We start from the raw sequence: 56792 nt of genomic DNA on the forward strand, positions 1-56792 counted from the left end.
CTGGGCCGACTCTGCAACCCGATTTTTCCGGGTTGCAGCAAGCCGGAGAGCCGACAAAAAAGCACCCGCCGGTCCATACGGCGGATGCTCAAGGGAAGGCCATGCCCGGACAGCTCGCCGGACATGGCGGCGCCAGGCCCCAGCGCCGCTAGCGGCGGCGGCGCTTGCTGGCGATGATGTTGCGGCTGCGGGTCAAATAATGCTTGACCTCCTGATAGTCGGCGCTCGCCACGCCGGTGAACAGCATGTCCACCACCGTCAGCATGGCGATGCGCGAGCCCATCGCGCCGCTGCGGATCGTCACCTCCGGCGTCGAGATGCTGAGCAGCAGGTCGGCCCGCTCGGACAGCTCGCTTTTGCCGTATTTGGTGATGGCGATCGTGCGCGCTCCCGTCTTGGACACGATGTCGAGCGCGTCGAGGATCTCCTCGGTGCCGCCGGAGTTGGAGATGAAGATCGCCGCGTCCTTGTCGGAGACGAGCGTCGCCGCCGTGAGCTGGCTGTGCCCGTCCAGATAGGCGTGGCAGTTCTTGTTGATGCGCGTGAACTTCTGCTCGGCATCGAGGCAGATGAGTCCGGAAGCCCCGATCCCGAACAGGAAGATGCGGCTGCAGGTGCGAAGAACCTGCACCGCCTGGTCGACGGCGTCGCGGTCGATCAGGCTCAGCGTATCTTCGATGGAGCGTATATTGTTGCGTGCCGTGTTGGAAATGATCGTCTGCAGGTCATCTCCCGGCTGGATGTCCGTGTACTGTCCGCTGTCCGGCTCTTCCTTGCCGCCCATCGCCGCCGAGATGCTGACGATGAAGCTGCGGTAGCCGTTGTAGCCCATCGTCTTGCAGAAGCGCAGCACCGAGGCGTCGCTCGTGCGGCTGCCCATGGCAAGGTTCTTGATGGAGAGATGCGGAATCTCTTCCTTGTTTTCCAGAATGTATTCGGCGACTCGCCGTTCGACAGGAGTGAGACTGTCCTTGCGTTCCCGGATCTTGATCAATACGTTGTCGTTGATAGCCATAAGCCGCCTCCTGCCGTTGATCTGATACAGCGCCATAATCGTATACGCTAGAACCGGGAATTACAAGAGCGGCAGAGGGGGAAAAACCGAGGAAAACGCCGATTTGCTCAGGAAAATCGCCGTCATTCGTCCATAAAATTATATTTTGATTTTTTATTATTTTTTGAAATATTAATTTAACTTTACGCTCGACACCCTCGCCTCCTGTGCTACAATAGCGTCACAGAGCGAGGAATCAGAGCGGCTTCGCCGCCAGAGGGAAAGGGATGGATAAAGGATGAAGATCGCGATCATCGGAGCAGGCAGCACCTATACCCCGGAGCTGATGGAGGGCATCATCAAGCGCAGCGGCTCGCTGCCGGTCCGGGAGCTGGCGTTGATGGACATCGACGCGCGCAAGCTCGACATCGTCGGCGACCTGAGCGCGCGCATGGCCGCGGCGGCCGGCATGGACTGCCGCGTCGTCAAGACGCAGGAGCTCGACGAGGCGCTGAGCGGAGCGGACTTCGTGTTGGGCCAGATCCGCGTCGGCAAGCTGCCGGCGCGCGTGCTCGACGAGCAGATCCCGCTGAAATACGGGATGATCGGCCAGGAAACCTGCGGCATCGGCGGCTTTTTCAAGGCGATGCGGACGATCCCGGTCATGCTGGACATCGCGCGGAGGATGGAGACGCTTTGTCCGGACGCTTGGCTGATCAACTTTTCCAACCCGGCGGGCATCCTCACGGAAGCGATCCTGAACCACAGCAAGATCAAGATGCTCGGCCTGTGCAACGTGCCCTACAACATGACCAAGAGCATCCGCTCCAAGATGGAGCTGCCCGAGGCGCGCCTCACCTACGTCGGCCTCAACCATCTGAGCTGGATCACCGGCATCGAGCAGGACGGCCGCGACTACCTGCAGGACGCGCTCGCCCAGGGGCTGAACAGCGAGACGATGAAGAACATCCCCTCGTCGGGCTTCAGCCAGGAGCTGGTGCAGACGATCGGAGCGATCCCTTCTTCGTACCTGGAGTATTACTACTTCAAGAACAAGAAGCTCGACCTGCTGAAAAAAGCCGAGCAGTCGCGCGGCCAGCGCTGCATGGAGATCGAGGAGGAGCTGCTGGGCCTGTATGAGGACGCCAAGCTCCACACCAAGCCGGAGCTGCTCGCCTCGCGCGGCGGCGCCAACTACTCCGAGGTGGCGATCAGCCTCGTCGACGCCATCTGGAACGACAAGCAGGAGGAGCATGTCGTCAACCTGCTGAACCAAGGCGCGCTCGACTTCATGGAGGATACGGACGCGGTGGAGATCACGGCGGTCATCGGCAAGGACGGCGCCAAGCCGATCCCGGTGCGCGGCCTCGACAACGCCCATATCCGCGATTACATGCGCATGGTCAAGGCGTACGAGCGCGAGACGGTGGAGGCGGCGGTGAGCGGCAGCGAGGAGGCGGCGATGCGCGCGCTGCTCATGAACCCGCTCGTCGGCGACTACGATGCGGCCCGCGCCTGCTTCGACGAGCTGAAGGAAGCGCATCGGGACTATCTGCCGCAATTCCGCTCGTAAGCGGGCGGCGAAAGGAGCATTGACCATGAATGGAACTCCTTCGTACGTGCTCGGCGTCGACGGCGGCAACACCAAGACCGACTATTATCTGTACGATCTCGACGGACGGAGGCTCGGCTCGCTCCGCACGGGCACCTGCAGCCATGAGCAGTTCAAGGACGGCTACGCCGGAGCGAAAAGAGCGCTCGCCGAGCAGGCCGGAGAGCTGCTCGGCCGCCATGGCCTGGAGCCGGGCGATCTCGCCGCGGCGGCATTCGGCCTGGCGGGAGCCGACATCCCCTCGCAGAAGCGGGAGCTGGACCGCGTCATCCGCGAGCTCGGCTACGGCCGCTTCGAGATGGACAACGACAGCTTCCTCGGCATCAAGGCCGGCAGCCCTTCCGGCGCAGGCGTCTGCTCGATCAACGGCACCGGCGCCTGCACGGGCGGCATCGACCCGTCGGGCCGGCGGCTGCAGGTCGGCGGCGTCGGCAGCGAGCTGTCCGGCGACGAGTCCGGCGGCGCCTACCTGGCCCGCCGCGCGGTGCGCCTCGCCTACGACGAGCTGTACCGCGTCGGCGCGCCTACCGCGCTGACCGCCCCGGCGCTGCGCCTGCTCGGCGCGGTCGGACCGGAGGAGCTGCTGGAGCGGGCGCTGGAGGCGATGCTCTCGCGCTCCCTGCCGGCGACGGAGCTGGCGACGCTGCTGCTGGAGGCGGCCGCGGCGGGCGACGGCCCGGCGCTCGCGGCCGTGCGGCATTCGGCGCGGCAGATGGCGATGTCGACGGCCGGCTGCGTGCGCGGCCTCGACTTCGAGAGCGGCCCGGTCGACGTCGTGCTGGCCGGCTCGGTATGGGTGAAGGCGGCGCCGCCTATCCTGCGCGAGCTGTACATGGAGACGGCGCGCGAGCTGCTGCCGCAGACGGAGCTGCGCTTCCGGCTGCTGGAGGAGCCGCCGGCGGCGGGCGCGGTGCTGTGGGCGCTGGAGCTGGCCCACGGCCGGCCCGCTTCCGAGGCGCTGCGCGCGCGCGTGCTCGCAGGGATGCGGACTTGATGGCGCGCTCAGCCCGCGTCTGACGGGCTGGGCGCGGTGCGGCGGCGGCGAGGCCGATCCGACGGTGCGCTCAGGCCGCGATTGACGGGCCGAGCGCGGTGCGGCGGCGAGACCGATCCGACGGCGCGCGTCTCTGACGGGCGCGGCACGGCACGGCACGGCGGAGGAGCCGCCGGCGGCGGGCGCGGAAGCCCGCGCCTGACGGGCTGGGCGCGGCACGCCAGCTGCGGGGCGCTCAAGCGCCAGGCCCCGAAAGAAGCTGCAAAAGAGGCTGCAAGTCCGATCCGGTTCAGCGGATCGCTTGCAGCCTCTTTTTTTAACCCCGGATGCGTCCTCCCTGCCGGGCAGGGCGAGGAGCCGTCCACGCGGATCGGCCGAACGCCCTCATCCGCCGCTGCGCGCCGCTTCGATCTGCGCGCGGTGATGCTCGTCGTGCTCCAGGAATTCTTCGAGGATAAGAGCCAGCGAGTAAGGCCGCCCTGTGTGCGGATCCCGCTGAGCGCCGTTCACGAGCAGCGGACGCTCCAGCACGGCGGGATCAAGCTCCCGCAGCCTGCGGCACAGCTCGCGCCTCGTGGCGGCCAGCTCGCAGAGCAGCCGCTCCCGCGCCACGCCGGAGTTGGCGTATTGGTAAGCGAGGGCATTGAACGGGTCGAACGCCGGAAAATGGATGCCGCGTCCCGCCTCGACCTCTGTCAGCACCGTCTCCAGCAGATAGCGGTCCCAGTTCTGCAAATGGGAGATCACCTCCGCGATCGACGCCTTGCCCGGCCGCATCGGCCGGAACCAGTCGAAATCGTCCAGTCCGGCCAGACTGCCCGCCCAGTCGGCCAGCGACTCGCTGCGCTCGATCGTCTCCCGCGCCCCGCTCAATAGCCCATCTCCTTGAGCAGGCCGGACAGCACCTGCAGCCGCTCGCCGATCAGCTCGCCGTCGTCGCTCAGCGCCTGGCTGAACAGCCGGATGTCCTCGTCGATGCGCTCGTTGTCCGTGCATACCGAGACGGTCATCGCGTCTCCTTGCAGGCCGATGCGGTCCAGCACCGGCTGCTCGGGATCGTAGAGCCCCTCATACCGGTATGCTTCGCGGAAGTGGACCATGCCGCTGGCGACGAGGATCGCCAGATCGAGCACGCGATGCAGCGGCAGCTCCTCGGACTGGCGCGACCATTTGCCGCCCGTATGGCGCCATACTTTGGCCGAAATGTCGACCTTGCCGCGGTCGTTCCACTGCGCGAGGCCGAGCGACAGGCCCTTCGCTTCGGAGTCAGGCGCGTAGCGGCCGTCGACCTGGCTGTAGTTTTCAGAGACGAGCACCGGCTTGTGCTTCAGCGTCGTCGGAATTTTCATGTTCATCGCGAAGGCCTCCCGGGGGAATGGATGTGGACGGCAGAGTTTTGATGAGTGAATTTCAAATTTCGATTTAGTAATTTACTAAATTATAAACGTTCGCTCTTACTATAGACCGCCGGAACGCCGATGTCAAACTCAGGCTTCGTCACCATCTATTCCCGAAGGAGACCCTGTCGATGAATGAACCGATGCTGCGCTTGAACCCCGGTGAAGCCCTCGCCAAAGAGACGGCGGGCTCTTCCGGCGTTTCCGGCGCTTCTGGCGCTTCTGGCGCTTCCGCGCCCCCGCCCGGCCGCGCTTTCCCTCGCACCTCCGCCAAAAGCGACTGGCGCAGCCTCGCGTTCTGGATGCGGACAGCCGCCTGCGCCACGCTGGCCTTCGGCCTGTTCCAATGCGTCGTCGGCATGATGAACTTCGGCCTCGGCACGCTCGCCGGTCTGCTGGAGGTCGCTGCCGCCGTCTGGATGCTGCGCCTCGCCGCGCAGGCGATGCGGATCGAGCAGTCCGCCGAATCGCCGGCCGAAGTGCGCCAGCTGTCGCGGCTGCTGATCGGTTACTTCCGGCTGCAGCTGCTGTTCACGGTGGCATTCGGCTTTGCCGTCGCGATGCTTGTCCTGACCGTCATCCAGTTCCTCACGGACTGGGACTGGGCCATCCATCTCGTCCAGCAAGGCCGCCAGGCCGACCGATGGATCGCGCGGCTCGAGCGCTGGTGGCACGTCGTGGCGGGCTGGTTCGAGTAGCGCGATCCTCTTGCAGAATGCCTCTGTTCATGCTAAAAAAGGAGGAATCTCGATCGAAGCCCTCCCATTCGGATGGGGAAGGCGGAAGGAGCTGCTCGGTTGGAAATGTTGGTTATATTCGGCGCCGCTTATGTCATGCCCGGGCTCGCCTTCTTCTTCATGCTCGCGATCCTGCAGCTGTTCGCCAAGGAGAAGTCCGATGCGCTGAAAATCGTGGCGTCCCTGCTGTTCGGCGCGATGATGTGGATCTTCTCCATGTCGATCTATATCGCCGCGGGCTGAGCCCTCGGAACGAAAAAGAGCATCGCTCCGGCTAACGCCGGGGCGATGCTCTTTTGGATGCAGGCATGCCTGCCTCATGGACCTTTCGTTCGGACAGCCGCATGCGGTGGAGAACGATGGGATGATCGCACGAACTGCATTTATGCGGCCGGCCGCATCGCCTAGGAAGCCTAACGATACGGAGAAGCGCTATTTCAGCTTATTCGCCTGTTCTGGAATTCTAACGATACTCTCGCGCTCTATTGCTCCCGAATAGGAGGAAAAACACCGAACTAGCGGCCCATAGCGTCGCTCCGTATCGTTAAAAATCCATTTCAGCGGAATTGAGCGAAATAGCGCTTTGTCGTATCGTTAGCGCTTCGACGGCGCCCAAGCCAAAAGCGACGCGCTTCGTCCGACACTCGACGTTCGACGCACCCCCGACGCAGCGGGCTTGCGCCAAGTCGCCGCCCGCGCTCCCTGCGGCACCGCTGCCCCGGCGCGTGCCACCCGCGCGCCCGCTAATGCCGGTTGCGCGGATCGAGCGCGTCGCGCAGGGCGTCGCCGACGAAGTTGACGGCCAGCACGGTGACGATGATCGCCACGCCCGGCGGCACCCACAGCCAAGGCTGCGAGGTGAGCACGGTCAGCGACTGGGCGCTCGCCAGCATGTTGCCCCAGCTCGCGTCCGGCGGCTGCACGCCGAGCCCGAGGAAGCTGAGCGCGGCCTCGTCGAGGATCGCGCCGGCGACGCCGCTCGTCGCGTAGATCAGGATCGGCGCGACGGTGTTCGGCAGGATGTGGCGCAGCAGGATGCGCGTGCGGCTGAGGCCGAGCGCGACCGCCGCGGTCACGTAGTCCGCCTGCTTGATCGCCAGCACGTTGCCGCGCACGAGGCGGGCGACCGCCGGCCAGCCGAGCAGGCCGAGGATGAGGATGATGTTCGTCAGCCCCGGACCGACCAGGCTCGCCACGACGAGGATGAGCATCAGGTACGGGAACGCCATGAAGATGTCGGTGACGCGCATGATGACGTTGTCGATCCAGCCGCCGGCGTAGCCGGCGATCAGGCCGAGCAGCGTGCCGATCGCCGCCGCGATCGCCATCGCGCCGAGGCCGGCGGCAAGCGAGACGCGGGCCGCGTAGATGAGCCGGCTCAGCATGTCGCGGCCGATCGGGTCGGTGCCGAGCCAATGCCGCAGCGACGGCCCCTCGCCGAACGAGTCGGTGACGGCGTTCGGGTCGTACGGCGCGATCAGCGGCGCCAGCAGCGCCGCGAGCGCCATGACGCCGAGCGCGATCGCGCCGGCGACGCCGAGCTTGTGGCGCTGAAAGCGCTGGAGGAACATCCGGCCCGGTACGGCGCCGATCTCCGCCGCCGGCCCCGCGGAGCCGGGACCTTCTTGCCCCGGCCCCGCTCCCGGCAACCGCGACGCGTCCCGGTACGGCCCTAGAGGTCCCGATGCGGCCGCCTCAAGCCCCCCCGGTCCCGGCTCCGGCTTTGCCGGCCCGCTCTGACCGCGCCCCGCTCCCGACAACACCGGACCTGCCGTTCCCGGCATCGCCGGTCCCCGGCCCCGGCCTACGGAGAAATACCTTCGGAACAGATTCATGCCGCCCCCTCCCCCTCGTAGCTCGTGCGGACGCGGGGATCGACAGCCGCATAGATGAAGTCGGTCGCCAGATTGACGGCGATGACGGATACGGCGGCCACCAGGTTCAAGCCCATGAGCGTGGAATAGTCGCGGCTCATGATCGACGACAGCGTCAGCTGCCCGATGCCCGGCCAGGCGAATACCTGCTCGACGACGACTGCGCCGCCGAGCAGCACGGACATCTCCAGCCCGATGACGGTGACGATCGGGATGAGCGCGTTGCGCATGGCGTGGCGGCCGACGACGAGCGTCTCGCGCACGCCTTTGGCGCGGGCGGTGCGGAGGTAGTCATGGCCGAGAATCTCCAGCATGCTCGAGCGGACGTAGCGGATGCACCGCCCTGCGACAGCCGCCGCCAGGACGAGCGCCGGCAGGATCAGATGCCGGAGACGATCGACGAAGCCGCCGGAGCCGCCAAGCTCCGTCATGCCGCCCGAAGGCAGCCACTGCAGCTGGATGGCGAACAGATAGATGAGGCCGAGGCCCAGGAAGAACCCGGGCACGGACAGGCCCAGAAAGGACCCGGTCGAAGCGAGATAGTCGAGCTTGGAATATTGCCGCGTCGCGCTCAGCACGCCGAGCGGCACCGCGACGAGCAAGCCGAGCGCGAGCGCCGTGCCCATGAGCAGCAGCGTCGGCCCCATGCGGTCGAATATCACCCGCGTCACCGGCTCGTAGGTGATGAGCGAGTAGCCGAGATCGCCGTGCAGCAAGAGATTTTTCAGCCACAGGCCGTACTGGACGTAGGCCGGCTCGTTCAGCCCGAGCGCCAGCCGCCGGGCTTCCGCCGCCGCGGCCGGCAGCTTGGGGCTGACCAGCATGTCCACCGGATTGCCGGGAGCCATGCGCATGATGATGAAGTTGATGACCGTGACGCCCAGCAGCACGGGCACGGCGGTCAGCAGCCGCCGCAGCACATAAGTCAGCAATGCCTGCACCTCGAATCGTTAACGCCCGCTCGCGTTTACTTCACGTCCCATTCGTATACGTTGATGAACATGCCGAAGTCCTTCGGCTCCGCTCCCGATACTCGCTCGCTCACCGCGCCAAGCGCCTTGGTCGCATAGATCGCCGGCATCGGCACGTCCTGCGCGATGATCTTCTGCAGGTCGCTGTAGGACTGCTTGATCTTCGCCTCGTCGGTCTCGGCGGCGATCGCGTCCAGCAGCTTCTCCGCCTCGGCGTTCTTGTAGCCGCTCGGATTGCCTTCCTTGAGGAAATAGGCGATGTCCGGCAGCGGGTTGATCGGCGTCAGCGACACCGTGAGGATGCCGAGGTCATAGTCCATCTTGACGAGATTGTCGATCAGCGTCGCCAGATCCATCATCTGGATCTTCGTCTGCACGCCGGCGGCGCGCAGGTTCTCGGCGACGATGTTGGCCGCCTGCTCGAGCGTGGCGTCGCCCGACAGGACGTACAGCCGCAGCGTCTTGGCGCTGTCCCAGCCGGACTCGGCGAGCAGCGACTTGGCCTTTTCGGGATCGTAGGCGGCTGGCTGCACGCTCTCGTCGCGGTACGGGCTATAGCTGGTGAAGTAGCTGTCCACGACCTCGCCCGCGCCATGCAGCAGCTTGTCGACGATCTGCTGGCGGTTCATCGCGTAGCTGATCGCCTGGCGCTGCTTCGCGTCCGGCACGACGGCTTCGTTGATGTACATGAACTGCGTCGCCAGCGGAGCCGCCTCGACCGTGCGGATGCCCTGCAGCCCCTTGACCTTCTCGTAGTCGCCGACCGGGATGACGCCCGCCGACGGGATGTTCATGTCGATCTCGCCGCTCTGCAGCTGGGCGGTGACGGCGTTGCCCTGCAGCACCTTGAAGTTCAGCGAGTCCAGCTTCGGAGCGCCCTTGAAGTAAGCGTCGTTCGCCTCCAGGCGCACGAACTGGTCGCGGTTGTATTCGGCCAGCTTGAACGGACCGCTCGTCACGTCCGGCTTCTGCATGAAGTCGCTCTTGGCCAGCTCCTCCGGCGCGATGTCCGCAAGCGCGGACTGCGGGAGCGTGAGCAGGTTCTTGCCGATCGTATCCTGGAAAATGCTCAGCGTCGTCGGCGCCTTGACCGTCACCGTCAGCGTGCGCTCGTCCACCTTCTTGACGCCGCTGATCGCGCTCTGGCCCTCCGGCAGGAAGCCGGCGTCGTCCAATCCCTCGATGATCGCGAACAGGTAGGCCAGATTGGAGGCGACCTTCGGGTTCGTCATCAGGCCGAGCGTGAAGATGACGTCGTCCGCCGTCACCGGCTTGCCGTCGGTCCAGGCCGCTTTTTCGTTCAGCTTGATCGTGAACGTCTTGTTGTCGCTCGTCTCGATCGAGTCCGCCAGCATCGGCTTGTACTGCAGGTCGGAGTCCAGATCGACCAGCGGCGGGAACAGCAGGCTCGCGACATAGGTCGAGACGAGTCCGACCGGCGCCAGCGGGTTGATGTTGCTCGGCGCGTAGGTGACGCCTACCGTCACCGACTTGGCGCCACCGGCAGCAGGAGCCTCTGCGGACGGCTCATTGGCCGGCGCATTCGCGTTCGAGCAGGCCGATACGAGCGCGAGGCTGGCGGACAGCACCAGCGCAAGCGCCCCTTTTCCGATTCGTTTCATGTGGATGTCGACTCTCCTTCATCATTCTAATTCCGATTGAACAACTTTGATTTTATTCAGTATCCGGTTTTCTTGGACATCTTGTCAATAGAAGATAGCGAAAATTGTCGAATCCTCATTATTTTTGGATTATATTGTCGAAACCATCCGAGCGGGAAGAAAAATCTCCCTGCTCCCGAGCGCAGGGAAGGACCGGACAAGGCTGCGCGCAGCCTTCCGGTCCTTCCCGCGGCCCTCAGGCGGGCTCGGCGTTTTCAGCTCAGGCGAGCCGCTCCGACGGACTCGGCGTTTCAGCTCAGGCGGCCCGCTCAGGCGGACTCGGCGTTATCAGCTCAGGCGAGCCGCTCCGACGGGCTCAGCATTTCAGCTCAGGCGAGCCGCCCCGGAGCTCACGCCCGCTCGCTTTTCCAGAGCACGTTTTTCTCCCCCGCGCGGATTTCCAGCGGCAGCCGGTTGGAGCGCGGAGGCAGCGGACAGTTGAAGGCGGGCGAAAACGCGCACGGAGGCAGGAAAGCGCGGTTGAAGTCGAGCTTCACCGGCTGGCCGTGCTCAAGCGGTCCGTCCACCAGCAGCATCCGTCCCGGTCCGTACGTCTCGGGTCCGCTCGTGCGGTCGGCGAACGTCACGATGAGCGCGTCTCCCGAGCGGAACGGCACGAGGCGGAACGTCTCCCCGTCCCTCTCCGCGACAATCTCGCCCGGCGATCCGTGCCGGCGCGTGCGGCCGTCCCGGTCTCCCTGGTGCAGGAATTCGGCCGTGCCGTCCGCGGCCGCCTCGAACCTGCCCGTCCATACGGACGCCTCGTCCTCGGGGTAGACGTCGATGCCGCCAAAGCGGGCGAGCCGCTCGGCCTGCGGATCCCACACCGCGAGCAGATGAGGCGATCCCGGCTGCGAGGTCGCGGCGGCGGCCCTTCCGTCAGGGAAATGGAGCGCCGCTCCATCCTCTTCCAGACGAATGACGCCGGCGGCCGCAGCGCCTTCCAGCCGCGCTCCGTCCTCGGGCGCGAGCTCCGCCGTCAGCCCGCCATCGGCCGGCGACCAGACGCCGGGCAGTCCTTCGATGCGCGCCGGCTCCGCCAGCTCATGCAGCGCGACCAGCGACAGGTCGCCCCGCGGGCCGGCCGCGGAATCGAGCCTCCATTGCCGCCAGGCCCGCAAATCCATCGCGCCCCTCATGGCTGCTCCGCGGCAGCCGCCGGCGCTTCCAGGCCGAGGAACCGCCTCAGCTCCGCCAGGAACGCCTCGTGCTCCTCGATGAACGGCATATGCCCGCTGCGCTCGAACACGGCCAGCTCCGAGCCAGGGATGAGCCGATGCATCTCCTCCGCCTGCGACAGCGGCGTGATCCAGTCGTAGCGCGCGCCGACGATGAGCGTCGGCATCGCGAAGCCCGGCAGGGCGGCGCGCACGTCGTACTGCGGGATGAAATGCTTGAATGTATAGTTGGCGACCTCCATCGAGCCGATCGGGCGGTTGCCGGTCTCGCGCATCACCTGCTCGTCGCGCACATGGAAGTAGAGGTCGTAGTTGACGTCCCACCAACGGATCAGATGCGCCTCGTCCTCGATCCGTCCCTCGAACAGCTCGGGAATGACGGCCAGCTGCTCCGGCGTGGCGATGCGGGAGGCGAACTCCAGCGCCGCCGGGTAGAACTCCCGGCTCGGCGCCGTGCAGATGAGCAGCAGCTTGTCCAGCGAGTCCGGGTAGCGCGCCGCGAACACCTGCGCCACCATGCCGCCGAAGGAGTGGCCGAGCAGATGGATGCGCCCGAAGCCCAGATAGCGCCGCAGCTCCTCGATATCGTCCGCCAGCTGCTCCAGCGTGCAGGTCGCCGGATCGACGCGCTCCGACTGGCCGTTGCACCGCTGGTCCAGGTAGACGATCTGCAGCCCGTCGGCCAGCGGCGTCAGCCACGGCTTGAAGTCGGAGTGGTCGCTCCCCGGTCCGCCGTGGATGGCGAACAGAGCCGGGCGGGCTTCCATGCGCTCCCCGACCGGCACGTAGCCGGAGCCCTCGATATCGAAATAAAGCCTCGTTCCGTTGATTGTCGCAAACATCTTGTCGCTTCACGATCCTTCTGCGTTATGGCTTGTGCCTCAGCCCCGGCTGAAGCAATATTCATAAATTATGTCGAATAAACACGAACCAAGTCAACTGAATCGGACGTCATCCCTAATTTTCCATATGCGCGCCCTCCAGAGCGAGCGGCCTCGCGAGCAGGATGGACGAAAAAATCCGCCCGGACCCAAGGCCCGGACGGATCAAAACCGGCTATTCCTCCTCGTGCACGACCCGCACCGCGGCCGTCGCCCGCAGCGTCGGACCGTTGTCGGAGGAGGCGATCGCCTCGCTCACGATGAGCCCCTCCGGCGCGTCATCCGGGATGCGGTACGGCAGCCGCAGCGTCTGGTCCGCCCCGATCTCGAACGACTCCGTCGTCAGCCGCAGGCCGAACAGCGGCAGCTGCAGCACGCCGTTCACGAACGGCACGTTGCCCGTGTTGGCGATGCGGACCGTGAAGACGACGGTGCCTCCGGGAGCGGCGACCTGCGGCGAGACGGATTCCGTCAGGAGCGCGTCGTTCCGGATCGCCGCCACGATCGGCACGAGCACCTGGCGGAGCGCGGTCTCATTGGAGAACGCCGTGGCGAAGCTGTCGAACACCGTTCCGCCGCGCGTCCTCGCCGGCGGCGTGAACGGTACCGTGAACGTGCGGCTGTCTCCCGGCGGCAGCACCGGAATGACGGCGGCGAACTCGGTCAGCGACTCCAGCACGCGCACCCCGGTCAGCGTTTGGCTGGAAATGTTGCGGACCGTGATCTCGATGAGCGTGCTTCCCCGGTACGGCACGGGATTGGGCGCGGCCCGGCTCGTCAGCTCCAGCAGGAAATCCGGCAAGGCGACGAGCACGGACAGCGAATCGGTCACCGGCTGCAGCTGCGCGGGCACCTCCGGAGCGGTCGCCGTCACCGTATTGACGAGCACCGTGCCCTGCCGTGTGCCCGGCGGCACCGTATAGATGAAGCTCGTCACCGCCGTCTGGCCCGGCGCCAGCGCCGGAATCGCCTGCGAATAGCCCGCCAGCGAATCCGCGACGACGATCGACGTCGCCGGACTCGGTCCGGTATTGGTGACTTCGGCGGTGAACAGGATCGGCTCTCCCGGACCGGCGACGAGCCGGTCGGACAGCTTGCGGATCGCCAGCGTCGTCTGCTGCGGCGGATCCGTCTGGACGACGGTCTGGTATGCCGCCAGCTGAGCCGGCGTCTGATCCGACGAGACGGTCAGCACGTTGTCGATGACGCTGCCGTTCGCCGCGCCCGCAGGCACGGTGATGCCGACCGTGCGGATGACGGACGCCCCGGGCGCAAGGCTCGGGACTGTCTCGGCAAAGCTCGCGGCCGGATCGGACAGCAGCACGTTCGTCTGCGTCAGCGACGTCGTATTGACGACCGTCAGCGTATAGGCGATGACATCGCCCGGAGCAGCGACGGTCCGATCCCCCGATTTGGCGATCGCAAGGCCCGCCGCCACGATGTCGACGAGCGTCGACGCTTCGGCCGGATCGGCTCCAGCCGCCGTCGCCTCCGCCAGGTTGAGCACCCTCGAGCCGAGCGGCGTCCCGACCGGAATGACATACGGCGCCTCCACCTCGACGATCTCATCCACGGCGAGCGAAGGAATCGTCTCGTCCAGGCCGGTCAGCCGATCGACGAGGCGGACCGGACCGAGCGGCACGTTGCCGAGATTGCCGACCTGGATGCGGAACACGACCGGCTGCCCCGGAGCGGCCGCGGCCGGCGAGACCGACTTGACGAGGCCGATCGCCCGCACCGCAATGACTTCGGCGGACGATTCGGCCGGCAGCGGGCTCGGCGTCTGGTCCGACGTGACGAACGCCGTGTTCATGTAGACGCCGGGCGGCGTGTTGAGCGGCACGAAATAGGTTGTCGACACCTCGCGCGCCTCTCCGGGGCGGAGGATGGGGATCGTCTCGTCGAGCAGCGTCTGGCTGTCGACGACGCGCACGTTCGTCAGCTCGACGTTGCCGAAGTTCGTGACTGTGACGACATATGTCAGCGTCTGTCCGGGACGGGCGACGTTCGGCGTTGTCGTCTTGACCGCGCTCAGCTGCGCGGCGGCCAGGATCGTCAGCGAGACGCCGACGAGCTGGGGACTCAGATTGTCGCCCTGGATGCGCGCCAGGTTCGTCAGGAAGCCGGGCGGCGTCAGCGGCGGGATGACGTACGGCCAGTTCAGCACGAACTCCTCGCCTGCGACGATGCGGTTGATGCGCTGCTCCAGGCCGAGCAGCGGATCGGTCAGCGTCAGGTTGACGAAGTCGACGTTGCCGAGGTTGCGCGCCCGGATCGTGAAGATGACCGTGTCGCCCGGCGAAGCCTGCGCGCGGTCGACCGACTTGGTGAACAGCAGCGAGGGCGCCTCGGAGACGAGCACGTCGTAGCTCGCCGTCTTGGGAGCGAGATCCTGCGGCTGGACGGTCGCCGTATTGGTCAGTACGCCGGGCGGAGCCTGCGCCGGAATCGTGTACGTTCCCGCGACGGCCTCGCTCTGGCCCGGATCGAGCTGCGGCAGCGTCGTGCTGATGCCGATCAGCGGGTCGTTTACGGCGATGTTCGTGATCGGGTAATTCCCCGTATTGGTCACGACGATGGAGAACTGCACCGTATCGCCCGGCGAAGCCTCGTTGCGGTCGCCCGTCTTGACGACGTCGAACGTCAGCAGGCCGAGGGCGGTAATGACGACGCGCCCGTCGCCTGCCTGCACGCCGGCCGTCGTCTCCGCATCGTAAGCGGTGCCGAGAAAAGAGGAACCGCCGCCTGCGGAGCCGTCGTTGCCGTTGCCCGCACCGCTGGCGCCGCCGCCATAAAAGCCGCCGCCTCCCCCTCCGCCGCCTTCAAAGCGATTCCCCGTGCCGCTGCCGCCTTGGCCGAGGACTCCCGGCGTACCGCTGTTGCTCCCTCCGACTCCTCCCGCTCCGCCGGCCGTCTGCGTGCCGCCCTTGCCCGGCGCGACTGTATCGTCGCCCGTGCCGGAAGCGCCCTGCAGGCCGCCTCCGGCAGCTCCCCGAAAGCCCTGCGTAGGACTGGTCAAGGTTCCGACGCCGCCTCCCCCTCCGGCGCCGATCAGGATGCGGTTCGCCAGCGTGCTCCCGCCTTGCCGCACGTCGCTGGCTCCTCCGCCCCCGCCGCCCGAGGCGGAATTGTCGAAGCCGGGTCCGCCGTTCCCGCCGCCGTTGAAGCCTCCCGCCGTCGCCGGCCCGTTCAGCCGGCCGTCCTCGCCTTTTCCGCCGACAGCCACGACGAGCGGCTCGCCGGGCGTCACCCGAAACGTGCCGGCGGCGTAGCCACCATTTCCGCCGATGCCCTGCGTCGTGGCCGTCCCGCCCTGCGCGCCCCAGCATTCGATCCGAATCACGCCTACGTCGCCCGGCACGTTCCATGTCTGCTGCGCTCCTGTGAAGTTAAATACGAACTGCTCTCCGATCGCCGTCATTCGCGCCCATCCCCCCTTGTCCCGGCCGCTCGCGGGCCGAACATCTTCCTATGCGTATGATGAAGGCGGGTTGGCCTAGTACGGCAGTCGGGGAATCGCGCGCCTCGGCGTCAGCGGCCGGCTCACTTGATCCGGAACGTCCTCGCGCCGAGACGGCTTACGAGCCCTAGCGCCGCCGCGGCATACAGCGCCAGCAGCAGGGCGGAGCCGGCCGCCAGCGCCGGCAGCTCCGGCCGCAGCAGCAGCACGAGCCAGCAGCCCGCCGAGAGCGCCATGTTGACGAAGTGGAACAGCGGGTTTTTGGCGTCCAGCTCGGTCGAATACGGCTGGAGCAAATAGTAGAGCGCCAGATGATGGACCGAGAACAGCAGCGCCAGCGACAGCACGAGCGCCCAGAGCAGCAGTAGCTCTTCGAGCGGCAAGGCGGCTCCCGCGACGGCCGCGGCGGCCGTCAGCGCGGCGGCCGCGGCCGCTCCCGTCAGCAGGTTCATGGCGGCCAGGCGGACCAGGCGCAGGCGGAAATGCTTGGGCGCCGCAGCCCGGTAAAAGGCGTACCGCATCAGCGGCATGTCGCAGTTGTAGAACAGCGCCCGGCAGATCCGCTCTCCGACGGAGAGCAGGTACAGGCCGAACGGCAGGTACACGGCCAGCGAGGCCGGGTCCCATGAGCCGGGCTGCGGACGCAGCACGGCCAGCACGGCGCAGCCGGCCGCTCCCGCTCCCGCCACGATGGCGAGCCGCACCAGGAGGGGACGGCGGACGAGCCGGCGATGCCGGGAAAAGAACAGCGCGTTCAGATAAGCATAGCCGCTCGAGCCCGAGGCGCTGCCGCCCCGATCCGGTCCAGGCTCGCCGAGATCGTCCTGCTTGACGGCCACATCCGCCTTTTTCGCTTCCGCCATCATCCGCCCGAGATCGAGCAGCGGATCGTCCCGGCGGGTCGCCGCCTCGACCGCCTCGCGGTAGCGGGGATAGCGGGCGAGCCGCCAGACTGCGGCTGCGCCGAGCAAGGCGATGAGCGCGGCCAGGAGCGCCGCAGGCAGGGCAGGCAGCCGCAGGTCCGGCGCCAGGCCGAGCAGCGGCGGGCCATAGGCGAGAGCGAGTCCGACGAGGATCGACGCCCAGATGAGGCCGTTCTTTTTGATCAGCACGATCCCGGTCCGCTCGAACAGCAGCAGATGCCCGTACTCGGCCGCGAGCCGCCACATCGTGATCGACAGCGCCAGCAGCGCCCCGCCGAGCATGGAGCCGCCGACGAGCGGGAGCAGGACGGCGAGCGCGATCAGGAACGACAGGAAAAAGACGACGTATCGGTACGTCAGCGTCGCCTTCATGTAGAGCTCTCCGGGAATCCGCATCAGCTTGACCGCGACGAACTTGTCCCGCTTCGGCTCGAGCACCCGCGCGTTCCACAAGCAGGCGGTGAAGAAGCTGAGCGGCAGCAGGATCGCCAGCGCGGACGGCAGCAGATCCGCCGCATGCCCGGCCTCCCGCATCCAAAGCGCAGGGAGCACGACGCAGAGGCCGACATAGATCAGCTTGTTCGCGACCGCCCACAGCAGCTCCAGCACGATCGCCGCCCAGGAGGCGGCGCGCTTCCAGCCGCGCCGGGCATAGAGCGATTCGGGCACGCGGGAGCCGATCCACGGCAGCCGCCGCATGTAATAGACGAGGCGGTTGGCGAACGAAGCGACCTGGATGGCCCGCAGCAGCCGGTAGACGCTACTCATCGGCCGGTCCGTCCTGCAGCAGCTCTACGACCTGCCGCTCGAACTCCGGACTGCGCAGCAGCTCGGACTGCACGGAGGACAGCGAGCCTTGGTTCAGCACGACGAGCTCGTCGCACAGGTCGGTAGCCAGCTGCAGGATATGGGTGGAGAAGATGAGGATATGATCCTGCTTCATCTCCCGCAGCATCTGCTTCATCTCCAGCGCCACGATGACGTCGAAGGAGGTGAGCGGCTCGTCGAGCAGGATGACCGGAGGCTTGGCGATGAAGAAGAGCAGCATCTGCACCTTGTTCTTCATCCCATGCGAATAGCCCTTGATGAGGCGATGCCGGTCCTGGCCGTCGAAGCGCATCCGGTCGAACCAGGCATCGATGTCCACGCCTTCCGTCCGCCGGTCCGGATTCGCTTCGAGGTAAAACTTCACGAACTCGTACCCGGTCAGAAACTCGGGCAGGATCGGCAGCGAGTAGACGTAGCCGACATCCGTCTCGCGCAGCTCCCGCCTGCCGCCGTCCTCTTCCTCCAGATACGCTTTCCCGCCGTCCGTCTTCAGCTCGCGGCTGAGGCTGTTGAACAGCGTCGTCTTGCCGGCCCCGTTCCGTCCGAGCAGGCCGTAGATCTTGCCTTTCTCGAACGAGTACGATACTTCCCGCAGCACCGGCTTGCCGTCGAACGTCTTGCTGATCCGCTCCAGAATGAGCTTCACGTCGATCCCTCCTTCAAGGTTCTGATCGTCTGCATACGCAAGAGCGGCGCCCGGCGATGCAGAAAACGAGGCCGGAAACGGAAACAGCCGCACTCCCCTGCAGGGGAGTGCGGCTGTTGAACGCGCTCGGCTTAAAGCTTAGCTTACTCCGGGAACTCGGCCGGCACCGGCTTCGCCTCGTCCTGCTTGCCGGTTTTGCGGCCCGACAGGAACCAGCCGCCTACGGCGACGGCGACGAGCACGCCGTAGAAGATGAGCTTCCAGCCGGTCGACTCGGCAAAGTCATGCGGGATGACATGCAGCGAAGGATGCGCCAGCGTGTGAACCGCCAGCTTGACGCCGACCCAGCCGACGATGACGAAGGCCGCGATCTCGAGCGAAGGCCGCGCCTCCAGCAGCTTCACGAAGGCATTGGCCGCGAAGCGCATGATCAGCAGGCCGATGAATCCGCCCAGGAAGATGACGGCGAAGTGGCCTCCGTCCATGCCGCCGATTTGCGGCAGCGGCGTCTCCGGCAAGGCGACGGCGAGCGCGACGGCAGCGAGGATCGAGTCGACCGCGAAGGCGATGTCCGCCAGCTCGACCTTGATGACGGTGCCCCAGAAGCCGGATTTTTTCGGCTCGGCGGCCGTATGCGGCTCGACTTCCTGCTTCGCTCTCTTGACGATCACCTTGCGGTAGATGTGGTTGGCGGCGATGAACAGCAGATAGAGCGCGCCGATCGCCTGCACCTGCCAGACGTCGACCAGGAACGAGATGATGAACAGCGACGCGAAGCGGAACACGAACGCCCCCGCCAAGCCGTAGAACAAAGCCTTCTTCCTTTGCTGTTCCGGCAGATGCTTGACCATGATGGCCAGCACGAGCGCGTTGTCCGCCGCGAGCAGGCCCTCCAGCGCGATCAGGACGAGCAGCACCCATCCGTACTCCATCAGCAATGCGAAATCCATGTCCTTTCCTCCTTTGAATGAAATCGGATGTGCCCGGAAGAATGCAAAAAGACCCTTGCCGATGAGGAAACAGCCTCATGGACAAAGGTCTCACCAACAGCGCCGAATTATGCGGCGCTGCCAATAAAGCCGGAGAGCTCGCGCTCTCGGATTGACGACTTTACTGTACCAGTTACTCCCCTTCGGAGTCTTATGCGATTAGGCCGAGCGTTGCAATCAGAACGGTATACGCGCGCTTGCAGAGCTTGGTTTCACTTCTTGCGAAAAAAAAGATTCTCTTCTTTCTACCCGCGGTCCGGGACGCCTAAACCGGGGGGCGTCACCTCTGTCTGGGCGGGCGCATACGCTAGGCTATGCCCAGAAAACGGAGGTCATGCCCATGCATCCGTACGACTCCGCGCCAACGCCGGCACCGACGCGCGTGTACCACTGCGAGTCCGACCATCATGAAACGCTGCTCGGCGTCAAGCAGCGCCTGCAGGCGCTGTGCGCAGAGCACGCCTACCGCCTCGTCAAGGTCGAGACGATGGACGGCGACGTCTACGAGGGGAAGATCGTGCTGTGCGACCGCAGCATCATGTTCCTGCAGCTGTCGAACGAAGGCCTCAGCCGCGCGTTCCTGCCCGGCCCGCCGAATCCGTACTTCTACAACAACGTCATCCTGCCGCTCGTCCTGTTCGACCTGCTGGCCATCACGCTGATCTAAAGGAGGAAGTTGCATGGCGCTATTGTTTCCCCCCAACCAGCCGGGCGGCCTCGGCGGCCTGTTCCCGGGCACGCCGGGTCCGCCTCCATTCCCCGGAGGCGGAGGCGGCTTCCCTGGACCGCCTCCCGGACCGGGTCCAGGCGGCTTCCCCGGTGCTGGCGGAGGCTTCCCGGGACCTGGCGGAATGCCGGGCGGGCCGGGCGGCGGACCGCAGCCGCCGTCCTCGCCGCCGCCGCAGGCGATTCCGATCAAGCCGCTGACGGCGGGAGCGCTGGCGATCGACCCCGGCGCCATCTCCGGCTGCGTGCTGCGCTACACCTACGTCTGGCCGTCGAACGGCCCCGGCTTCTGGTTCTATCCGGTGTTCGTCGGCCGCACCTCGGTGTCCGGCTTCCGCTGGAACGGCCTGTTCTGGATGTTCTCCGGCCTCGACCTGAGCCGCATCGACTCGTTCAGCTGCTATTGACCGAGGCAGCCCTGCCTTTCGCAAAAGCCCCCGTCTGCCGGCGCTCGCCGGCGACGGGGGCTTTTGCCGCCGTCCGAAAAGAGAGCGCCGAAATTGCGGCCGCATCGGGCGCCCGTTCAAAAGGAGAGAAGGCGGGGTCATTCCTGCCGCCCCTCTTTTTCGTGAGCCGAGTCAAGCAGGCTCTGCAAGCATGCGATCCCCCGCATCTGCTCGACGAGCACCCCGTCCAGGTAATGAAGGGACTGAAGCGCAATTTCCTTGGCCTGCGCCGCGTCATGGTTGTCGAGCTCGGACAGGACCTTGCGAACGACATCCAGGGAATAGACGACTCGTTGAACCGTGCGGATGACGAGCAGCTTGCGGATGTCCGAGGGGCGATAGATGCGGAACCCGTTGTCGGGCCGGCGCTCGGGCCGAATCAGTCCTTCCTTCTCCCAATGCCGAATGGCGGAAGCGGATACCTTCGCTTCCTCGGCGGCTTCTCCGATCGTATACGAGCTTTTACCGCCGCGCAGGGACGGTTCATGCAGCGCTTGGAGATCAAGCATCTCCACCGTTCTTTGGACCGTTTCCTTCTCCGCATGGAGGCGGACTTGGGCCTCGTTGAGCAGCCACAGGACATCCAGCTTCTTTCCCTGCTGGACGAGCGGCATGATGCGCCGGACCAGCTCCATGCCGAATCCGGGAATCAACGCGCGGATGCATTGAAAATAGGCTTCATGTTCCCGGGTGTAGACGCGATACCCGCTTGCCGATCTCTCGATCCGAGGGACGAGCCCCCAGGCTTCGTAATGCCGCAGCGCGCTCGTGCTGATATTCAGGCTCCGGGCGATGTCGATTCCTCTCATCCCGCCTCCTCCTCCCCCTATCATGGAAGGTTCAAGCATATGACGGCTTTACAGTCGTTTTTCCAGGCAGCACCGGATTTAAACCCGACCTACCTTAGCATTTGCACCAATAGTATACGATGGAAGTACATTCTCTTCAAAGGAAGGTGCCGATCCCCATGAACAAGATCATCCCCATTTTGCCTTGCCCGTCTCTGAAGGATCAAATTTCCTTTTACGAAAAGCTGGGCTTCACCCTGGCCTACATCTCCCCTCGTCCCCATTCCTACGCGGTGCTCCGGCTCGGATCGCTCGAGCTGCACTTTTATGGAAGCAAGAAGACGGTCCCGAGCGAAAATCCTCAGATGTGCTATGTACAAGTCGATGAAGTCGATCTCGTCTATGAGCAGTTCACAAGCTCGATAAAAATGGCCTTGGGCAAAATTCCTCGAACCGGCGTCCCTAGAATTTCCAAAATGAAGCACTTGAAGGAGGATCGGCGGTTCATGATGACGGATATGGGGGGAAACACGCTCTTCATCGGGACGCCGAACGAGGAGCTGCACGAATCTCCCGCCTTTTTCCGGAACCTTGCCAGCGATGAGCATGCCCACTCCTTCGGCATCCTTTACGATTTGATGTATTCCAAGGAGGATGTCTCCTCCGCCTCTGCCATGCTGCAGAAGTTTTTTCCGTCAGATCTGACGTCGATGGAGGTCGAGGAGCTCGATCTGGCCAAGCTGTTGCTGGTGGCGATGGATATCCAGCTGCACCAGCACCAAGCTGCAGATCCGCGGCTCGGCGACAAGCTCGACGAGCTGATCGCCGCTCATGGAACCGATTCGGCAGATTGGAACCGGATCTCCCGGCAGCGGTCCATCCTGGACGAGAAGTAAGGCCCGCTGCTGATTCCTCCCCCGCCCGTTCGGGTACAATGAGGGCAAACCGTCTTCTCCTGCCTGTCCGGCGGAGCGGACTAGGAGGAGATCGATTTGCTGACGACCCTGCATCGAAAAGGACTCGGGACGGCCGCCGCCGTCCTGCTGCTTTGCGGCTGCGCCCCGTCCGAGCAGCTGCGGCAGGACGGAGGAGCCGCGCCGCCTGCCAGCTCGTCCGGAGCCATACCTTCCGCCGCGCCGCCCTCGGAGGCGGCGGAAAGCGCGGATCGCTTTCCCTATGAGCCGACCGTCCTCGCAGAAGGATTGGACCTGCCGTGGGAGATCGCCCTTGCTCCGGACGGCCGCATCTTCTTCACCGAGCGCCCGGGAGCGCTGCGGGTCATCGAGGATGGCCGGCTCCGCGAGGAGCCGCTGCTGGAGGTCGAAGGTCCGGATGGAGGAGAAGGCGGCTTGCTCGGCCTCGCTCTTGATCCGGCTTTTGCCGACAACGGCTACGCCTACGCCTACCACTCCTACGAAGAGCAGGGCCGCATCCTGAACCGCGTGCTGCGCCTGCGCATCGAAGGCGGCAAGGCGGCCATCGACCAGGTGCTGCTCGATTCGATTCCGGGAGCGGTCAATCATAACGGCGGCCGGCTGCGCTTCGGCCCGGACGGCATGCTGTACGCGACGACCGGCGACGCGTCCGAGCCGGAGCTGGCGCAGGATCCGGACAGCCTGGCCGGCAAGATCCTCCGGCTGCAGCCGGACGGGTCGGTTCCGGCGGACAACCCTTTTCCCGGATCGCCGGTCTACAGCCTCGGCCACCGCAACCCGCAGGGCCTCGCCTGGCATCCAGAGAGCGGCGAGCTGTACAGCTCCGAGCACGGCCAATCGGCGCATGACGAGATCAACCGCATCCGCCCCGGCGCCAACTACGGCTGGCCGGACGTGGAGGGCGACGAGAGCGGCGAGGCCGCAGACGGCCAGCCGCTGCAGGTTCCGGCCGCGCATAGCGGCGACGAGACGTGGGCTCCGTCGGGCATGGCCTTCCTGACAGACGGGCCGTGGAAGGGCCGGCTGCTCGTCTCCGCGCTGCGGGGAGAGCGGCTGCTGCAGGCTTCCCTTGCGGCGGACGGAAGCGTATCGTCGATCGAGCCTTTCTTCGAAGGAGAGTGGGGCCGGCTGCGCTCGATCGTCGAAGCCCCGGACGGCACGCTGTACGTGCTGACGAGCAACCGGTCGCGCGGCAACCCGGCGGACAACGACGACCGGATCGTCGCGCTCGTTCCGCAGCCGTCGCCATCGCCGTGACGATCGCTACAAGGCGCCAGCGCGCGCTTGGAGCATGCCCTTCGCGATTCCATTCGCCGCCTCGCTTTGCGAGGCGGTTTTTGCGCTTGCCCTCAGGAGGACGGCGAGATGCGCTTGCCTCCGGCGGAGCGCGCCCGCCAGGCCCTCGCCCGGCGCAGCAGCGGCGCGCGGCAGCGCGTCCACAGCAGACGGAAGAGGAGGTAGAGCAGCAGCGCGCCGAGGACGCTGTTCAGCAGGGCGCCGGTCAGGAAGTCCAGCCCGGCCCCGCCGAGCTCGCCCAGGCTCTCGACCGTTTCGTCGTAGCGGAGCTCCTCTGCCGGATCGGCGAGAATGTCCCGAACCTCCGGGTCGGCGGGCTGGCGCAGCCCTCTGCGCACGGCATGTCCCACGGCATAATTGACGTAGAACAGAATCGGCCATAACAGCGTGCCGAAAAGGACGGCGAACATGCCGGCCGCCATATTGCCGCGGCACAGCCGCAGCAGCGCCAGCGCCAGCAGCACGTCCGCGCCGAAGGTCGGGAACCAGCAGGGCAGGAACCCCAGCGCGAAGCCGAGCGCGACGCGATGGGAGCCTTGCCGCTGCCGAAGCAGGCGAAGCGTCTGGTAGACCAATCCTCTCTTGAGCGCCGCAAGCTTCATTCGATCCCCTCCCTTGCTTCGAAATCTCGCCCCATCTTACCAAAAGCAGGCCAAGCGAAGCCAGCCGCAAGCGGCGAATGGTTGCGCACCGGCTACGGCTGGGAGCGCGTACTCTCTTTTCTTCTAGAATAATTTCCCTTATTCTGTCTCAAATGACCATCTCCGATTGTCATATCGGGTAGAACCGACTTCAGGATAAGAGGTGCTGCATGGAATCCGAACCGAACCTAGCGTCATGGGAACAACTCGTCAAGCTGCATCGCCAGCCGCTCTTCTCTTACTGCTATCACATGCTGCGGCATAAGCAGGAGGCGGAGGATGCCGTGCAGGAGGCCTTCTTTCAAGCCATGCGAAGGCCCAGGGGCATCGCCGACATCTCCAATGCCCGCGCCTGGCTGTACAAGATCGCCCATCGCCACTGCCTCAATGTCATGAAGCGAAAGAACCGCCTGAGCTTCCTGCTCGCTCTGGTCAAAAGGGAAACGGAAGCGGCCAGCGACGCTCCCCCGCCAGGAGCCCATCCGGTCGAGGAGCTGCTGGCGCTGCTCTCCCCGCTTGACCGGTCGATCGTCGTGCTGCGGATCGTGGAGGAGCGCTCCTACGAGGACATCGCGGAAATCGCGCAGACGACCGCCGGGGCGGTCCGCAAGCGTTTCGAGCGGGCGCGGCGGACCATCAGACAGGCCTGCGGGCCGGAAGGAGGAAGCAGCCATGATGCCCAATCGAAAGCCCGTCCCGTTTCGTTCCTTTGAGGAATTCGCCTCCGCGCTGCGCCAGGAGACGATTCCTTCTCCATCTCCGCTGCAGCTGCCGCTTCCTCATGCGAAAAGGACGCGCTCGCTCGGCCGCCGGCTTGCGCTCTGGATTCCAGCTGCGCTGCTCGTGCCGCTCAGCGCAGCCCTGCTCCTGCTCGCTCTCTCCTGGACGGAAAGGACGGAGCGGCCGGAGGAGCGGCCGGCATCGGCCAATCCTCCTGTCCTGACCGAGACGCCGGACGAGCAGCAGGCCAAGGATGAGAAGGCCCGCCTGCTGATGGAATCCCCCGGCTACAGGCAGTTGAAGCGAAAGGCGGAGGCCGGCCTGCAGCCGGGTGAGAGCGCGATTCTGCTGGTCGCCGAAGCGTATGAGATCGATCGCTATTATGACCCGCTGAACATCGAATTCCGCTTCTCGTCGATCGAGGAGCTTCTGGCGGCCACCGACACGCGCTTCCCGCTCCCTTCTCCGCCAGCCGGCAGCCGCTTTCTGGAAGGAAGAGTCCTCTTCGAGACGTCGGAGCAGCTCGACATCGAGCAGCTCGAAGCGCTCTACGCGGAAGCGAAGGCTTCCCCGGAAGGCTACGCGCTGCGGAAAACGAGCCTGAGCCGCGATGCCGGCTGGATCAGCCTTTCCTACTCCCGCACGGATGTGGAAGGGATGCCCGGCATCGAGGTGAACATCCGTCCAGGAGCGAACGGAGCTATGAACAGCCTGGATCCCGACCGCTTGGAGCCGGTGTCGATCGGAACGCATCAAGCGTGGTTCGATCCTTCCCTTCCGAAGCTGACGTTTGTCGACGACTCCGGGGCCGAACCGCTGCTCATCCATCTGATCGGCCGCACTCGCGAGCAGGATGCGGAGGCCGACAAGAACGAACTGAGCGCCATGGCGGCCAGCATGCTGCCGTGAGACGCTCCGCTTATCGGCAGGCTTTATGGCTGCGACGTGGATCTATGAACCTGGCGCGAGTCAGAAGCGCTTTCGACTCCCTGGTCGGGTCGATACGCCCGAGTTTCGCCAACCAAGGCACTTTCGACTCCCTGGTCGGGTCGATGCACCGGATTTTCGCCAACTAAGGCACTTTCAACTCCCTGGTCGGGTCGATGCACCAGGGTTCCGCCAACCAAGGCGCTTTCGCTTCCCTGGTCGCGACGGATTGGCCGGAGCGGCTGCTCGACTGCGCAGCCTTCGACCCGACCCGCTTGACCTTCGTCAGCGTGCTCGGCCTCAGCTACTACTTGCCGCAGGAGGCGTTTCTCCGTCTGCTGCGGAAGCTGGCGAACCTGCTGCCTGCAGGCAGCGGCTTCGCGTTCGACTACCCCGACGAGCTGACCTTCACGCCAAAGGCCTGCGAGCGCGCCCGCAAGCAGGTGATGATGGCGGCGCAGGCCGGCGAGCCGATGGTCTCCTCCTACTCCTCTGCCGAGCTGGAGTCGCTGCTGGAGGAGGCGGGACTGCTCGCGTACGAGCATCTGACGCCTGCTGACATCGACGCCCGGCTGCTCGCTGCCTGCAACGCCAGCCGGACGGGCGAGCCGCTGGCCGCCTTCGACAACGTCCATTATTGCCTGGCGGTCAAGCGGTCCTGAGTTCTGCCTGATATGCGCCGCAGGCCGATGACGCCCCAACGGCAAAAAAGAGCTGCGGCATCTTGGCAGATGCGGCAGCTCCTTGCGTTGGTCGAGTCTCGCTCATGAAGGGATTGGAGGAGATCTTGTTGGTTATACCGGCGGAATCTGTGGGATCGGTGGGATCGGCGGGATCGGTGGAATTGGTGGGATCGGCGGAATCACTGGCGGAACCGTCAGCTCGACTACGCCTGCGCAAGAGGTCTGCTCCAGCACAGCTCCGGAAACATCCTTCCAAGCTCCCGGCTTGAGCGTCACAACGACGGTTTGACCTGATGCAAACGTCGCCTCGGGAAGCTGCACAAGGAAAGTGGAGGTCATGGAATCCCATATTACGAAGCTGGATTGAATCCAGCCCGGAGCCGATTCACCGCCGATGGAGATAGATTCCAGCAAATCAGCGGTATTTGTCAGGGAGGTCGTGTCGGCATGCAGTTCTCCGCTTGCACGAAGGCTCAACTGGCCTACACCGGCATGGAGCGGACCCAAAGTGACCTCAACGGCAGGTTCTGGAATGTAAACCGCCACAGCGTAACGGATAACGCGATTGTCTGCATCGGTGGCCGCCACCAGGATGAGCGGATGCTCTGTGTCGAGGTCAATGTCTTGGCCGGATGCATAATCGACGCCATCGAAAAAGGCTCCCGACGCCGGAGTATACACATTTTCCCCAACTGTGCGGATACGCCATTTCTCTGCGCCTACGCTGCTCGGGTTCACCAGCGTCAGCTTGGCCGTGCCGGGAACGGAACCTGCTGAAACATAGAATTGCGTATGCAGCAGCTGTTCTGCCGCCACACCGATCTGCGCGGCCGTCAGCGCGATGTCGCTGAACCGGACGACTGCGCCGGTGGAGGCGTTGACCTCATAGACGCCGATATGCTCGCCCTCATAGACGCCCCGAATATCGGCGCCCGTCTCATATTCGCTGCCGATCTCGGCCGCGGAGGATCCGACCTTCGGCGTCACGAACGGACCTGGCTGATGGACGAAACGCAGGCCGTTGCCCGAGACCGCTTCGTAGACGAGACGCACCGAGCCGGCTACCGTTCCGGATTCCACCGTAAGCCCCGTGATGGCTGGCGCCGGGGTCGGTGTCGGCGACGCGGTTGGCGTCGGTGTTGCCGTCGGTGTCGACGACGCGGTTGGCGTCGGCTGAACGGTCGGCGTTGCCGTCGATGTCGGCTCCGGCGTCGGCCACACGATAGGCGGCGCTGCGCTCGGCGTCGGGCTTGGACTTGGCGAGGCGCTCGGCGTCGGCGTCAGGCTCGGCGAAGGAGTCGGCGTTGGCGTGGCGCCACGCGGAACGTATTGCTCCTTCGCCTCATAAGCGCCCAGCACGAGCAGATCGCGGGTCGCGTTGGAGCCTCCGCCGAATTTTCCGTCCGCGCCGTTGCTCAGCAGCTTCAGCTCCAGGGCGAGCTCGACGTAGCCTTTGGCCCAGTCCGAAACGGTCTGGTCGTCCACGCCGGGAGCCGACTTGGCGTCGTCATCCTTGCCAAGGCCCCTCACCAGGAACGTGGCGAGCTGCTCTTTCGTGACCTTTCCTGCCGGGTCGAACCTTCCGCCGCCATATCCTTCCGCGATGCCCGCGTTCTTGAGGGCCTCGATGTAAGGCAACGCATAGCCGTTTCCCTTGTCGTCCGGCTTGACGTCACTGAAGCTGGACATCTTCAGGCCCGAGTCGACCTTCAGGCCGAAAATCAGCGCAGCGACCTTGGCGAACTGGGCGCGGTTCATTTCGCTCTTCAAGTCGAACGTGTCCTGGCTCACGCCGTTGAACACGCCCGCGCTGAGCAGCGCGTCAATCTTCGCTTTCGTCGCGGCATCGAGATCCTGCAAGTCTTTGAAGTCAGCCGATGTTTTGGCCGCGAGCGCAGTCGTTCCCGGCAAGCTCAGCGCCAGGGCGAGCCCCAGGATCAGACTCCTGCTTTTCCTCATTCAGACTATTCCTCCCTTTTTTAAATCAAATCTTTCAAAGGGATCTATCGGCATAGGCCGGAGGTCTTATAAGAGGCGAGGCGAAATCATTCGCCGCCCCGCATCATCCGCCGCGAGCTCGACGACAGCCGGCCCAGATCCGCGGCGAGCATCCGGACCTGCTCGCGGAGCACGGGCGCTTCATCCGTGCCTTCCCAGAAGCGGCTGACGAAGTGCAGGAATACGTCTACTTTGCGGAGCTGCATCAGCAAAGGCACCGCTTCCATCTCCTCGCGGGACAGCCGGACGACGCCGCTGAAGCCGCGCCAGAACGCTTGCGCCGCCGCCTCTTCCTCCGGATGTCCGACGAGGCCGGAAAGAACGACCGCCGGCTCCATCGCCCGCAAATCCCACGCGCAGAACTCGAAGTCGAGCAGCGCGGCTACCTGCCGGCGATCCGCCTGCCGCAGCAGCAGGTTCGACGCGTTCAGATCTCCGTGCACGAGCTGATGCGGCAGCCGCTCCAGCTCCGCCAGGCGACCGAAGATGTCTCCGCACGCCTCATATAGCGCCCCGAGCTCCGCAGCCAGATGGCGGAAAGGCTCGGGCGGATCGAAGCACAGCTCGCGCAGCGCTTCGTCAGTGCAAAGCGGATAGGCCGCTCTCAGCTCGTAATACGGGCGATACGCCGGAGACAAGCTCGGGCGGACGCCGGCAAGCGCCGCCGACAACAGGCCCGCCGCTTCGCCGAACGACGCCTCGTAGCCCGACTCCTCCTCCGCCGGGGAGTCGCCTTCGATATAGCGGAACAAGCAAGCGAGCTTGGAAGGGTCGTCCTCCGTCTCGGCCACGGTCGCCCCGTTCCGGGCCGGGATCGGCTGCGGCACCTGAAACGGCAAGGAGAGCTCCGCCAGCCGCTTCAGCACCTCGTGCTCGAACTCGATCTTGTCCCGGTCGCGATGCGTCTCGTAGATGCGCAGCACCGCGCGCCCGGCACTGCCTTCAACAAAATACGTGCTGTTGTTCCACCCGCCGCTCCGCCGCCGCAGCGTTCCGCTCCACTCCGGCCACAGCCGGCTCATCCAGGATTCCATCATCCGCATCGTTGTCGCTCCTTCATCCGGTCCGGGAGCCTTCATGCCAGCGCTGGCAGGATCCGGCTGAACGACTGGAAATTCTCCGGGCGGAATCCGGCCAAGCGGCAGAGCCTGAGGTAGCTGTAAGCGTATTTGCCGTAATGCCCGTGCCGGCTGTCCGCAAGGGCTTCTTCCCAATAAGACGGCTCCAGCGGATTACGCGCGCCGGCCACGGCGTTTGAAGCGGATTCCGTCTCTTCCTTTTCGAGCGCATTCGCATAAGCCAACAGGGCTGTTCTTTTGAAAAAAGACTGCTCCAGAATCGGCCCGTGCTCCTCCAGAGCCTCGGCACTCAAGGCCCGCTTCAGCTCCACGACGGCATGTCCGTGCGTCAGCAGATGGCCGAGCTGCATGTCTCCTCTCTCCATCCGTTCCGGTCTGGAGAAAGCATGGAACAGCTCCAGTACGGATGATGGAGCAAGCTCAGGCTGATTTTCCGCTTCCGGCACCTCGCCGGGTTGAACGACCGTATGGATGCCGTTGATCGTGACATAACCGGGACCGGAGTCGGCAAAGCCCTGCAGCATCGTCGCCATCGCGTCGAACAGCTCTTGCGTCGCCGGAATGCCGGAGCGCTCGATCAAGTCGAGCATGTAGGACGCGTAGATGGCATCGTGGCCAAGCGAGTTGTCTTTGCCGCCATTTCGAATCAACACGCGCAGCAGCTCCGGCCGAAAGCCGATCTTCGGCTCCCCTTCATCGTCATAGATGCCCTGGTTTCCCTTCTCCTTGACGATCTGATCGAGATTGCGGCGGACCAAAGGCTCCAGACCCCCGGGCAGAAGCTGCTCGTCCAGCAGCCGGGCCATGGAGAGGACCGCGCACGCCCAGTGGCCGTCCCATAGGTTCGACGAAGCCGACTCAATCATCTTTTGACAGGCCCACCTGCCGTAGAACGCTGACTTTTCCATTCTCCTCCCCCTCCTTAAAGGTTAAGCATAGCGGGAAAGGCGCGATTTGAACATGCCGGCGGCTCGTCCAGCAGGACAGCCAAAAGGCCTGCGCCAGCTGCCCCCTAGGCAGCCGTCACAGACCTCTGTGCTGACCTTCTCATCGACAAGCGTTCGCTGCGGAGCAGAGCCTACAGCGCCTCCACCAGCATGGAGACGCCTTGCCCGCCGCCGATGCAGAGCGAGGCGAGGCCGAGCCGGCCCTCGCGGCGGCGCAGCTCATGCAGCAGCGTGACGAGGATGCGGGCGCCGCTCGCGCCGATCGGATGCCCGAGCGCGATGGCGCCGCCGTTCACGTTGAGCTTCTCCGGCGGCAGCTCGAGCTCGCGGCCGACGGCGATCGCCTGCGCCGCGAACGCCTCGTTCATCTCGAACAAGTCGATGTCGCCCATCGACACTCCTGTCCGCTCCAGCAGCCGGCGCGTCGCGTGCACGGGGCCGAGCCCCATGAAGGCCGGGTCGAGCGCGGCGCTCGCGTAGCCGCGAATGGCGGCGAGCGGCTTCAGGCCGAGCGCGGCCGCCCGCTCCGCCGACATGACGACGAGCGCGGCCGCGCCGTCGTTCAGGCCGGACGCGTTGCCGGCCGTGACAGTGCCGCCCGCGCGGAACGCCGGGCGCAGCCGGCCGAGCGACTCCGCCGTCGTGCCGGCGCGCGGATGCTCGTCGGCGCCGACCGACAGCGGCTCGCCCTTGCGGCGAGGGACGGCCACCGGCACGATCTCCTCGGCGAAGCGGCCGGCCGCGATCGCCGCCTCGGCCTTTTGCTGGCTCCATGCCGCGAACTCGTCCTGCTCCTGGCGGCCGATGCCGTACTTGTCCGCGATGTTCTCGGCCGTCTCCCCCATATGGATGTCGCCCATCGCGCACCAGAGCCCGTCCCGGATCATCGAGTCGACGAGCTTGGCGTCGCCGAGGCGCAGGCCGGTCCGCCCGCCGGGCAGCAGGTAGGGAGACTGGCTCATCGATTCCATGCCGCCGGCCACGACGATCTCGGCGTCGCCGAGCCGGATCGCCTGCGCGGCCAGCATGACGGCCTTGAGGCCGGAGCCGCACACCTTGTTGACGGCCGCCGCTGGCACCGAGGACGAATAGCCGTTTTTCAGCCACGCCTGGCGAGCCGGATTTTGTCCCACTCCCGCCTGCAGCACGTGGCCGAGGATAACCTCGTCCACCTGCTCCTGGCCGACGCCCGCCCGGGCGAGCGCCTCCCGGATCGCCGCCGCGCCCAGCTCGGGCGCCGGCACCTCGGCGAGCGCCCCCTGAAAGCTGCCGATCGGCGTGCGGACGGCGCTGACGATGACCGCTTCATGCAAGCTCGACATCACGCTCTCCCCCTCTCCAATTCCGCTGCGACCGCGTAGCGGGCCTCGGTATGGTCCCGCACCTGCTCCAGCGTCGCGCCCTCCTGCAGCTCCACGAGCACCATTCCCTGCTCGGTGAAGTCGAATACGGCCAAGTCCGTGATGAGCCGGTCGACGACCCGCTGCCCGGTCAGCGGCAGCGTGCAGGCGGCCTTGACCTTGGACTCTCCGTGCTTGCTCATATGCTCCATGACGACGACGACGCGCCGCGCTCCGTGCACGAGATCCATCGCGCCGCCCATGCCCTTGACCATCTTGCCGGGAATCATCCAGTTGGCGAGGTCGCCCTGCTCCGACACCTCCATGCCGCCGAGGATCGCGAGCTCGACGTGGCCGCCCCGGATCATGGCGAACGACTCCGCGCTGTCGAAATAGGACGCGCCCGGCACGGCCGTCACCGTCTCCTTGCCCGCGTTGATGAGGTCGGGATCGGCCTCGCCCTCCAGCGGGTACGGCCCGATGCCGAGCAGCCCGTTCTCCGACTGCAGCAGCACCTGCATGCGGGCCGGAATATGGTTGGCGACCAGCGTCGGCATGCCGATGCCGAGATTGACGACCATGCCGTCCTGAATCTCCTGCACCGCCCGCATGACGATCGCGCTTCGGCTGCCGCTCATCGGCCTTCCCTCCCTTGGACTTGGACGCCTGCGCCGCGCACGGTCAAGCGCTCGATCCGCTTCTCATAGCCGAAGCCCTGGACAACCCGCTGCACGTAGACGCCCGGCGTATGGATCTCGTCCGGATCGAGCGCGCCTGCCGGCACGATCTCCTCGGCCTCCGCGATCGTGATCCGGCCCGCGGCTGCCGCGAGCGGATTGAAGTTGCGCGACGTCTTGCGGTAGACGAGGTTGCCGAGCGTATCCGCCTTCCACGCCTTGACGAGGGCGAAGTCGCCGACGATGCCTCGTTCGAGCAGGTAGGTCCGGCCGTCGAATTCCTTCTGCTCCTTGCCGTCCGCGACGACCGTGCCGACGCCGGTCGGCGTGTAGAAGCCGGGGATGCCCGCCCCTCCGGCGCGGATGCGCTCCGCGAGCGTCCCTTGCGGGACGAGCTCGACCTCCAGCTCCCCGCTCAGGTACTGGCTCTCGAACGTCTTGTTCTCCCCGACATAGGAGGAGACCATCTTGCGGATCTGCTTCGTCCGCAGCAGCAGCCCGAGCCCCCAGTCGTCGACGCCGCAGTTGTTGCTGACGGCCGTGAGGCCGCTCGTCCCCTGCTCGACCAGCGCCTGGATGAGCGTCTCGGGGATGCCGCATAGGCCGAATCCGCCGACGATCAGCGTCGATCCGTCCGGGATATCGCGCACGGCGTCCGCAGCCGAAGCCCATGTCTTGCTCATAAGTTCCATCCTTTCTGTTGTCGCGCCCCGGCCCTCCCGCTCTACTGCGCGGTGTAGCCGCCGTCGATCAGCAGCGTCGCGCCGGTGACGCCGCGCATCCGGTCCCCGGCGATGAGCGAGGCGAAGTCGGCGATCTCCTCCACGGAGAGCAGCCGCTTCTGCGGAATGAGCGAGTACAGCACGTCCTCCAGCACCCGCTCCAGCGGAACGCCGCGCGTGCGGGACAGGTCCTCGAGCTGCCCGCGCACGAGCGGCGTGTCGACGTAGCCCGGGCAGAGCGCGTTCACCGTGATGTTGTGGGCCGCGCCCTCGAGCGCCGCCACCTTGGTCAGGCCGATCAGGCCGTGCTTGGCGCTGTTGTAGGCCGCTTTGCCGGCGAAGCCGATGACGCCGTTGATCGACGCCATGTTGAGGATGCGGCCGTACTGCTGGCGCTTCATGATCGGGAACGCATGCTTGATGCCGATGAACGCCCCCGTCAGCATGACCCGCAGCATGAAGTCGAATTTCTCCACGGGGAATTCCTCGATCGGAGCGACATGCTGCAGGCCGGCGTTGTTGACGAGGATGTCCAGCCGGCCGTAGGCCGCCTCCGCGCGGGCGATCGCCTGCGCGTACTGGCCTTCGTCGGTGACGTCGCAGGCGAGGCCGAGGCACTCTCCGCCTACGTCCTGGAGCGAGGCGGCCGCCTGCTCCGCCGCCTCCCCGCGGATGTCGGTCAGCACGACCGCCGCTCCCTCCGCCGACAGCTTGCGGGCAATCTCGAGTCCGATGCCGCTGGCCGCGCCCGTGACGAGTGCGACCCTTCCTTTCATCTCCGGCTGCATATGGATTCAGGCCTCCATTCCTCTGATGCTGTGAAGCGATCTAGACGATGACGGTCAGCACCGCGGCGAGCGCGAATACGACGACCGTCTTGATGATCGTGATGGCGAAAATGTCCTTGTACGACTGGCGATGCGTCAAGCCGGTAATCGCGAGCAGCGTGATAACGGCGCCGTTATGCGGCAGCGTGTCCATGCCTCCGGACGCCATCGAGGCGATCCGGTGCAGCAGCTCGGGGCTGATGCCCATCGCGTTCGCCGCATCGAGATACGTCTTGCTCATGACCTCCAGCGCGATCGACAGGCCGCCGGAGGCGGAGCCGGTGATGCCGGCGAGCAGGTTGACCGAGACGGCTTCCGACAGCAGCGGCGCCCCGTTCATGCTGTGGATGCCGTTCTGGATCGCCTGGAAGCCGGGCAGCGTCTTGACGACGTTGCCGAAGCCGACCTCGGAGGCGGTGTTGAAGATCGCCAGCAGCGCGCCCATCGCGCCTGCCGTCAGGCCGGCGGCGAGCTTGCCCTTCACCTGGCGGACGTTGATGCAAAGCGCGGCGATGACGCCGACCGTCAGCGCGATGATGAGCGCCCAGATCGAGGAGACGGACTTGACGTTCGCGATGTTGAACGACTGGAGCAGCTCCTCGTCATACCACGTCGTGACGGTCAGCGCGCCGCGGCTCAGCAGGAAGTTCAGCACCAGCACGAGCGCCAGCGGCAGCAGCGCCAGCCACAGCTTCGGATAGTTCGTCTCCTCCGCCGCCTCGGGCTCGTTCTTGTGGTTGTCGCCGTAGCCCTCGCCGGCGAGCTCGGCCTGCTTGCGGCGGCGCTCCAGCCAGTACAGGCCGGCCGCGAAGATGAGCGCGCCGCCGATGATGCCGACGACCGGAGCCGCATAGGCGTCCGTCCCGAAGTAGGCGGTCGGGATGATGTTCTGGATCTGCGGCGTGCCGGGCAGCGCGTCCATCGTGAACGTGAACGCGCCGAGCGCGATCGTGCCGGGGATGAGCCGTTTCGGGATGTTGCCTTCCCGGAAGATGGCCGCCGCGAACGGATACACGGCAAAAGCGACGACGAACAGCGAGACGCCGCCGTACGTCAGCACGGCGCAGGCGAGGACGACCGCCAGCATCGCCCGCTTGCTGCCGAGCGATCTCACGATCGCGTGGGCGATCGACGAGGCCGCTCCGCTCAGCTCCATCGCCTTGCCGAAGATCGCGCCGAGCAGGAAGACCGGGAAATACGTCTTGATGTAGCTGGCCGCGTTGGTCATGTACACCTCGGTGTAGCTCGGCAGCAGCGCCTTGCCCGAGATGACGACGGCCAGCAGCGTGAAGATCGGCGCGAATACGATGACCGGGAACCCTCGATAGGCGAAAAGCATGAGCAGGCCAAGCGCGAGCAGGATGGCGAAAACTTCTAGGAACATAGACATGGCTCCTCTGCCTCGGGTTGTAAAACGCTTTCATTTCGTTCCGTCTCAGTTTACAACCTGCTCGGCGAAAAGGTAAAATTCAGACATCGAATCATTGCCATTCCATAATTCTATGAATGGAGCTATTCGGCTTGGAACTTAGACATCTTTCCTACCTGCTGGAGATCGCCAAGCAGCAGAACATGACCAAAGCGGCCGAGACGCTCCATCTGTCCCAGCCGACGCTCAGCAAGATCGTCCGCTCGGTGGAGGACGAGCTCGGCGCCCCGGTGTTCGACCGCTCCGGCAAGCAGCTCAAGCTGACGGACTCCGGCGCCGCCGCCATCCGCCAGATCCCCGCCGTGCTGCGCGCCGTGCAGGATCTGCACACCGCCATGGACGACGTCGCGGAGCTCAAGACGGGCAGCATCGCGATCGGCCTGCCTCCCGTCATCGGCTCCGTCTTTTTCCCCCGCGTCATTCCTCCCTTTCAACGGGAATTCCCCAATGTGAGCTTCCAGGTGACCGAGGAGGGCGCGAAGAAGATCGAGTCGCTGCTGCTGAGCGGGGAGCTCGATATCGGGGTCGTCGTCGGCCCTGTGAACGCGCAGGCGTTCCACTCCGTGCCGTTCATCCGGCAGCGGCTCGCGCTGCTCGTGCACGAGGCGCATCCGCTCGCCGGCCGGGAAGCCGCGTCGATCCGGGAGCTTGAGCAGGAGCCGTTCATCCTGTTCTCGTACGGCTTCGCCGTGCGGCAGCTCGTGCTGCGCGCCTGCCAGGCGGCCGGCTACGAGCCGCAGATCCTTCATTCCAGCTCCCAGTGGGACCTCATGGCGGAGATGGTCGCGGCCGGCGTCGGCATCTCGATCGTGCCCGACGTCATCTGCAGCAAGATCACTGACCCGCGCATCCGCTTCGTGCAGCTGGACGATCCCGTCATTCCCTGGCAGCTGGACGTCATCTGGCCGAGGGACAATTACGTGCCCCATTCCGTGCGTTCGTTCATTAAGTTCATTCGATTGTCGGAAGGAATGAAAGAGTGAATCGGAGGCCCCGCAACCGGGAAAGATGACCAAAAGCGTGTCGAGCCGGCCACAATTGGCGGCGGAATGCGATGATTTTTCGAGGAAGCGAGGGATGTCTACTTGACAGTCATTCTCAACAAAATTAATATTAGATTGTAATCATTATAAAAACACTCCAAGGAGGAACCATATCATGTCCCTGATCGGAACTGAAGTAAAACCTTTTAGCGCGAAAGCGTACCAGAACGGCAATTTCATCGACGTAACGGAGCAGAACTTCAAAGGCAAATGGAGCGTCGTCTGCTTCTACCCGGCCGACTTCACCTTCGTATGCCCGACCGAGCTCGGCGACCTGCAAGACCAATATGAAACGCTGAAATCGCTCGGCGTGGAAGTATATTCCGTCTCGACCGACACGCACTTCACGCACAAGGCTTGGCATGACAGCTCCGAGACGATCGGCAAGATCACGTACATCATGATCGGCGATCCGACGCACACGATCTCCCGCAACTTCGACGTGCTGATCGAAGCGGACGGCCTGGCCGACCGCGGCACGTTCATCATCGATCCGGACGGCGTCATCCAGACGGTCGAGATCAATGCCGGCGGCATCGGCCGCGACGCGAGCGCGCTCGTCAACAAGATCAAAGCCGCTCAATACGTGCGCAACAATCCAGGCGAAGTCTGCCCTGCGAAATGGCAAGAAGGCGGCACGACGCTGAAGCCTAGCCTTGACCTCGTAGGCAAGATCTAAGGGGCATTTCCAATGGTACTTGACGGAGATATCAAGGCACAGCTAGCCCAATACATGGGACTCATGGAAGGCGACGTGCATATCCAGGTCAGCGCGGGCACCGACGCGGTGTCGCAGGACATGCTCGGCCTGATGGACGAGATCGTCGCCATGAGCCCCCGCATCCGGGTGGAAAAAGCGGAGCTGCCGCGCACGCCGAGCTTCAGCGTGAACCGCCCGGGCGAGGATACGGGAATCGTCTTTGCCGGCATCCCGCTCGGCCATGAATTCACGTCCTTCGTGCTGGCGCTGCTGCAAGTCAGCGGCCGCGCGCCGAAGGTCGACCAGAGCGTCATCGATCTGATCAAGGGCATCAAGGGCGAGTACAAGTTCGAGACGTTCGTCAGCCTGAGCTGCCACAACTGTCCGGATGTCGTCCAAGCCCTCAACGTCATGAGCGTGCTCAATCCGGGCATCTCGCATACGATGATCGACGGCGCGGCGTTCAAGGATGAAGCGGAGGAGCGCGGCGTCATGGCCGTGCCGTCCGTCTACCTGAACGGCGAGGCGTTCGGCGGCGGCCGGATGTCGATCGAGGAGATTCTGGCCAAGATCGTCGAAGCTCCGAGCGCGGAGGAATTCAACGGCAAGGAGCCGTTCGACGTGCTCGTCGTCGGCGGCGGCCCGGCCGGCGCAAGCTCCGCGATCTATGCGGCCCGCAAAGGCATCCGCACCGGCATCGTCGCCGAGCGCTTCGGCGGCCAGATCATGGACACGGTCGGCATCGAGAACTTCATCAGCACGAAGTACACCGAAGGTCCGAAGCTGGCCGCGAGCCTCGAGGAGCATGTGAAGGAGTACAACGTCGACATCATGAAGCTTCAACGGGCGGTCCGCCTGGAGAAGAAGGATTATGTCGAGGTCGAGCTCGAGAACGGCGCCGTGCTGCGCAGCAAGACGGTCATCCTGTCGACCGGAGCGCGCTGGCGCAACGTCGGCGTGCCGGGCGAAGCCGAGTTCAAGAACAAGGGCGTGGCGTACTGCCCGCACTGTGACGGACCTCTGTTCGCCGGCAAGGATGTCGCGGTCATCGGCGGAGGCAACTCCGGCGTCGAAGCGGCGATCGACCTGGCCGGCATCGTCAAGCATGTGACCGTGCTGGAGTTCAACACCGAGCTCAAGGCCGACTCCGTGCTGCAGGACCGCCTGTACTCGCTTCCGAACGTCACGGTCATCACGAATGTCGCGACCAAGGAATTCACCGGCACGGACAAGCTCAGCGGAATCACGTTCACCGACCGCGAGACCGGCGAGGACCGCCACATCGAGCTGCAGGGCGTATTCGTGCAGATCGGCCTCGTGCCGAACACCGAATGGCTCGGAGGCGCGGTGGAGCGCAACCGGATGGGCGAGATCATCGTCGACGCGCGCGGCGCGACGTCGCTGCCCGGCGTGTTCGCGGCAGGCGACTGCACGAACAGCCCGTTCAAGCAGATCATCATCTCGATGGGCTCGGGCGCGACCGCGGCGCTCGGCGCGTTCGACTATCTGATCCGCAACTAATAAGAACCGTTTCTCGGCAGAGGGGAGCCTGATCGCTCCTCTCGACCCGGGGAGCGGTTTTTTTTGTCACGCACGATAAAAGGACAGCACCCAACAGACCCCGTTCCGGTCGGAGACGATGGCCAGCAGGCCGTTGAACGGAGCCTCGTACAGCTCCGTGACGATCGCCCCGCCGGAAGCGAGGGCTCCATAGACGCGGCGGAACTCCTCCTCCGTGCCGAGCTTGAGGAAGATCCGGACATAGTCGCCCTTCTGAACCGGCTTCGCCGCTTGAACGTCGGCGAACTTGAGGGCGACTCCATCTACGTGCAGATCCGCGTTCAGAACCGTTTCTCCCTGCCTTCGCAGAATCTCGACCTCTCCTCCAAAGACGCCTTGATAAAATCGGATTTCCTCCGCGCAATTCTCCACGACGACAAACGGAGCTGCAGCCAGCATCGTCATCCTCCTCCTTGGTTTGAAAAAGCCAGGTTCTTCAGCAGGCGGACCTTAGCCTCTACAGCCCGGTCAAGTTGCCGAGCACCGTCTTCAGCAGACGGATGAACATGGCGTACTCCGCTTCGTCGATGCCTGCGGCGGTCTTGGTCCGAACGCGGTTCAGCGCTTCCTGGACCTGAGGCACGACCTCTCGTCCCGCCTCCGTCAAATAAAGCAGCTGAAAGCGCTGATCCGCAGGATCCGCTTCCCTTCGGACATACCCTTCCGCCTCGAGCTTGGCGATCGCCTTGGCCGTCGTCGTCTTGTCGACCAGCAGCTTCTCGCTCAAGGCCTTTTGCGTCAACGGCTCCTGCTGCGCGATCGCCATGAGGAACATGTACTGGCCGCTGCCGATGCGATGCGGCGCCAGCTCGGCGGAGATCAGCACCTGCATGTGACGGTAGATCGCCGAGATATAAGGGCCATGCGATTCCGAGCTGTCCTTGCTTTTGAGCGCCCAGGGCTCGCTCATGGCAATTCCCCCTTCCCCTCCAGATATGATGCTATTGCAACTAATTGGAGTTTATCTTAGTTAGAATGCTATTGCAACTAATAAATGGGTTGGCTTGTCCCTTGCAGCCGCCGGCAGCGGCAAGCACGCCGTATCGTCTCTCGGACGATGGAAGCCCAAATAGCCGCAGCTCGAATGAGCTGCAGCCTTTTGGGCTGTTTTACGACGATCAAAGCAGATGCATCTTCGCCTCCGCCTCGTCCCAAGGCACGGCGTACCCGCTGCCTTTGGCGCAAAAGATCGAGGAGGACGTATACAGCGGGTCCGCGTCCTTGCGATACCCTTTCCGCTGGATCACCTCCGGCGTATTGTGGCACTCGTCGTAGCCTCCGAATACGCAGCGGATGGCGCCCCGCCCATGCGTGAACGAGGCCAGCTCCGCCGCATAGTTCAGAAATGTCGCCACCGGCGCCCGGCCCGTGACGACCGCATGCGCGTCCGTCGTCTGCGGCGGATCGAACTGCCCGCTGGCGCGCTGGATATCGGACAGCACCCGTCCCAGCTCGTCCAAGCCGACCTTGATCTTGAAGGTGTAAAAAGGCTCCAGCAGCACGTTGTCGGCCTTTTCCAGCCCCTGCCTGAGCGCGCGGAAGGCGGCCTCGCGGAAGTCGCCCCCATGCGTATATTCCTTGTGCGCGGCGGCCCGCAGCAGCGTAATCTTGAGGTCGGCGACCGGCATGCCCGTCAGCAGGCCGCGATGCTCCCGCTCGTAGAGATGCGTCTTCACGAGGTTCTGGTTGCCGACGCTGAATTCGTTCGGATGGCAGACGCTCGCGAACGCGATTCCGCTGCCCCGCTCGCCCGGCTCGAGCCGCAGATGCACTTCCGCATAATGCCGAAGCGGCTCGAAATGCCCGTATCCGGTGACCGCGGCGCGGATCGTCTCCTTGTACAGAATTTCCGGGCTGCCGAACGAGACGTCCATCCCGAACCGCTCCCGCACCACATGCCCCAGCACCTCCAGTTGAATGAGGCCCATCACATGCACATGAATCTCCTGCAGGCTCTCCTCCCAGACGACGTTCAGCGACGGGTCCTCCGCATTCAGCATCCGAAACGCGCTCAGCACGTCCTTGACGTGAAGCGTCTCCGGGAACGCAACCTTCGTCATCAGCGTCGGCGCCATCTCGTAGGCCGGCTCGTCCCTGCAAGCGCCGAGTCCTTGGCCGGCCTCGACGGCGGACAGTCCGGTCACGGCGATCAGCTCGCCCGCCTCCGCCTGCTCGAGCGCATGCGACCGGCTCCCGTTGAACGCCAGCAGGCGCGTCACCTTCTCCTCCTGCCGCTTGCCGCCGCTCTCGTAGGCCAGCTCGTCCCGGACCCGCAGCGTGCCGGCCAGCAGCTTGATGAAGGTCAGCCGCACGCCGCTTGGATCATGACGGATCTTGGTCACGCGTCCGGCGAACGGCGCCTCCTTGTCATAGGCAGCGGTCGTCAAGCCGTGCAGCAGCTCCAGAAATTCGGTTACGCCGATATCCTGCAGCGCGGAGCCGCTCGCGCACGGGAACAGCCTTCCTTCGCGGACGAGTCCGCGCAGAGCCTCCAGCCAGTAGGCCGGGTCGTCCCGGCCTTCCAGGTACGCCTCCAGCAGCGCCTCGTCCCGCTCGGCCATCCGCTCCCGCAGCGGCTCTCCGACGATGCCGTGCGCAAAGCTGTCCATGACCGGTACTGCGTCCGGCGTCAGATGCAGGCGGATCTCGTCCAGCGTCGCTTCCGCGTCGGCGCCGACGCGATCCGTCTTGTTGATGAAAAAGAACGTCGGAACCCGGTGCTTGCGCAGCAGCTGCCATACCGTCTCCGTATGTCCCTGGACTCCCTCCGCCGCGCTGACGATGACGATCGCGTAGTCCATCGCCAGGACGGCCCGCTCCATCTCCGGCGAGAAGTCGACGTGTCCGGGCGTGTCGATCAGATCATAGGCCGAGCCCTTGTACGACAGCTGCGCTTGATCGGCAAACACCGTAATGCCCCGCGCGCGTTCGATCTCGTGGCTGTCCAGATAGGCGTCCTTATGGTCGACCCGTCCGCGCGACCGGATGCTGCCCGCATGGTAAAGCAGCTGCTCCGCAAACGTCGTCTTGCCCGCGTCCACATGGGCGAACAGGCCGATGGTCATCCTCATGGCGGCATCCCCCTTCCTTATTCGGTCAGCAGCGGACATGCTTCCGCTTGAAGCCGATCCGCCCTTTTTCCAGCTGACTTTGAATCTGCTCGGAGGCGTTCAACAGCTTGCGCTTCGCGCCGCTCCCGCCGATATCCACCGGACCGATCTGCTGCGCGATCCCCACCGCCCGCTCATGCAGCGGCACGTAGGACACGCCGACCGTGTACACGAAGTTGTTCATCGAGATCTTCGCCCGCTTGGGCGCGTCGTGGATCGTCCGCTTGGCTTGGTCCAGCAGGCCGGCCAGCTTCTCTTGCGAAAAGGCGGCGTCCGGACGGTTGCCGAGCAGCCAGCAGTAGCAGCTCCAGCCGGCCGACATGCGCAGCTCGTCGCCGCTCGCGATCCAGCGGTCGGCTACCTCCTGCGCGATGTCCGACTCCGCCAGCGTGACCGCGACCACATAGTCCGACAGCATGTAAAAATAAGCCGTCTCGATCCAGCGATCGAAATCGGCTGCCGACATGGCGTCGGGATCGGCGATGACGCCGGCGAAGTACATGGCGTCATAGTTGCCGGTCGCGTAGAGCTGCTCGGCGAGCGGCTGGTTCCGCTTGATCTTTCGGTAGAGAGGCTTCATCTCGCCCGTAGCCACGCCGAACAAGGGCTCATGCGCGCCGTTGCCCAGGTACATCTTCTTCAGTCGTTCCTTGCCGAGAGCTTCGAGCTCGTGCAGGACGGTTTCCAGATCCATTGGTTTCAGCTCCTTTGCATGGAAATGAACTGGCGATTCCAGCTATAATAAGGCCGTTCCGCTTATTGTTCGTTCGTTGGTTGCAGTCGATTCGAGAGGAGGCAGGCAGAGATGCCGCAATTGATTTTCAGAGGAATTCCAGCCGAGGGCATACGCGCGATCAGCATCCCTCTCGTAGAGGAGATGGCGGCGATATGCCGATGCGGCACCGATAATTTCACCTTGGAGTGCCTGCATGTCACGGCGATCTTCGACGGGAAATATACCGATTCCTACCCGTTCATCGATGTATGGTGGTTCGAGCGCGGGGACGAGATTCGAGACAAGATGGCCGAGGCGATCGACAGGCATGTCCGCTCGCTCGGCATCCCCGATCTGGAAATTTCCTTCCGGGTCGGCCGGGAGGACAATTTCTACATGAACGGCCGCCGGTACGGCTCCTAAAAAGGAGCCGTACGCGTACGGCAACTACTTTTTGCGTACCGCGAACCACAGCTCGATGTAGTTGAGGCCGTCCTTCGTCCCGTTCATCTCGAACTCGATTCCGTCCACCTGCTCGTAGCCCGCCGTTGGGAGCCATTCGGTGTAGAAGCGACGGTAAAGCGTCTCGATCGTCTCTCCGAACTGCTCCCACGGATGCGGCTCCGACGGGAAGATCGCCCATGTATGCGCGGGAATCGTCGCCGTAGCGTAGCCGTCCGTATCGCTGGCCTCATCCTTGAAGGCGCAGAGCATGTAAGGAAACGTATCGGGCCCGGTTTTCCGGTAGCTGCAGACCGCATTCACTGCGTATAGATTGGGGCTCACGAAGGACGGCAGCCCGCCTGCACGCTCTTCAAGCCGCTTCGCCTCTCCGTTCGCATGGCTCTGCTCCCACAGCCGGGCCGGCGTTTGGGGCGCATCCCCGCCTCCATCCGTGCGGAATACGCGTTCCAGGCCGAACACCTCGAACTTTTCCTTCGTCTCGATCCGATAATTCATCGCCTCTGCCCCCTTGATCGTGATGAGGAAGGACAGACGGGGATAGGCTTTGAGCTCCATGCCGCCCTGGCGGGCCATAGCCGGCGTCATTCCATGCAGCGCATGGAACGCCCGCGCGAACGAGACCGGCGAGTCGTACCCGTAGGTCAGCGCGACATCGATGATCTTCGCCGCCCCGCCTTGCTGCAGCTCCAACGCAGCCAGCGTCAGCCGTCTGCGCCGAATGTACTCCGCCAGCGTCACATCCGTAATGAACGAGAACATCCGCTGAAAATGATACGTCGAGCAGCAGGCCCTGCGGGCCGCCTCGCTCAGCTCGATCTCCCCGGTCAGGTTCTCCTCGATGTAGTCCATCGCCCGGTTCATCCGCTCCAGCCACTCCATCTTATCCCTCCTCTCTTGATCCAGTATAGGGGCAGCCGAGATCGGCCTCGCAACGATTCGTGCACCAAGAAGTTGCCTCACTTGAGTTCTTTTTGCTCCTGCCACTTCAAAGCACGCTGTTCCATTTCGCTGACGAAGGATTTGCTATCCTCCATTATACGACGATCCTCGTCCAAGGCATGCGAAAAAACCTTCCGAATCCGCCGGAACGGCGAATCGGAAGGGTGGAATGCCGCGTGCTAGGCTCGCTGGACGGCGCTGAGCGTGCGCAGGCCCGCCGCGTAATCGTCGAGCTTGGCGTAAAAATCGCGAAAGACGGCATCGCGATCGATGAAATAGGCCGATCGGATCAAATGGCGCGACGAATTGAAGCTCCAGGTGACGTTGTCGGTCAGCAGCGGACTGTGCACGATGTGGCTCCATACCGCCTGGGGCTGAGCCAGAAAGGCGACGGCGGACAGATCCCAGATGACGCGAGAGCGGCCGAAATGGTCGTCGCTGCAGCTTTCATAGCGCTCCGCGAGAAAATCGCCGATCGCTCCGCGGCCGCGTACGCGCTCGTTCACTTCAGGCAGCGTGGTCAGAAGCTGCGAGGCGACGCCCATGCACGGCACCAGGACAAACGGAACGCCGCTGTCCAGAAGCACGCGGACCGCATGGACATCCTGCTGCAGATTGAATTCATTCGCATCCGGCCAGTGCAGCGCATGTCCGCCGAGCCAGACGACGACGATCTTGCGGAGGATCGACGGCTCCAGCAAGATCGCCGAAGCGACGTTCGTGATCGCGCCGATCGCCACGACATACAGCGGCTCGTCATCCGGCATCGCCTGCGCGCGCGCGACGAGATCTCTGGCTGCCGGGCTGTCGACCGGCTCCTCCGCGCCCGGCAAATACCGCTCCGACCCGCGAAACGCGTATCCGTCCGTCGGCAAGCCGAACCGGCTCAGGATGCGCTCGATCTCCTCGTAGCTTTTTTCCATCCCGTCCTGCGGTCCGGAGGACAGCTCGTTGAAAAACGGCGCCGCGTACACGGCCTCGAGCGATACCTTCTCCGGCGAAAGCAACGCGTACGCCAGCGCGAACTGATCGTCGATCTCATTGAACGTATCGGTATCAAGCACCATCCTCGCCCTGCCCTGCGGAGCCGCCAAGCGCTCCAGCCGGAACGCTTCCTCTACCTTTGGATATCGACTCATGACGGTCCATCGCCTCCCTGTCATTTTGGCTGCCTCTGCTTCACAATGATTCGAACTTGAGCTAATCTTAACGAATCATGCCTCGGTTACCTATACCGATCTGGCTTTAATCTTGCTTGAAGTGGCTAAGGGAGGACGATGCGGGTGATCGCGCAAACGGTGTTTTTATTTCAAGCCGCCCATGAGGCGGGCAGCTCGGTCGGCATGCATCAGCACGGCTGCTGCGAGCTGGTCTACTATGCGAGCGGGAGCGGAACGACCCGCATCCATGACGTCGCCTACCGCTACGGTCCCGGCTCCTTCGCGGTGATCCGTCCCGGAACGCCGCATGACGAGAAGCGCGCGGCCGATACGAGCGTCGTCTGCGTCGGATTCCAGCTGCCGGACCGGCAGCTGCCCGCACCTCAAGAGGGCTTGTACCAAGACGCTCCGGAGCGGCCGCTCGGCCGGCGTCTGGAAGGAATGCTGGACGAACTGGCGGGCAAGCGCGCCCATTACGCGCTGCAGCTTGACCTGGAGCTGAGCTCGCTGCTCATTCAGCTTGTCCGGAAGCAGCGGGACCCGGCGGCAGCCGTGGCGGACAGCGGGCATTGGCTTGCTTTCGCGCTGCATTATATCGACGAGCATTACCGGGAGCCGATCCGCCTCGAGCAGCTGGCCGCGATGTCCGGCTACAGCTATCATCATTTCCGCCATTGCTTCAAGCAGCGGTTCGCCGTCCCTCCGCTTGCCTACGTGCTCGGAAAAAGACTGGACGAGGCGCGCCGGCTGCTCCTGCATGCCGACCTGTCCGTACTGGAAATCGCCCTGCACTGCGGCTTCTCCAGCGACGCGCAGCTGTGCGCGATGTTCAAGCGCAGATTCGGCATGACGCCGGGGCAGTTCCGGCGCAGCGTCTAAGCCCCTGTCCCGCCAGCCGCCGGACAGGGGTGAATCCGTCTTGCCCGGCCGCTAGCAGGGCGATTGACGCTCGGGGCGGCTACGTCGCGTCGAACAGCAGCCGCTCGGCCTCTCGATGCAGCTCCCAGATATCGCAGGTTTGATTTCCGAGGATGATGCTCGTCGTCTCGGCATCCGGATAATAAGCGAGCATGGCGGCGACGCCTGCGTTCGCTCCGTCCTTATACATGCACACGAGCTTCCCTGCCCCGTCATAGACGAAATGGAAGCCATATCCGTTGACGACCGTGCCTCGTCCGTACGACTTGGCAAGGCGGGCCTGCGGCTTCATGATCGCTTCCGTCCTCTCGCGGGAAAGGAGCCTGCCGCCCGCCAGGGCGCGCATGAACGTATCGAGATCGCCGACCGTCGTATAGGCTCCTCCGTCCGATGTGCCGATCGGCGGGAAGGAATAGACGTTTTTCCTCCATTTGACCTGTCCATATTCGTCATACTCGGCCTCATACCCCTCCGCGACGGCGGCGTCGCCTTCGTCCTTGGCCGCGAATGACGTATCGTCCATGCCGCAGGCGCGGAACACATGACGATCGACATAATCGCGGTAGCCCATGCCCGTGGCCTGCTTGATGGCGAGCCCAAGCAGCACGTAAGCGCAGTTGTTGTAGCTGACATCCGTTCCCGCTTTGAATTTCGGCTTCTTGTAGGCGAATTGCGGAATGAAATCGGCGTTATGGCGGATCGAGTAGTTGGGCTTGCTGACGAACAACGCTTCGTAGCTCTCGCCCAGCTCCTCGTCCGCGTCATCGGCGATGCCGGAAGTATGGGTAAGCAGGTGTGCGAGCGTGACGTCCTCCGGAATGCAAGTGCCGGTCAAGTCGACTCGATCCACGATTCGATCGTCGAGGCCGAGCATTCCGCAATCGACCAGCTGCAAAACCGCGACGGCCGTGAACAGCTTCGTGACGGAGGCCGTATCGAATTTCGTACGCATTCCGTTCGGCACTTTGAACCCCCGATGCGCGTAGCCGCAGGCGCGTTCGAAGAGGGTCGCCTCGCCTCCCCTGATGAGGGCGGTTCCTGAAAAATGATGATCATGAACGTACTGCTCAAATAAAGACTCCAGTTTATCCACCATGCGGAATCGGCCCCTTTTTGTTTTTCTCGATTTTACCATTGCCGGAGCCGTCTTCATGTCCAAAATCGGTTATACCCGTTTTGGCTCACTTCCCCTCCCCGCCTCCGCCTCGTCCCAAGGCGCCGCTGCCCTTGGCGCAAAAGGATTCTCGTCGAGAAAGAGCGAGCGTGCACGACGGGGGCGGACGGACATAGGCAAAAACGGCACGGCGGGGGCGGAATGCCCCTGCCGTGCCGTTTCTTCGTACCTTTTTTCTGTCCGACTCCATGCAGCCGATCCAGCTTGCGGAACTGGCACGGCCAGGGCATTCTTGCCCTTAGCAACGCTAGTTCTGTGCTTCTATAAGCCTCCCGTCACGATCGGAATCTCGCTGTTCTTCACTTTTAGTAAGCACGGCTTTCTTGTCCATCATCAAATAAACGCTCTCGGAATTGTAGCTCAAGCTCCCCTAGACATCGTACCGCCTCGCCTAGTGCATGCCAGTCCCCCCGAACGGCTAGGGAATGACAATGACCGAACATTTCGGACTGCATTAATTTCAACTCGGACAGTCTAGCATTTCCAGGTTGAAAAAACTCGCTATAGTTCAATGCCCGCCTTGCACCTACTGGAAAGGCAAAATGCGTTAAGTGACCTTGCAGTCCCGGGTCAATCTTCTCTCCCTTTAAGTGTTGCTGCAAGGCTGTGAAAGCATCGCCCCCTGTTTTCCAGCCCTGTTTCAAAGCGATGTGATCAGCGTCCAAATACACTTCTCGGAAATAAAGTACGGCTTCGTGGTATATTTCATTCGATGTTCGTTGTCGCAGTCGCATAGGCGATGTCCAATAATGATAGACTAGATCGCTTGGATAAAACCGATACTGCAATCGGTTTGTTTTACTCGCTTGGACCAAGTCGCGAACAGGCAGCTTGGCAAAAGGATATCCCGCTGGATCATGCAATCGTAACCACCCGTCCTCCAGCCCAAAAGCCAGCACATAATGGTCGCAGCCATGTAGATCGTGATGATTTGGCATATAGCTAAGAAAACCCATGTCGAGCGGCCCAATCAAGATCGGATGATCCTTAAGCTCCGCGGATAGTTGATCCATCATTCCAACTTCATCCATCCCTGAACGTTCATTGTATGTAAATCCCAAGATGTCCAGTGCCTTGCTGACTCCCAGATGAGGAATTCCATTAGAGAAGAAAATCATATTATCCTCTTCAAACCAAACTGCCCCTAGCCCAACACCAGTCAACACCTCAATTAGGCTCGCCGAAACCTGTTCTCCGATGCTATCAAGCAGCATCGATGTGGAATTTGCATAGCAATACTGACCGTTTCCGACATAGGCAAACATAACCTCTCATCCTTTCTCGATGGGCAGACAAAAATCAAGGATGACAACCGCTCCTTGCAGCTCCGTATGGTATATCTCGAGACAAGGCCGGTTTGCCAATAAGCAATCGCTATCCGGAAGCCACCGCCCGTACATGTAATCTACAACATGTCCAAGCTGAACAATCACTTCCTCCTCGGAGCTTACATCCGTAAGCCTAATCGTATAAACTGCATACAGGCCTCCCGGAACATCCTGAATATCCACCTCCTCATGACCAAAGTTGTCTGTTAGCCCAGCAGGGATGGTATATGCAGCATCATATCTGCAATTTTCGCTCTCCGTAATATCATGGTTGTCATACGTAATTCCGACTTCCATGGATCTTCGCAGATCCAGATTGTTCTGTCTCAGCCACGCTTGGGTTTTGTTAAAGGACTCGACGATCTCCTTGCTGTATATCCCTTTGCTAAACCCGTATCTGTGTCGGACATAAGCCACATGCAGATCCGGCAACCTCTCGATCCTGACTTGCGCTACATTTATTTGTTGGACATCTACGGCTGATACGTCTTCAGAATAACGTTGTGTATCCAAAACTTCTTGCCCGTTCTTGCGGCAAAATTGACTATTCTTGCGATGTTGTCCGTTTTTGCGATAGTCTCGCGCACTTACTCCGAAATGCTCGGAAAACGCCCGTGAAAAAGTGGATAATGACGTAAAGCCGCAGGCAGAGGCGATCTCAGTTATTGATAAATCGCTGCGGTTCACCAAATACTGCGTGCTTTTCTCCATGCGGATTCGCTTCACATACTCGTTGACGTTCTCACCAACAATCGCTTTAAAAATGCGGTGAAAGTGGAAGGGAGAGAACGCTGCTATTCGTGATAAAGAGGCTAAAGAAAGATTCTCTTCCAAATGATTTTCAATATAGTTCATGACCTTATTGATTCTGCTTACATAGTCTCTACGGTTCATATATTCCCTCGCATCATCGTGGCGTAGAACCGCTGTAGAGGTTCTTACGCTGATATTCCTTCGTAAAATAGTAGTTCGTTTACTTGGTTGCGAGCTCCTACCAAACAAAGTTAAATTGCGCGTCTCGTAGAGACCTTTCTTTTAAACCGTATCTATCGATACCGCCAAGCCAGGGGATGCCGGCAACGCCAGCCAACAGCAGGTGGATTGCTCTGGAGGGCGGTCGGACTCTTGCTCTGCACAGAAGGCTGCGACGACCTGACCCAACCGCCGAACTGCGGCTGGTTCCGTGGTTCCTGCAGCTGCTTTCCTCGAATTCTTGTCTGCAAGCTGTTTGCAGAAAAGCCCAAAGAGGGCTGCAACAGGTCCGCCTCACGGCAACCTGTCACAGCCCCCCAATCCGCGTCCGACGCGGTCTATCGACTCTTACTTATCCTCCGTCGCGATCGGATTCCCCTCATACGAGATCCAATCGCTCCAGCTCCCCGCGTACAGCCTTACGTTCCCGTACCCGGCGGCTTGCAGGGCAAGCACGTTCGGGCAGGCGGTCACGCCAGAGCCGCAGTAGACGATCAGCTCGCGGTCCTGCGGGATGCCGTCCAGCGCGGCGGAGAGCGCGTCGCCGCTCTTCCAGCGGCCGTCCTCGTTCAGGACGCCCTTCCAGAAGCGGTTGACCGCCCCCGGGATATGCCCGGCCGCGCGGTCGATCGGCTCCTCGAGCCCCGCATAGCGGCGCGGCTCGCGCGAGTCGATCAGCAGCGGCGCGCTCTCGGCGGCCGCCGAGCCGCTTTCCGCTCCCGCGCCAGCGGCCGAGGACCATGCCTCCGGCTCCGCGGTCCGCGAGGCGGCGCGTACGGCGTCCACGTCCGCCAGCAGCTCCGGCCGCACGCGCGCCCGGAACGCTCCCGGCACGACGACGCGCGTCGCGTCCGTGACCGGATAACCCGCCGCCTGCCAGGCGGAAAACCCCTGGTCCATCACATAAACCGCGTCATGGCCGAGCCAGCGCAGCAGCCACCACAGGCGCGACGCCATCGCGCCGCCCTGGTCGTCGTAGGCGACGACGCGGCTGTCCGGGCCGATGCCCGCGCGGCGCAGCGCCGCCTCAAGCTCGGCCGGGTCCGGCAGCGGATGGCGGCCGCCATGCTCGCCGACCGGGGCGGACAGATCCCGCTCCAGGTCCAGGTAGACGGCGCCCGGAACATGCGCCGCCTCGTACGCCTCGCGGCCGGACTCGGGCTTGCCGAGCGCGAACCGGCAGTCCGCGATGACGAGATCGGGCTCGTACATGCGGGCGAGCAGCCATTTCATCGAGACGATCGGATTCGGTTGATTCATCGTGCCTCGCCTCCTGCTTGATGAGATTGAGGATCGGACTTGAGCTTGAACGCCGGGTTCAGGCTTCAGCGCTGCTTAAGCCTCCGCCGCCTGCCGCCCGCGCAGCGCCAGCAGCACCAGCAGCAGCACGAGCAGCACCGCCCCCATGACCGCCGTCAGCTGCAGCAGCCGCTGCCAGCCGTGCAGGTCGAACAGCCAGCCGCCCAGCTTGGGGAAGATCGCGCCGCCGAGGCCGCCGCAGGCGACGAGCAGGCTCGTCGTGCGGTCGGTCATGCCCGGCAGCCGCTCGTTGACGTAGATGAGCGCGACCGCGAAGATGCCGGCCATGCAGAAGCCGGCCAGAGCGACGAGCACGAGCGTCCAGGTGAGCGTGCCCGCAGTCGCCAGCAGCACGAGCGCGGCCAGCGTCGAGGCGACGGAGCCGAGCAGATAGACGCGATAGCCCGCCGCTCGCGTGGCGAAGCCGATCAGCAGCCGTCCGGCGACCATCGTCGCCCAGAACAGGCTGAGCACGGCGGAGGCTTCCGCCTCGCCGATGCCCGACCCCTTCGTCATGATGGACGGCAAATAGTTGGCGAACACCATCTCGAGCCCGACATACAGGAAAAAGAACGCCATGCCGACCGCGAGCAGCGGCCACGAGCCGCGGCCGTAGCCGAGCCAGCCGCGGCCGCTGGCGGGCGCTTCTGCCTTGGCGGCCGCCAGCGCGCCGCCAGCCGGCACGGCCGCCGGCCCGTCCAGGCCGGGAGCGACGATCGGCTCGTCCGCCTCGCGCGCGGCCGCGGCAGGCCCGTCCGCAGGCGCAGCCGCTGCCGGCTTCGCCGTCCGCGGCGTATGGGCGACCGCTTCGTCGGCCGGGCCGAACGACAGCGTCATCCAGAGCAGCATCGAGATGCCGGCGAGCGCGGTCAGCACCGGGAAGCTCATCATCCAGATGCCGTCCCGGATGAGCAGCGCCGCCAGGCCCGGCATGGCGAGCGCGCCGGCGCCGAAGGCGACCTCCAGCCAGCCCATGACCGAGGCCTTGCCCCGGGCGAATACGTCCATGATGAGCGCGCCGACGACCGCCTCGGTCATGCCGAAGCCGAAGCCGGCGACCGGCGCGGCGACGAGGATGACGTCCCACGGCGGCAGCATGCTGTAGATCGCCTCGGCCGCCGTGAGGAAGCCGAGCGCCAGCACGAGGCCGCTTCGGCGCCCGATCCGGGACGTGATGGCGGGAGCGGCGAGCACGCCCAGCAAAAAGCCGAGGAATTGATTCGTAATCCATTGGCCGGCCGCGCCGTAGCTGAGGTCATAGTTGGCCATGACCGGCTCCAGCAGCGCCCCTGCGACCACATGGGCCAGGCCGATGACGAAATAGGAGAGACAACCGAGCAGAATCAGTTTGCGCATCGCGGCTCCTTCGATGGATTCGTTGAAGTAGGATGATTCCAGTGCTTCCTATTTTACCATGACCCGGAACCGGAATGGTATAATGGCCCTGTCCGAAGATGGCTATTATGCGAACAAGCGACAGGCGCAAGGCGCCGGAGAGGAGCCCTCATGACCATCGATCCGTTCGATCCCGCCGCCGCGTGGCAGGTCGTCCCCATGACCGAGGCCCATGCCGAGGAGGTATGCCGCTGGCGCTTCGAGCCGCCGTACGACGTGTACAACAACGATCCATGGGACACGCTGAAGAAGCTCGAGATCGAGTTCGGCGATCCCAAGCTTCGCGAGGAGCAGTATGCGGCCGTCATCGATCCGGACGACGGCGAGCTGATGGGCTACGCCCAGTTTTTCCCGATCGTCGGCGTCACCCGTCTCGGTCTGGCGCTGCGGCCGGACCTGTGCGGCGACGGCATCGGCCCGTCGTTTGTCCGGCTGCTCGTGCGGGAGGCGCGCCGCCGCAAGCCCGAGGACGAGATCGACCTCGAGGTGCTGCTGTGGAACGTGCGCGCCCGCCGCGCTTACGAGAAGGCCGGCTTCCGCGTGACCGACCAGTACGAGCGGGGCACGCCGGACGGGCCGAAGCCCTTTTACTGCATGACGTACAAAAAAGGCCGCTGAGCTCGCGGGAGCAGCGGCCTTTCGCTTCCGGCGGCGCCGGCTCTATCGCGTCAGATGAGGCGGACGATGCGGGCTTCCTTGCCGTCGACCATCACTTCGATGACGTGGAACTTCGGCTTGTAGGCGACGACGCCCCCGCCGACATGCAGCACCGGCTCCTCGCCGAGGCCGTAGAACACGTCGTCCGCCAGCGCCTCCATCACTTCCCGCTTTTCCTGGTCGCCGAGCTCGCCCCACTCTTCTCCCGTCATCTCGAAAAACGAGTACGAGTCGCGAATCGCGCTCACCGCCTCGGTCAGATCATCCAAAATATCCTTGTATTCCCTCGCATGCCTGACGCCCATCCGTCATCCCTTCCTTCCTTTTCCTTCCGCAGCTTCATGGCTCTATTGTACACGGTTATGCCATCTTCTAACGCAATGTGACTATGGTTCTGCAAAAATTTCTCTAATCTCCCCTCAAGGGGGAGTCGATATATAGGAGAAACGGGACGAAGCAGCGAGAGGGCCTGCCGGCCTGCCGCTCTCCCTCATCTTCAGATTGGACGGGGTGCATTATGGAAAAGTCAACTTTCATCGGTATCGTACTCGGCCTTGCCGCCGTTCTCGTCGGCATGGTGCTCAAGGGAGCGCCGCTCCATAACCTGGCGAATCCGGCCGCCTTCATGATCATCATCGTCGGCACGTTCGCCTCCCTGTTCATCGGCTTCCCGATGAACGAGATCGCCAAATTTCCGACGCTGCTCAAGCTGACGTTCATCAACCCGAAGCTGGTCAGCCGCCAGGACCTCATCACGATGTTCGCGGATTGGGCAAGCATCACGCGCCGCGAAGGCTTGCTCGCCCTGGAGGCGAAGGTCGAGGAGATCGAGGATCCGTTCCTGAAGAACGGCATGCGCATGGTCATCGACGGCAACGATCAGGACTTCGTCCGCGACGTGCTGCTCGAGGACATCAGCGCGATGGAGGAGCGCCACAAGGCCGGCGCCCTGCTGTTCACGCAGGCCGGCACCTACGCGCCGACGCTCGGCGTGCTCGGGGCCGTCGTCGGCCTGATCGCCGCCCTGTCGGACATGAGCGACATGAACAAGCTCGCGCATGCGATCGCAGGCGCCTTCATCGCGACGCTGCTCGGCATTTTCACCGGCTATGTGCTCTGGCATCCGATCGCCAACAAGCTCAAGCGCATCTCCAAGCGCGAATCGCAGGTCAAGCTGATGATGGTCGAAGGCCTGCTCTCGATCCAGTCCGGCGTCTCCACGATCGCCATCAACCAAAAGCTGTCCGTCTACCTCTCGCCTAAAGAGCGCCTCCAAATGCAGGAATCGAAAGAAGGGAAGCTGATTGAGCAAGAAGCATAAGCACGAGGAGCACGAAGAGCATGTGGACGAATCCTGGCTCATCCCTTACGCCGACCTGCTGACGCTGCTGCTGGCGCTGTTCATCGTCCTGTACGCCTCCAGCAGCGTCGACGCCAAGAAGTTCGAGGAGATGAGCCGCGCGTTCAACATCGCTCTGAGCGGCGGCAACGGCGTGCTCGAGAGCTACAAGTCGATCGACAAGGAGGGCATGGTCGCCGACGAGAAGACCAAGGAGCAGAGCTCCAAGGACGCGCAGTCGGAGAGCACGACGACCTCCCAGCAAGTGAATGCCGCGAACCTGGACAAAGCGATGCAGGAGCTCATGCGCCAGGAGCAGGAGGATCTCGAGAAGCTGAAGAAGCAGGTCGACCAGTACATCGAGGACAAGGGCCTGACGACCTCGCTCGAGACGAAGCTCAACCAGTCCCGTCTCATGATCACGATCAGCGACAAAGCCCTGTTCCCGTCCGGCAGCGCCACGATCAAGCCGGAGGCCGAGCAGCTCGGCACGTACATCTCCGGCATCCTGCAGAAGTATCCGAACTACGAGGTGATGGTGTCGGGCCATACGGACAATCAGCCGATCTCCAACGCCCAGTTCCGCTCCAACTGGGATCTGAGCACGATGCGCGCCGTCCGCTTCATGGACGTGCTGCTGCATAACGACAAGCTCGATCCGAAGCGCTTCAGCGCGGTCGGCAACGGCGAGTACGAGCCGGTCGCGAGCAACGACACTGCCGCCGGACGGGCCAAAAACCGCCGCGTCGAGGTGTCGATCATCCGCAACTACGGCCAGCCTTCGGCCGCGCAGATGATTTCCGCCGGCTTCAAATGATCGGCTCGGCAAAAAGCCCCGCTTTTCCTGTCGCACAGGGAAAGCGGGGCTTTTTTTGATGCTCTCTTCTCGCGCGTCTTCACGATCGGCGCGGGGAGAACGGCCGGCCGCGCGACCGGTCCGCGACCGGTCCGCGAACGCCGCGGCCAGCTAGCCGGTTACGTGCCGGGACGCCCGGCAGGCGGCGACGGCTCGTAGCTCAGCTCCGAGAACAGCTCCTGCAGCTCCTCGCGGGTCAGGTCGCGCCATTTGCCGGACGGCAGGCTGCCGAGCGTGATGTTCATGATGCGCACGCGCTGCAGCCGGCGCACCCGGTAGCCGAAGGCGCTGCACATGCGCCGGATCTGCCGGTTCTTGCCTTCGGTGAGCACGATGCGGAACACCCGCTCGCTGACGCGCGTCACTTGGCAGGGCAGCGTCATGCCGCCAAGGATGCGCACGCCCTCGCTCATTCCTTTGAGGAAGGACGGCGTCACCGGCCGGTCGATCGTGACGATATATTCCTTTTCATGCTTGCCTTCCGCCCGGAGGACGCGGTTGACGATGTCGCCGTCGTTGGTCATGAGGATGAGGCCCTCGGAGTCCTTGTCCAGCCGTCCAATCGGAAAGATCCGCTCCTGATGCCCGACGAAGTCGACGATGTTGCCCTCGACATGCAGCTCCGTCGTCGACGTGATGCCGACCGGCTTGTGCAGGGCGATGTACACATGGCGGCTGTGCGTCGACAGCAGCTCGCCCTTTACCCGCACCTCGTCGCCCGCCTCCACCTGGCTGCCGAGCAGCGCCGTCTCGCCGTTGATCGTGACCTCTCCGCCGCTGACCAGCTTGTCCGCCTCCCGGCGGGAGCAGTAGCCGGTCTCGCTAATCCACTTGTTGATACGCACCTTGCAGACACCCCGTCTTCTACGCGGTCCGGCATCGCCGGCGCCGCTGCTGATGGCTTGATTGTACCATATTTCTACTCCGCTTCACCCTGGTAAGCCGGCAAAAGCACCGTCACCGACGTGCCCTCGCCAAGCTTGCTCGCGATCCGCATGCTTCCCTTATGCGATTGGATGATCCGCTGGCTGACCATGATGCCGAGGCCGGTTCCCGTCTCCTTGGCGGTGAAGAACGGATCGCCGATGCGGGGAATGATGTCCTCGGGTATGCCGACGCCTTCATCGGTGATGCAGATCGCGACCTCCCCTTCATGGGGATGGTCGATGTCGAACGTGACGTTGCCGCCGGCCGGCATCGCTTCGATCGCATTTTTGATGATGTTGATGAACACCTGCTTGAGCTGGTTCTCCTCGCAGGAGACGAGGCATGGCTCGCGGGTGAAGCGGGTGTGGAAGACGGCATTTTTGAGATGGCCCTCGCTGTCGAGCAGCGAGATGACGTCGCCGAGCACGTAGCGCACGTCCTTCACCTGGAACCGCGCCGCCTGCGGCTTGGCCAGGATGAGGAATTCGCCGACGATCAGGTTGATTCGGTCGAGCTCCGCCAGCATGATGTCGTTATGGCGCAGGCTCAGCTTGCCCGTCTCCTGCTGCAGCTGGAGGAAGCCGCGCAGCGTCGTGAGCGGATTGCGGATCTCATGCGCCACGCCGGCCGCGAGCTGGCCTACCGTCGTCAGCTTTTCCGAGCGGAGCAGCAGCTCCTCCATCTGCGAGCGGGAGGAGATGTCGCGCACGACGCTCACAAAGCCCCATGCCTCGCCCTGCGCGTCCCGCAGCGCGTTCAGCGAGCAGCTGACGCGGATATACGTGCCGCAGCGATGCCTCCACTCCTCCTCCGCGGGAGGCAGCAGCTCTCCGCTCACGAGCCGGGCGAGCTCCGCCTCCTCGTAGACGCTGTGCTGCGGATGCACGAGCTCGCGGATGTCCTTGCACA

At 63.9% G+C, this 56792-nt stretch carries 55 protein-coding genes (1 of these 55 running past the window's edge); 19 read left to right on the forward strand and 36 right to left on the reverse strand.

Annotated elements, in window-relative coordinates; translation table 11 throughout:
• Positions 1-148: 148 nt before the first annotated feature.
• Entirely contained in the window at positions 149-1015 is an 867-nt protein-coding gene (locus tag H582_RS0124685) for a MurR/RpiR family transcriptional regulator (RefSeq protein ID WP_028600676.1), read from the reverse strand.
• A gap of 277 nt (positions 1016-1292) precedes the next feature.
• Here H582_RS0124685 and H582_RS0124690 point away from each other — a divergent pair, with 277 nt between their 5' ends.
• Together H582_RS0124690 and H582_RS0124695 are read left to right on the forward strand one after the other, a co-directional pair.
• A complete protein-coding gene (locus tag H582_RS0124690; protein ID WP_028600677.1) occupies positions 1293-2567 on the forward strand; it encodes a 6-phospho-beta-glucosidase in 1275 nt (424 codons plus the stop codon).
• A 25-nt stretch (positions 2568-2592) separates the two neighbouring features.
• A complete protein-coding gene (locus H582_RS0124695) occupies positions 2593-3600 on the forward strand; it encodes an N-acetylglucosamine kinase (protein WP_028600678.1) in 1008 nt (335 codons plus the stop codon).
• Between the two features lie 384 nt (positions 3601-3984).
• Here the strand turns inward: H582_RS0124695 and H582_RS0124700 are convergent, their stop codons facing one another.
• The gene (locus H582_RS0124700) at positions 3985-4473 is read right to left on the reverse strand and encodes a DinB family protein (RefSeq protein ID WP_052333653.1); all 489 of its coding nucleotides are present in this window, start codon (positions 4471-4473) and stop codon (positions 3985-3987) included.
• Positions 4470-4949, reverse strand: coding sequence for a DUF6530 family protein (locus H582_RS0124705; RefSeq protein ID WP_028600680.1), 480 nt, complete (start codon positions 4947-4949; stop codon positions 4470-4472). The genes H582_RS0124700 and H582_RS0124705 overlap by 4 nt, the downstream gene beginning before the upstream one ends.
• Positions 4950-5128: 179 nt before the next feature.
• Between H582_RS0124705 and H582_RS0124710 the strand changes: the two genes are divergently transcribed.
• On the forward strand, positions 5129-5695 hold the full coding sequence (locus H582_RS0124710) for a hypothetical protein (protein WP_028600681.1): 567 nt from the start codon (positions 5129-5131) through the stop codon (positions 5693-5695).
• A gap of 99 nt (positions 5696-5794) precedes the next feature.
• Complete coding sequence (locus H582_RS0124715; RefSeq protein ID WP_028600682.1) at positions 5795-5977, forward strand: hypothetical protein; 183 nt, start codon at positions 5795-5797, stop codon at positions 5975-5977.
• Positions 5978-6477: 500 nt separating this feature from the next.
• Here the strand turns inward: H582_RS0124715 and opp4C are convergent, their stop codons facing one another.
• The 9 genes from opp4C to H582_RS0124760 all read right to left on the reverse strand — a co-directional run bounded on the left by opp4C (position 6478) and on the right by H582_RS0124760 (position 19106).
• On the reverse strand, positions 6478-7569 hold the full coding sequence (gene opp4C / locus H582_RS0124720; RefSeq protein ID WP_240479077.1) for an oligopeptide ABC transporter permease: 1092 nt from the start codon (positions 7567-7569) through the stop codon (positions 6478-6480).
• Positions 7566-8540 carry an ABC transporter permease gene (locus tag H582_RS0124725; RefSeq protein WP_028600684.1) on the reverse strand — a complete coding sequence of 325 codons (975 nt, stop codon included), beginning with the start codon at positions 8538-8540 and terminating at the stop codon, positions 7566-7568. Before H582_RS0124725 ends, opp4C begins: the two co-directional genes overlap by 4 nt.
• 35 nt (positions 8541-8575) lie before the next feature.
• The gene (locus tag H582_RS0124730) at positions 8576-10201 is read right to left on the reverse strand and encodes an ABC transporter substrate-binding protein (protein WP_028600685.1); all 1626 of its coding nucleotides are present in this window, start codon (positions 10199-10201) and stop codon (positions 8576-8578) included.
• A gap of 389 nt (positions 10202-10590) precedes the next feature.
• On the reverse strand, positions 10591-11367 hold the full coding sequence (locus H582_RS29550) for a DUF1684 domain-containing protein (RefSeq protein ID WP_164820124.1): 777 nt from the start codon (positions 11365-11367) through the stop codon (positions 10591-10593).
• A gap of 8 nt (positions 11368-11375) precedes the next feature.
• Positions 11376-12260, reverse strand: a complete 885-nt coding sequence (locus tag H582_RS0124740) for an alpha/beta fold hydrolase (protein ID WP_028600686.1) — start codon at positions 12258-12260, stop codon at positions 11376-11378.
• 214 nt (positions 12261-12474) lie between these two features.
• On the reverse strand, positions 12475-15720 hold the full coding sequence (locus tag H582_RS0124745; protein ID WP_028600687.1) for a DUF7507 domain-containing protein: 3246 nt from the start codon (positions 15718-15720) through the stop codon (positions 12475-12477).
• A gap of 122 nt (positions 15721-15842) precedes the next feature.
• Positions 15843-17450 (reverse strand): hypothetical protein, encoded by a 1608-nt coding sequence (locus H582_RS0124750; protein ID WP_028600688.1) that lies wholly within the window; start codon positions 17448-17450, stop codon positions 15843-15845.
• Positions 17443-18156 (reverse strand): ABC transporter ATP-binding protein, encoded by a 714-nt coding sequence (locus H582_RS0124755; protein ID WP_028600689.1) that lies wholly within the window; start codon positions 18154-18156, stop codon positions 17443-17445. Before H582_RS0124755 ends, H582_RS0124750 begins: the two co-directional genes overlap by 8 nt.
• Before the next feature lie 143 nt (positions 18157-18299).
• A complete protein-coding gene (locus tag H582_RS0124760) occupies positions 18300-19106 on the reverse strand; it encodes a TerC family protein (RefSeq protein WP_028600690.1) in 807 nt (268 codons plus the stop codon).
• Positions 19107-19485: 379 nt separating this feature from the next.
• Between H582_RS0124760 and H582_RS32300 the strand changes: the two genes are divergently transcribed.
• Together H582_RS32300 and H582_RS32305 are read left to right on the forward strand one after the other, a co-directional pair.
• Complete coding sequence (locus tag H582_RS32300; protein ID WP_052333655.1) at positions 19486-19812, forward strand: hypothetical protein; 327 nt, start codon at positions 19486-19488, stop codon at positions 19810-19812.
• Positions 19813-19825: 13 nt separating this feature from the next.
• Positions 19826-20278: a hypothetical protein gene (locus H582_RS32305; RefSeq protein WP_028600692.1), complete on the forward strand. Its 453-nt coding sequence runs from the start codon at positions 19826-19828 to the stop codon at positions 20276-20278.
• A gap of 137 nt (positions 20279-20415) precedes the next feature.
• On the opposite strand, the gene H582_RS0124775 is transcribed toward H582_RS32305, so the two are convergent.
• Positions 20416-21126 (reverse strand): MerR family transcriptional regulator, encoded by a 711-nt coding sequence (locus tag H582_RS0124775; protein WP_028600693.1) that lies wholly within the window; start codon positions 21124-21126, stop codon positions 20416-20418.
• Between the two features lie 158 nt (positions 21127-21284).
• Between H582_RS0124775 and H582_RS30585 the strand changes: the two genes are divergently transcribed.
• Together H582_RS30585 and H582_RS29560 are read left to right on the forward strand one after the other, a co-directional pair.
• Positions 21285-22001 carry a VOC family protein gene (locus H582_RS30585; protein ID WP_052333656.1) on the forward strand — a complete coding sequence of 239 codons (717 nt, stop codon included), beginning with the start codon at positions 21285-21287 and terminating at the stop codon, positions 21999-22001.
• Between the two features lie 96 nt (positions 22002-22097).
• Entirely contained in the window at positions 22098-23297 is a 1200-nt protein-coding gene (locus H582_RS29560; RefSeq protein ID WP_240479078.1) for a PQQ-dependent sugar dehydrogenase, read from the forward strand.
• 92 nt (positions 23298-23389) lie between these two features.
• Here the strand turns inward: H582_RS29560 and H582_RS29565 are convergent, their stop codons facing one another.
• Positions 23390-23938, reverse strand: a complete 549-nt coding sequence (locus H582_RS29565; RefSeq protein ID WP_052333657.1) for a DUF2062 domain-containing protein — start codon at positions 23936-23938, stop codon at positions 23390-23392.
• 209 nt (positions 23939-24147) lie between these two features.
• Between H582_RS29565 and H582_RS0124795 the strand changes: the two genes are divergently transcribed.
• The 3 genes from H582_RS0124795 to H582_RS29570 all read left to right on the forward strand — a co-directional run bounded on the left by H582_RS0124795 (position 24148) and on the right by H582_RS29570 (position 26286).
• Positions 24148-24690, forward strand: coding sequence for an RNA polymerase sigma factor (locus tag H582_RS0124795; protein ID WP_028600694.1), 543 nt, complete (start codon positions 24148-24150; stop codon positions 24688-24690).
• Complete coding sequence (locus tag H582_RS0124800) at positions 24650-25606, forward strand: hypothetical protein (RefSeq protein ID WP_028600695.1); 957 nt, start codon at positions 24650-24652, stop codon at positions 25604-25606. Before H582_RS0124795 ends, H582_RS0124800 begins: the two co-directional genes overlap by 41 nt.
• Before the next feature lie 194 nt (positions 25607-25800).
• Complete coding sequence (locus H582_RS29570; RefSeq protein ID WP_052333658.1) at positions 25801-26286, forward strand: class I SAM-dependent methyltransferase; 486 nt, start codon at positions 25801-25803, stop codon at positions 26284-26286.
• Positions 26287-26418: 132 nt separating this feature from the next.
• Here the strand turns inward: H582_RS29570 and H582_RS30590 are convergent, their stop codons facing one another.
• The 8 genes from H582_RS30590 to H582_RS0124845 form a co-directional block, all read right to left on the reverse strand.
• Entirely contained in the window at positions 26419-28266 is a 1848-nt protein-coding gene (locus tag H582_RS30590; RefSeq protein ID WP_052333659.1) for an S-layer homology domain-containing protein, read from the reverse strand.
• 86 nt (positions 28267-28352) lie between these two features.
• Positions 28353-29348, reverse strand: a complete 996-nt coding sequence (locus tag H582_RS0124815) for a phosphotransferase (RefSeq protein ID WP_240479079.1) — start codon at positions 29346-29348, stop codon at positions 28353-28355.
• 32 nt (positions 29349-29380) lie between these two features.
• Positions 29381-30292, reverse strand: a complete 912-nt coding sequence (locus H582_RS0124820) for a hypothetical protein (RefSeq protein WP_028600697.1) — start codon at positions 30290-30292, stop codon at positions 29381-29383.
• Between the two features lie 170 nt (positions 30293-30462).
• A complete protein-coding gene (locus H582_RS0124825) occupies positions 30463-31653 on the reverse strand; it encodes an acetyl-CoA C-acetyltransferase (RefSeq protein ID WP_043112061.1) in 1191 nt (396 codons plus the stop codon).
• On the reverse strand, positions 31653-32309 hold the full coding sequence (locus tag H582_RS0124830) for a 3-oxoacid CoA-transferase subunit B (RefSeq protein ID WP_028600699.1): 657 nt from the start codon (positions 32307-32309) through the stop codon (positions 31653-31655). The genes H582_RS0124825 and H582_RS0124830 overlap by 1 nt, the downstream gene beginning before the upstream one ends.
• Positions 32306-33031: a CoA transferase subunit A gene (locus tag H582_RS0124835; protein WP_028600700.1), complete on the reverse strand. Its 726-nt coding sequence runs from the start codon at positions 33029-33031 to the stop codon at positions 32306-32308. The genes H582_RS0124830 and H582_RS0124835 overlap by 4 nt, the downstream gene beginning before the upstream one ends.
• Before the next feature lie 41 nt (positions 33032-33072).
• Positions 33073-33858 carry a 3-hydroxybutyrate dehydrogenase gene (locus H582_RS0124840; RefSeq protein ID WP_028600701.1) on the reverse strand — a complete coding sequence of 262 codons (786 nt, stop codon included), beginning with the start codon at positions 33856-33858 and terminating at the stop codon, positions 33073-33075.
• A 40-nt stretch (positions 33859-33898) separates the two neighbouring features.
• Entirely contained in the window at positions 33899-35281 is a 1383-nt protein-coding gene (locus H582_RS0124845) for a GntP family permease (RefSeq protein WP_028600702.1), read from the reverse strand.
• Between the two features lie 137 nt (positions 35282-35418).
• On the opposite strand from H582_RS0124845, the gene H582_RS0124850 reads away from it, so the two are divergent.
• The 3 genes from H582_RS0124850 to ahpF all read left to right on the forward strand — a co-directional run bounded on the left by H582_RS0124850 (position 35419) and on the right by ahpF (position 38590).
• On the forward strand, positions 35419-36309 hold the full coding sequence (locus H582_RS0124850) for a LysR family transcriptional regulator (RefSeq protein WP_028600703.1): 891 nt from the start codon (positions 35419-35421) through the stop codon (positions 36307-36309).
• 175 nt (positions 36310-36484) lie between these two features.
• Entirely contained in the window at positions 36485-37048 is a 564-nt protein-coding gene (ahpC, locus tag H582_RS0124855; RefSeq protein WP_028600704.1) for an alkyl hydroperoxide reductase subunit C, read from the forward strand.
• A gap of 12 nt (positions 37049-37060) precedes the next feature.
• Complete coding sequence (ahpF, locus tag H582_RS0124860; protein ID WP_028600705.1) at positions 37061-38590, forward strand: alkyl hydroperoxide reductase subunit F; 1530 nt, start codon at positions 37061-37063, stop codon at positions 38588-38590.
• A 66-nt stretch (positions 38591-38656) separates the two neighbouring features.
• Here ahpF and H582_RS0124865 read toward each other — a convergent pair whose 3' ends face one another.
• The 4 genes from H582_RS0124865 to H582_RS0124880 form a co-directional block, all read right to left on the reverse strand.
• Complete coding sequence (locus H582_RS0124865; RefSeq protein WP_228551218.1) at positions 38657-39028, reverse strand: VOC family protein; 372 nt, start codon at positions 39026-39028, stop codon at positions 38657-38659.
• A gap of 58 nt (positions 39029-39086) precedes the next feature.
• The gene (locus H582_RS0124870) at positions 39087-39539 is read right to left on the reverse strand and encodes a MarR family winged helix-turn-helix transcriptional regulator (RefSeq protein ID WP_028600707.1); all 453 of its coding nucleotides are present in this window, start codon (positions 39537-39539) and stop codon (positions 39087-39089) included.
• A 208-nt stretch (positions 39540-39747) separates the two neighbouring features.
• Entirely contained in the window at positions 39748-41700 is a 1953-nt protein-coding gene (locus H582_RS0124875) for an elongation factor G (RefSeq protein WP_028600708.1), read from the reverse strand.
• Positions 41701-41725: 25 nt separating this feature from the next.
• Positions 41726-42433 carry a DNA alkylation repair protein gene (locus tag H582_RS0124880; RefSeq protein ID WP_028600709.1) on the reverse strand — a complete coding sequence of 236 codons (708 nt, stop codon included), beginning with the start codon at positions 42431-42433 and terminating at the stop codon, positions 41726-41728.
• Between the two features lie 111 nt (positions 42434-42544).
• Here H582_RS0124880 and H582_RS0124885 point away from each other — a divergent pair, with 111 nt between their 5' ends.
• Positions 42545-42877, forward strand: a complete 333-nt coding sequence (locus H582_RS0124885; protein WP_028600710.1) for a DUF1904 family protein — start codon at positions 42545-42547, stop codon at positions 42875-42877.
• Between the two features lie 24 nt (positions 42878-42901).
• Here the strand turns inward: H582_RS0124885 and H582_RS0124890 are convergent, their stop codons facing one another.
• Positions 42902-43798 (reverse strand): AraC family transcriptional regulator, encoded by an 897-nt coding sequence (locus tag H582_RS0124890; protein ID WP_028600711.1) that lies wholly within the window; start codon positions 43796-43798, stop codon positions 42902-42904.
• A 239-nt stretch (positions 43799-44037) separates the two neighbouring features.
• Complete coding sequence (locus H582_RS29580) at positions 44038-44997, reverse strand: nucleoside hydrolase (RefSeq protein ID WP_052333660.1); 960 nt, start codon at positions 44995-44997, stop codon at positions 44038-44040.
• Between the two features lie 144 nt (positions 44998-45141).
• Here H582_RS29580 and H582_RS0124900 point away from each other — a divergent pair, with 144 nt between their 5' ends.
• Complete coding sequence (locus tag H582_RS0124900) at positions 45142-45897, forward strand: helix-turn-helix transcriptional regulator (protein WP_028600712.1); 756 nt, start codon at positions 45142-45144, stop codon at positions 45895-45897.
• 79 nt (positions 45898-45976) lie between these two features.
• On the opposite strand, the gene H582_RS0124905 is transcribed toward H582_RS0124900, so the two are convergent.
• The 5 genes from H582_RS0124905 to H582_RS0124925 form a co-directional block, all read right to left on the reverse strand.
• The gene (locus tag H582_RS0124905) at positions 45977-47089 is read right to left on the reverse strand and encodes a serine hydrolase domain-containing protein (protein WP_307719975.1); all 1113 of its coding nucleotides are present in this window, start codon (positions 47087-47089) and stop codon (positions 45977-45979) included.
• Between the two features lie 326 nt (positions 47090-47415).
• A complete protein-coding gene (locus tag H582_RS0124910; RefSeq protein WP_028600714.1) occupies positions 47416-48375 on the reverse strand; it encodes a cysteine peptidase family C39 domain-containing protein in 960 nt (319 codons plus the stop codon).
• 6 nt (positions 48376-48381) lie between these two features.
• Positions 48382-49293, reverse strand: a complete 912-nt coding sequence (locus H582_RS31515) for an AraC family transcriptional regulator (RefSeq protein ID WP_164820125.1) — start codon at positions 49291-49293, stop codon at positions 48382-48384.
• Positions 49294-49758: 465 nt separating this feature from the next.
• A complete protein-coding gene (locus H582_RS0124920) occupies positions 49759-50670 on the reverse strand; it encodes a sulfurtransferase (RefSeq protein ID WP_028600715.1) in 912 nt (303 codons plus the stop codon).
• Between the two features lie 75 nt (positions 50671-50745).
• Entirely contained in the window at positions 50746-52065 is a 1320-nt protein-coding gene (locus H582_RS0124925) for an MFS transporter (protein WP_028600716.1), read from the reverse strand.
• A gap of 150 nt (positions 52066-52215) precedes the next feature.
• Here H582_RS0124925 and H582_RS0124930 point away from each other — a divergent pair, with 150 nt between their 5' ends.
• Positions 52216-52722 carry a GNAT family N-acetyltransferase gene (locus H582_RS0124930; protein WP_028600717.1) on the forward strand — a complete coding sequence of 169 codons (507 nt, stop codon included), beginning with the start codon at positions 52216-52218 and terminating at the stop codon, positions 52720-52722.
• Positions 52723-52772: 50 nt separating this feature from the next.
• Here H582_RS0124930 and H582_RS0124935 read toward each other — a convergent pair whose 3' ends face one another.
• A complete protein-coding gene (locus H582_RS0124935; protein ID WP_028600718.1) occupies positions 52773-53066 on the reverse strand; it encodes a hypothetical protein in 294 nt (97 codons plus the stop codon).
• 212 nt (positions 53067-53278) lie between these two features.
• Between H582_RS0124935 and motA the strand changes: the two genes are divergently transcribed.
• Positions 53279-54082, forward strand: coding sequence for a flagellar motor stator protein MotA (gene motA, locus H582_RS0124940; protein ID WP_028600719.1), 804 nt, complete (start codon positions 53279-53281; stop codon positions 54080-54082).
• Positions 54066-54917: a flagellar motor protein MotB gene (motB, locus tag H582_RS0124945; protein WP_028600720.1), complete on the forward strand. Its 852-nt coding sequence runs from the start codon at positions 54066-54068 to the stop codon at positions 54915-54917. Before motA ends, motB begins: the two co-directional genes overlap by 17 nt.
• Before the next feature lie 158 nt (positions 54918-55075).
• On the opposite strand, the gene rluF is transcribed toward motB, so the two are convergent.
• Together rluF and H582_RS0124955 are read right to left on the reverse strand one after the other, a co-directional pair.
• Positions 55076-55801: a 23S rRNA pseudouridine(2604) synthase RluF gene (rluF, locus tag H582_RS0124950; protein ID WP_028600721.1), complete on the reverse strand. Its 726-nt coding sequence runs from the start codon at positions 55799-55801 to the stop codon at positions 55076-55078.
• 74 nt (positions 55802-55875) lie between these two features.
• Positions 55876-56792 carry the 3' portion of an ATP-binding protein gene (locus H582_RS0124955; RefSeq protein WP_028600722.1) on the reverse strand. Its footprint extends 886 nt past the window's final position, so the window shows 917 of its 1803 coding nt (coding positions 887-1803); the start codon falls outside the window, past its right edge; its stop codon occupies positions 55876-55878.

The sequence above is a fragment of the Paenibacillus pasadenensis DSM 19293 genome, assembly GCF_000422485.1.
Classification (GTDB): domain Bacteria; phylum Bacillota; class Bacilli; order Paenibacillales; family Paenibacillaceae; genus Paenibacillus_O; species Paenibacillus_O pasadenensis.

Bases quoted from the DNA above. Each gene is read 5' to 3' on its own strand.
- H582_RS31515 (WP_164820125.1), bottom strand. From the start codon at position 49,293: ATGAACTATATTGAAAATCATTTGGAAGAGAATCTTTCTTTAGCCTCT.
- H582_RS0124845 (WP_028600702.1), bottom strand. From the start codon at position 35,281: ATGTTCCTAGAAGTTTTCGCCATCCTGCTCGCGCTTGGCCTGCTCATG.
- H582_RS0124885 (WP_028600710.1), top strand. From the start codon at position 42,545: ATGCCGCAATTGATTTTCAGAGGAATTCCAGCCGAGGGCATACGCGCG.
- H582_RS0124890 (WP_028600711.1), bottom strand. From the start codon at position 43,798: ATGGAGTGGCTGGAGCGGATGAACCGGGCGATGGACTACATCGAGGAG.
- H582_RS0124910 (WP_028600714.1), bottom strand. From the start codon at position 48,375: ATGTTTGCCTATGTCGGAAACGGTCAGTATTGCTATGCAAATTCCACA.
- H582_RS30585 (WP_052333656.1), top strand. From the start codon at position 21,285: ATGAACAAGATCATCCCCATTTTGCCTTGCCCGTCTCTGAAGGATCAA.
- H582_RS0124830 (WP_028600699.1), bottom strand. From the start codon at position 32,309: ATGAGCGGCAGCCGAAGCGCGATCGTCATGCGGGCGGTGCAGGAGATT.
- H582_RS0124795 (WP_028600694.1), top strand. From the start codon at position 24,148: ATGGAATCCGAACCGAACCTAGCGTCATGGGAACAACTCGTCAAGCTG.
- H582_RS0124730 (WP_028600685.1), bottom strand. From the start codon at position 10,201: ATGAAACGAATCGGAAAAGGGGCGCTTGCGCTGGTGCTGTCCGCCAGC.
- H582_RS0124820 (WP_028600697.1), bottom strand. From the start codon at position 30,292: ATGGAAAAGTCAGCGTTCTACGGCAGGTGGGCCTGTCAAAAGATGATT.
- H582_RS29565 (WP_052333657.1), bottom strand. From the start codon at position 23,938: ATGAAGCTTGCGGCGCTCAAGAGAGGATTGGTCTACCAGACGCTTCGC.
- H582_RS0124930 (WP_028600717.1), top strand. From the start codon at position 52,216: ATGACCATCGATCCGTTCGATCCCGCCGCCGCGTGGCAGGTCGTCCCC.
- H582_RS0124745 (WP_028600687.1), bottom strand. From the start codon at position 15,720: ATGACGGCGATCGGAGAGCAGTTCGTATTTAACTTCACAGGAGCGCAG.
- H582_RS32300 (WP_052333655.1), top strand. From the start codon at position 19,486: ATGCATCCGTACGACTCCGCGCCAACGCCGGCACCGACGCGCGTGTAC.
- H582_RS0124935 (WP_028600718.1), bottom strand. From the start codon at position 53,066: ATGGGCGTCAGGCATGCGAGGGAATACAAGGATATTTTGGATGATCTG.
- H582_RS0124920 (WP_028600715.1), bottom strand. From the start codon at position 50,670: ATGAATCAACCGAATCCGATCGTCTCGATGAAATGGCTGCTCGCCCGC.
- H582_RS0124835 (WP_028600700.1), bottom strand. From the start codon at position 33,031: ATGAGCAAGACATGGGCTTCGGCTGCGGACGCCGTGCGCGATATCCCG.
- ahpF (WP_028600705.1), top strand. From the start codon at position 37,061: ATGGTACTTGACGGAGATATCAAGGCACAGCTAGCCCAATACATGGGA.
- H582_RS0124840 (WP_028600701.1), bottom strand. From the start codon at position 33,858: ATGCAGCCGGAGATGAAAGGAAGGGTCGCACTCGTCACGGGCGCGGCC.
- H582_RS0124815 (WP_240479079.1), bottom strand. From the start codon at position 29,348: ATGCGGATGATGGAATCCTGGATGAGCCGGCTGTGGCCGGAGTGGAGC.
- H582_RS0124690 (WP_028600677.1), top strand. From the start codon at position 1,293: ATGAAGATCGCGATCATCGGAGCAGGCAGCACCTATACCCCGGAGCTG.
- H582_RS0124710 (WP_028600681.1), top strand. From the start codon at position 5,129: ATGAATGAACCGATGCTGCGCTTGAACCCCGGTGAAGCCCTCGCCAAA.
- opp4C (WP_240479077.1), bottom strand. From the start codon at position 7,569: ATGAATCTGTTCCGAAGGTATTTCTCCGTAGGCCGGGGCCGGGGACCG.
- H582_RS0124905 (WP_307719975.1), bottom strand. From the start codon at position 47,089: ATGAAGACGGCTCCGGCAATGGTAAAATCGAGAAAAACAAAAAGGGGC.
- H582_RS0124695 (WP_028600678.1), top strand. From the start codon at position 2,593: ATGAATGGAACTCCTTCGTACGTGCTCGGCGTCGACGGCGGCAACACC.
- motA (WP_028600719.1), top strand. From the start codon at position 53,279: ATGGAAAAGTCAACTTTCATCGGTATCGTACTCGGCCTTGCCGCCGTT.
- H582_RS0124875 (WP_028600708.1), bottom strand. From the start codon at position 41,700: ATGAGGATGACCATCGGCCTGTTCGCCCATGTGGACGCGGGCAAGACG.
- H582_RS32305 (WP_028600692.1), top strand. From the start codon at position 19,826: ATGGCGCTATTGTTTCCCCCCAACCAGCCGGGCGGCCTCGGCGGCCTG.
- H582_RS0124760 (WP_028600690.1), bottom strand. From the start codon at position 19,106: ATGGATTTCGCATTGCTGATGGAGTACGGATGGGTGCTGCTCGTCCTG.
- H582_RS29580 (WP_052333660.1), bottom strand. From the start codon at position 44,997: ATGAGTCGATATCCAAAGGTAGAGGAAGCGTTCCGGCTGGAGCGCTTG.
- H582_RS0124865 (WP_228551218.1), bottom strand. From the start codon at position 39,028: ATGCTGGCTGCAGCTCCGTTTGTCGTCGTGGAGAATTGCGCGGAGGAA.
- H582_RS29550 (WP_164820124.1), bottom strand. From the start codon at position 11,367: ATGGATTTGCGGGCCTGGCGGCAATGGAGGCTCGATTCCGCGGCCGGC.
- H582_RS0124800 (WP_028600695.1), top strand. From the start codon at position 24,650: ATGATGCCCAATCGAAAGCCCGTCCCGTTTCGTTCCTTTGAGGAATTC.
- ahpC (WP_028600704.1), top strand. From the start codon at position 36,485: ATGTCCCTGATCGGAACTGAAGTAAAACCTTTTAGCGCGAAAGCGTAC.
- H582_RS0124870 (WP_028600707.1), bottom strand. From the start codon at position 39,539: ATGAGCGAGCCCTGGGCGCTCAAAAGCAAGGACAGCTCGGAATCGCAT.
- H582_RS0124925 (WP_028600716.1), bottom strand. From the start codon at position 52,065: ATGCGCAAACTGATTCTGCTCGGTTGTCTCTCCTATTTCGTCATCGGC.
- H582_RS0124775 (WP_028600693.1), bottom strand. From the start codon at position 21,126: ATGAGAGGAATCGACATCGCCCGGAGCCTGAATATCAGCACGAGCGCG.
- H582_RS30590 (WP_052333659.1), bottom strand. From the start codon at position 28,266: ATGAGGAAAAGCAGGAGTCTGATCCTGGGGCTCGCCCTGGCGCTGAGC.
- H582_RS0124685 (WP_028600676.1), bottom strand. From the start codon at position 1,015: ATGGCTATCAACGACAACGTATTGATCAAGATCCGGGAACGCAAGGAC.
- H582_RS0124880 (WP_028600709.1), bottom strand. From the start codon at position 42,433: ATGGATCTGGAAACCGTCCTGCACGAGCTCGAAGCTCTCGGCAAGGAA.
- H582_RS0124825 (WP_043112061.1), bottom strand. From the start codon at position 31,653: ATGTCGAGCTTGCATGAAGCGGTCATCGTCAGCGCCGTCCGCACGCCG.
- H582_RS0124750 (WP_028600688.1), bottom strand. From the start codon at position 17,450: ATGAGTAGCGTCTACCGGCTGCTGCGGGCCATCCAGGTCGCTTCGTTC.
- H582_RS29570 (WP_052333658.1), top strand. From the start codon at position 25,801: ATGCACCAGGGTTCCGCCAACCAAGGCGCTTTCGCTTCCCTGGTCGCG.
- H582_RS0124740 (WP_028600686.1), bottom strand. From the start codon at position 12,260: ATGTTTGCGACAATCAACGGAACGAGGCTTTATTTCGATATCGAGGGC.
- H582_RS0124705 (WP_028600680.1), bottom strand. From the start codon at position 4,949: ATGAAAATTCCGACGACGCTGAAGCACAAGCCGGTGCTCGTCTCTGAA.